Genomic DNA, 57,127 nt, shown 5'->3' with positions numbered 1-57,127 from the left:
GCGGAGTAGGTCAGCTCATAGCTGTGGCTGTAGATCTCGATGATGTTGCCGAAGGGATCTTCCATGTAGACCATGCGGTAGGGCTTCTCGCCCGGATAGTACTCGCGCACCGGCATCCGCTGCTTGCCGCCCGCCGCGACGATGCGCGCCGCCAGCCCCTCGACATCCGGATCCTGCACACTGAAGTGGAACACCCCGGTCTTCCAGAATTCGAAGTTGTTTTCGCGCTGCTCGCTGTTGGGGAACTCGAACAGCTCGATGCCGATCTTGTCGCCGGTGGAGAGATGAGCGATGCGGAAGGAGCCCCAGCCCGGGCCAAATACGTCGTTGCACATCACGCCGATGGCGGAGTCATCCTCGCTGATGGTGGTCGCCGGCATGATGAGATACCAGCCCATCACCTTGGTATAGAACTCGACTGCCTTGTCGAGGTCAGTCACCGTGATGCCGATGTGGGAGAAGTTGCGCGGGTAAGTCATAAGTCACCTTGAAATTGTGTGTGGGAAACAGGTGACATGATAGGAAGAGGCGCCATAATGAAAAATAAGGTCAAACTAATGGAAGGCATAAATTAAATTTATGGTTAATCCACTCTGGCTCCACACCCTGCTGGTGGTGCATGAAACCGGCAGTTTTACCCGTGCCGCCGATCGGCTGGATCTCACTCAGGCCGCCGTCAGTCAGCATATCTCGCGCCTCGAGGCCGAATTCGGCCCCCTGCTGCTGCGCAAGCCCCGTCTGCTGGAGCTCACCCCGCGCGGGCTGGTGCTGCTCGACTTCGCCCGCCAGCAGGAGCAGGCCGCCGAACAGCTGCGAGCCCGTCTCTCTGACGACGATCCTCACCGCGGCGCCATCACCCTCACCACCCCCGGCAGCATCGGCCTGCTGCTCTATCCCCTGCTGCTCGACCAGCAACAGGAGCACCCCGGACTCACCATCCAGCACCGCTTTGCCCCCACCCCCGACATAGTGCAGGCGGTACTGGCAGGGCGCAGCGATCTGGGACTGGTGGATCAACCGCCGGAGCACCCCAGCATCGCCGCCGAGCCCTTCGCCCGCGAGCCCCTCTGTCTGGTGGTGCCCAACGACGGCGAGGAGCAGAGCTGGCAGCACCTCTGTCAGCTCGGCTTTATCGATCACCCGGATGGCCGCAGCATGGCTCAACGCCTGCTGGGACGGCGCTACCCCGGCCAGCGCTTCGACGAGATCCCGCTGCGCGGCTTTACCAACCAGATCGGCCTGATCCTGGAGCCGGTCGCCCGTGGCCTCGGCTTTACCGTGCTGCCCCGCTTCGCCGTCACCGCCTTTGCCCAACAGGAGAAGATCCGGGTGCTCCAGAGCCGGATCGAGGTGATCGACACCCTCTGGCTGATCTACCGCGCCGAGTGGCCGCTCCCCGCCCGCCACCAGCGGCTGGTGGAAACCCTCAAGACGCAGGTCGGCGCCAGCTGATGCGCAAATAAGAAGGCCGCCCAAGGGCGGCCTTTTACTGTCCGGCGGCTGGGTTATTTGACCCGCGCCAGCGCCGTATTGATCCTCAGGTTGGTCGCCTCCAGCCCCGGCTGCTGGCCATAGAAATCGAACTCCAGCTCGACCCCGGGGCGGAACAGCAGGCAGTGGGTGGAGCCACCGAAGTGGAACATCCCGAGCTGTTCACCCTTCTCGATCCGCTGCCCCGGCTGCACCGTCACCTCGCAGCTCGACACTTCGGCCATCCCGACCGGCACCACACACATCAGACCGATTTTGGGGTTGTCCGCCTCGATAAAGATCAGGGCGCGGGTCGCCACCGCGGTGAGGAAGGGTTGCGACTGGTTGGGGGCGCTCGGGTCGGCGCCGTCGAGGTTGCCAAAACCCTGATGGCGGTTGGCCAGGTAGTAGCTGCCGTTGACCACCTTGACCGAGCGCACCGTACCGCTCACCGGGCTGTGCCAGCGGTGATAACTGAGGGCACTGAGGAAGGCCTGATAGATGGTGCCCCCCTCGAACTGGGCGGCGCGCGGGTCGAAGTCGAGCAGGTTGTCCAGCGAGTAGGGCTGCCCCTTGAGCCAGAAGGAGTCCTGCCGGCGCACTCTTTTGGCCACCTGCAGCGGGGCCGATTCGCAGGCGTTGGCGATCACGTTGTCATCGTCGGGGGCAGCTACCGGCCGCACGCCGGGGCGAAAGCGGCGGGTGAAGAAGTCGTCCCAGCTGGCAAACCCTTCATATTCGGCACCCGGAGTGGAGTGGAAGATCCCCTCGAAGCTGTCCGGTGTGGGGTTGTCTCCGGCACCGAGCGCCCCCTGCGCCACCTTGACCATCTCCCGTTTCGCCACGTCACCCAGCCAGGGGACAATCAGGGTCTGACGATCGAGCGGACTGACCGACTCGGTCAGCACATAGCGGGAGGCCGGACTTTGCAGGAAATTGGCCCAGTAGCCGAGGATCTTGCGCAGCTGCTGGTTCACCAGCTCGTTGGCAAAGAAGCCGTAACCGGCAGCCGTCGCCATGGGCCAGTTGAGCAGGGCATTGATGGGAAAGCCGATGAGCCCGGCCGGCTCGTGGCTCTGCACATCCTGATAGGCTTCCGGCGCCGTGGTCATGATGCCGTTGAGCAGCAGCAGAAACTCTTCGAAGCTGCGCACCTCGACCTGACCGAGCGGGGTTCTGTGCTTGTGCTGCCACGCCTCGTCAAACATCGCCTGCGCCTGCAGATGCAGCGCCGGCTCCTGTTCGACCAGCGCCTTCAGCTCGGCGATCGGTGCCACCAGCGGGCGGGGCTGACGGGTAACCGCCTGCCGCAACCGCTGCACCCAGCGCTCCACATGCACCTGATCCCGGGGTACCCAGCCGCCGGCGTGGGTGTGATTGTGACGAGTCTCCACCGCTTTGTTCATCGATCTGTCTCCTTGGATTGAAGCGCCTCAGGCCAACCGGATGCAGTACAGACGCCGGGCAACAGGGCACCATCTGACAAGAAGCAAGGTGTAGCACAGGGGTAGAGAGGCCTCAATTGACAGATGTGGCAGAGGCAAACGGCAAGAAAGAGAGCTAGCGGGGAGAGTGGCAAACGCCAGAAAGCGAAAAGCCAGCTCGATGAGCTGGCTTTTCTTGAATTAAATGGCAGGGGCGGCAGGACTCGAACCCGCAACCATCGGTTTTGGAGACCGCTGTTCTACCAATTGGAACTACGCCCCTGCAACAAACGAGGCGTAGTATACAAAGCGGGTTTCAAAGGTAAAGGCTTTTTTCACACTTTTAATGCGATTGCACAAATCCCGAACAAGTCGCGCCGATTTGTGCAGCAACGAGGAGTAACTTGCTGTATTTCCAGACTCAGCGGGGTAGGAATGGGGCATAAATGGGGGTAGGGTGAAAGCAGGTACCGGGAGGCTGCTTATGCTCAATTACCGACTGCTACAACAACTTGCGCCCCTCAACTTCAGGGACGAACGCAAAACAGAGTCCCTGCCCGACTACCTGGCCCGGGTCGCCCCGCTGGTGCCCTTCATCCCCGAAAATGTGCTTTCCCAGTGGATTTACCGTCATTGGCGCGGTTTTGAGTCCAACTGGAGCTTTATCGAATCTCGCCAGCCACCAGTTCGCATGCGAAAGCTGGCCCACCGCGCAGATTATCGAGCAGATAGACTCCCGCCATATGGAGGTAATCGAGCGCTGGGGCGAGATGCTGCGCAGCAATCGTTATGTCCGTCGCTCCTGGCTCGGCGAGAAGATGCTGAGCGAAGGGAGCTGGCCCGAGCCGGTCATCGTGCTGGCGCCGGAAGCGGGAGCCAGCTACCCGAATGGCCATCCCCTGCCCCACCCCTTCTGCTTGCTGGAGGGGCACCACAGACTCGGTTATCTGCGTGCCATGGCCCGCGATGGCGAGCCGTTGCAAGCAGTGCATCAGGTGTGGGTTTGCCGTCCCGTTCGCGCAACTTAAACGTTTTTCAGGCCAAAACAGGCATGGAAAATAAAATTTTGACAATTAAAAATGCAGCCCTATAATCTGTCCGGTTTTGAACAAGGTCGGGACAGGAAGATGCCGTTTTTGATGAAAAAAACAGCTTTGCAAACGGGTGGAGCACACCAGAGCGGCCCCGTTGTTTCCGGTTTCCGACCCGATGTTCCCCAGTTATTTTTAAAAAAAGCCCCTGTTTCCAGGGGCTTTTTTTTGTGCCCGAAAAACCTCCAATGATGTCAAAGGGAATGCAGACGATGACCAATCCACTCTACAAGAAACATGTCATCTCCATCACGGACCTGACCCGGTCTGAAATGGAACTGGTAGTCTCAACCGCACAACGGTTGAAGGCCGAGCCCGACACCCGCTTGCTGAAAGACAAGCTGGTTGCCAGCTGCTTCTTCGAAGCCTCCACCCGCACCCGCCTCTCCTTCGAGACCGCTGTGCAGCGCCTCGGCGGCAACATCATCGGCTTCGCCGACGGTGGCAACACCAGCGCCAAGAAGGGCGAGACCCTGGCTGACTCCATCAAGATCATCGGCTCCTACACCGATGCGGTGGTGATGCGTCATCCGAAAGAGGGGGCTGCCCGCCTCGCCTCCGAGTTCTCCCGCGTGCCGGTCATCAACGGCGGCGACGGATCCAACCAGCATCCGACCCAGACCCTGCTCGACCTCTTCTCCATCCGCGAGACCCAGGGCAAGCTGGACGGCCTCAACGTCGCCTTCGTCGGTGACCTCAAGTACGGCCGCACCGTCCACTCGCTGGCGCAGGCTCTCAGCCTGTTCAACTGCCGCTTCTTCTTCATCTCCCCGGAAGCGCTGGCGATGCCGGACTACATCTGCGAAGAGCTGGAAGAGAAGGGCATTCAGTTCAGCATCCACGAGACCATGGAAGAGGTAATGCCGGAGCTGGATATCCTCTACATGACCCGCGTCCAGAAAGAGCGCTTCGACGAGACCGAATACAAGCACATGGCCGCCAAGTTCATCCTGGAGCTGGCGACCCTGGAAGGGGCCAAGCCCACCATGAAGATCCTTCATCCCCTGCCCCGCGTCGACGAGATCGATGTGGCGGTCGACAAGACCCCCCACGCCTACTACTTCCAGCAGGCGGAGAACGGGGTCTATGCACGCCAGGCACTGCTGGCACTGGTACTGAACGAAACTGTCTAAGGGAAAGGGGAACAACATGTCTGACAAGAACCAACTGCAAGTCGAAGCCATCCGTCACGGCTCCGTCATCGACCACATCCCCGCCGGCCAGGGCATCAAGATCCTCAAGCTGTTCCAGCTGGTGGAGACCCAGGAGCGGATCACCGTCGGCTTCAACCTGAAATCCGGCGCGCTCGGCAAAAAGGATCTCATCAAGATCGAGAACACCCGCCTGACCGAGCAGCAAGCCAACCAGCTGGCGCTGTTCGCCCCGAAAGCGACCGTCAACATCATCGAAGACTTCAATGTGGTGAAGAAGCATCAGCTGGAGTTGCCAGAGTTCATCGCCGGGGTGTTCCACTGCCCCAACTCCAACTGCATCTCCCACAACGAACCGGTTGAGAGCTACTTCCGGGTACGCGAGGTGAAAGGCGCGGTGCGGATGAAGTGCAAATACTGCGAGAAGTCCTTCACTCAGGACATCGTCAGCGAACGCTACTGATAGCCAGACTCAAAAGATATCCACATGGGCCCCAAGGGGCCCATTTTTGAACCCTGTCACATCACCAAATTCCCAGTCGGCTATAATTTGCCATCCAATATGGTAAGGCCCGCTCATTCTCTGCCAATCACACGATTGCCCCGATTTTCCGCTAACAAGCAGCAAATTTGGCAGATATCGAGCGCTCATCTCCGATCATCGTCAAAGGAAGTCGCCGTGGTCAAAACCCTCAGCCGTCCCGTTGCCCAAGAGCCCGATCTGGCCCAGCTGGATGCCTGTCGCCAGATCATCGGCCAGCACTGCTACAGCACTCAGGAAGAGATCCGCCGCGAGCTGTCGGAGCGGGGCTTTGCCGACATCAGCCAGTCCACCATCTCCCGCCTGCTGCGCCGTCTCGGCGTCGCCAAGGCGCAGAATGCCAACGGCAAGAAAGTCTACACCCTGGTCGACGAGCAGCTGGAGCCCGCCGGCAGCACCCGCTCGATCCACGACATGGTGCGCGAAGTGGTACACAACCAGCAGATGGTGCTGATCCACACCACTCCGGGTGCCGCCACCGTGGTGGCCCGCTTGCTCGATCGCAACGCCAATCCCGAGATCATGGGCGCCGTGGCCGGCAACGACGTGGTGCTGGTCGCGCCGCGCCATATCAGCCGTACCCGTCAGGCCCACGCCGCCGTGGTGCGCACGCTGGAGCAGGCCCGCTAAGCCCTCTCCCTCAAATGCACTGAGGCGACCCACTGGTCGCCTTTTTGTTGGCCGCTACTTTGTGCCCATCTCTTATTGCGTCCATAAAAAACGGGAGCCCGTGGCTCCCGTCTTCAGCGTTATCTTGTCTCTGGATTAGAGCATGGCACCCAGGCTCAGGCAGGCCACGATCAGCACGGTCAGGATACCGAGCAGCGGAGCCACCCACTTCAGGTAGCGCACATAGGGCACCTTGGCGATGGCCAGACCGCCCATCACCACGGCGGAGGTCGGGGTCACCAGATTTACCAGACCGGAGGCAGACTGGTAAGCAGTCACCACCAGCTCGCGGCCCACGTTGGCGAAGTCGGCCAGCGGCGCCATGATCGGCATGGTCAGCACGGCCAGACCGGAGGAGGACGGCACCAGGAAGGAGAGCACCACTTCCAGCACGAACATCACGTTGATGAACACCACGGTGGAGAGGCCGGTCACGATCCCTTCTGCACTGTGCAAAATGGTGTGAGTGATCATGCCGTTGTCCATTACCACCACGATACCGCGAGCGATACCGATGATCAGGGCCACACCCAGCAGGTCGCGGGCACCATCGATGAAGTTGGAGGTCAGCTCCTCTTCGCTCATGCGGGAGATGATACCGACGATGATGGCGGCAGCCAGGAAGACGCCGGAGATCTGCGCCATCCACCAGCCCAGCACGGCCACACCATAGATCATCACGGCGAAGGCGGCGACGAAGATACCCAGCACGATTTTACGGGTCAGGGTGAACTCCAGCATCTGGTCGCTCTTGTTGCCAAGGAAATGGGCACGGTTTTCATCCCACTTGTCAGCCACCAGAGATTTGCTCGGGTCGTTGCGCACCATCTTGGCGTAACGCATGACGTAGGCAACGCAGATCAGCCAGCCAGCCACCAGCATGGCGACACGCAGCCAGATACCGTCGGTGAAGGAGATACCGGCCGCGTTGGCAGCGATAACGGTCGCAAACGGGTTGATGGTGGAACCGAGAGTACCGATACCGGCGCCCAGCAACACGGTTGCAGCAGCCACCACCGGGTCGAAGCGGGCAGCCATCATCACCGGTACCAGCAGGGTGTAGAACGGCAGCGACTCTTCGGCCATCCCGTAGATGGTGCCGCCTGCGGCGAACAGCGCCATCAGGATCGGGATCATCCACTCTTCACGGCCGCGCAGGCGGTCGGTCACGCGCTCGATACCGGCATCGATAGCGCCTGTCTTGGTCACAATGCCAAGAAAACCACCGATGATCAGGATAAAGAGGGAGACGTCGATGGCCCCTGCCTGATAGGTTTCGTGGTTATAAAGACCGTCGATCGGTGCCAGCAATACATCGACAATCCCTTGCGGATTGCCATCCACCAGCTTGTAGGTACCGGCCACCGGCACTTCTTTGCCGAGGGCTTCGTTCATGGTCATCTCATATTTGCCGGCCGGCACTATCCAGCTCAGGGCGGCCACCAGGGCGATCAGCACAAACAGTATCGTGTAGGCTGACGGGAACTTGAATTTGGTCATGGTCCAGCTTCCTTCTGTGGGTGTGGTATCCATGCAGGCTGCGGGTTGTAGGGTTAGAGGTATTATGCCGCTGTCACATGGTCGAAAAGCCGGGGGTCACCCCCCGGCACCACTACTGCGACCTTAGTCGCCCAGCGTAGCAACCATCACTGCCTTGATGGTGTGCATCCGGTTTTCGGCCTCGTCGAACACGATGCTGTGCTCGGATTCGAACACGTCCTCGGTCACTTCCAGACCTTTCATGCCATATTTGTCAGCCACTTCCTTGCCCATGGTGGTCTCGTCGTTGTGGAACGCCGGCAGGCAGTGCATGAACTTCACATCCGGGTTCTTGGTGGCGTTGATGACATCCATGTTGACCTGATACGGAGTCATCAGTTTGACGCGCTGATCCCAGGCTTCTTTCGCTTCACCCATGGATACCCAAACATCGGTGTAGAGGAAATCAGTGCCCAGCACACCCTCTTTCACATCTTCGGTCAGGGTGATGCGTGCGCCGGTCTCTTCGGCGATCAGGCGGCACTTGGCAACCAGCTCCTCTTCCGGCCAGAAGGCTTTCGGCGCAACCAGACGAATGTCCATGCCCATCTTGGCGGCACCGACCATCAGGGAGTTACCCATGTTGTTGCGGGCATCACCCAGGTAGGCGAACTTGATTTGATCCAGACGCTTGCCCTTGCCGTGCTCCAGCATGGTCATGAAGTCTGCCAGGATCTGGGTCGGGTGGAATTCGTTGGTCAGGCCGTTCCAGACCGGTACACCGGCGTAGGCACCCAGCTCTTCCACGATCTCCTGACCGTAGCCACGGTATTCGATACCGTCATACATGCGACCCAGTACCCGGGCGGTGTCCTTCATGGACTCCTTATGACCGATCTGGGAACCGCTTGGGCCAAGGTAGGAAACTTGCGCGCCCTGGTCGAAGGCCGCCACTTCAAACGCACAACGGGTACGGGTGGAGGTCTTCTCGAAAATCAGAGCAATGTTCTTGCCGACCAGATGCTTGCGCTCGTAGCCACCGTATTTGGCTTTCTTCAGGTCGATGGCCAGATCGATCATGTATTGGATTTCGCGCGGGGTGAAGTCCAGCAGTTTCAGGAAGTTACGGTTACGCAGATTAAAAGCCATGATGAGTTCTCTCTATATTTGTTCAGACCAATTTAGGCAGTAGTGTTGACTACGCATTCTTCAGTACAGATTTGTAACTACGCATTCACGGTACGGGTGGCGACGATATTGGTACCGGCTTCACCCTTGAGGATGGCGAGGCCATCTTCCAGAGAGCCGATGCCGACCATGCCGCCGGTCGCTTTGACAAATTCACAAGAGGCTTCGACTTTCGGTTCCATGGAACCTGCGTCGAACTTGACCCCGGCCAGCTCGTCCGGGCTGGTGACTCGCAGCGGACGCTGGGTCGGTTTGCCCCAATCCAGGTAGACGGCATCGGCATCGGTCAGGATCAGCAGGGCATCAGCCTTGATCTGCTTGGCCAGATAGGCGGCAGACATATCCTTGTCGATGACCGCTTCGATACCGGTCAGGCTCTGACCATCCCAGGTCACCGGGATGCCGCCACCACCGGTACAGATGATGAGGTGGCCCTGGGCAATCAGGGTTTCGATGGCGTCGCCTTCGACGATGCGCTGGGGCAGCGGGGACGGCACTACGCGGCGGAAGAACTTGCCGTCAGCCTTGACCACCCAGTGCTTCTCTTCTGCCAAGGTGCGGGCTTCCGCTTCTTCGTAGACAGGGCCAATATATTTGGTCGGATTGGCGAAGGCCGGATCCTTGGGATCAACCTGCACCTGAGTCAGCAGCGCGGTGACGTTGCGGCTCGGCATCAGATTCTTGAGCTCCTGAATCAGCATGTAGCCGATCATCCCCTGGGACTCGGCACCCAGCACATCCAGCGGATAGGGGGAGACCTTGGTGTAGGCACTGTTTTGCAGGGCCAGCAAGCCGACTTGCGGGCCGTTGCCATGCACCAGCACCACGTTGTACTCCTGAGCGATCAGGGCGATGGTTTTGGCGGCAGTTGCGATGTTCTTGCGCTGGATATCCGCTTCAAGGGGCTCACCACGACGGAGCAGAGCATTGCCACCCAGAGCGACGACGACAGTTGGTTTTTTCATAGTGGTTAATCTCGAGTTTGGTTCTGTGTGGCGCCAACTTCTGCCAGCGCCACGCCGTCTCATCAGATGCTGTCGCGTTCCATCGGGCAGCTCATGCAGCGTGCGCCGCCGCGGCCACGGCCCAGTTCGTCACCCGGGATGGAGAGAACTGTGATACCGGCCTTGTCGTATTTCTCGTTGGTGTAGGTATTGCGCTCGTAACCCACCACCACGCCGGGACGTACGGTCAGCACGTTGTTAGCATCGTTCCACTGCTCGCGTTCGGCTTCGAAGCTGTCACCGCCAGTGGTGATGATTTTCAGCTGATCTACGCCCAGTGCTTTCTCGATAGCGGTGACGAAGTAACCCTCTTCCTTGATGTTCATGCCGGTAGCACCGCCCGGAGTCAGGCTCCAGCACTGCACGTCCTTGCGGATGACTTCCGGATAGACGGAGAAGGTGTCGACATCCATGTGGGTCATGACGGTATCCAGGTGCATGCAACTGCGGTGTTTCGGCAGCTCCATGGCGATGACCTGCTTGGCCTGACCATGTTTGAACAGGCTGCGAGCCAAGTGCTCGACACCTTGCGGGGTGGTGCGCTCGGACATGCCGATCAGCACGGCGCCGCGGCCGATAACCAGTACGTCGCCACCCTCGATGGTGGAGTTGTCGTAGTCGCGCTCCTCGTCACCGAAGTACTTGATGAAGTCCTGACCGGCAAACATCGGGTGCCAGCGGTAGATGGCCTTCACATGGTTGGTTTCACGGCGACGAGCCTGTTTGGCCATCGGGTTGATGGAGACGCCACCGTAAACCCAGCAGGATGTGTCACGGGTAAAGAGATGGTTGGGCAGCGGCTCGATGATGAAATCGGTCGGTGCGTGCATGCCTACTACCATGTTGACGCCGCTGTAGGGCATCTCGGAGTAGGTCAGGCCGCCGGAGAGAATGCGGGCCAGTTCGCGGTGCGGCATGTCAGCCAGGAAGCAGCGCACGTCGTTGGCAAAAGAAGAACCGAGGCGATAGTCGGAGACCTGATGTTGCAGCAGCCAGGTTTTGGCTTCCGGCACATCCAGGGTCTCGGCCAGCAGATTGGTCAGCAGGAAAACTTCGACATTCTGATCGCGCAGTACCTGAGCGAATTTGTCGTGCTCCTGACCGGCGCGTTCAACAGACAGGACGTCATCGAACAGCAGATCCTGGCAGTTGGAAGGGGTCAGACGCTTCAGACTGAGGTTGGGGCGGTGCAACATGACACGGCGCAATTGGCCAACTTCAGAACCTACATAAAATTTGCTCATGATTATATTCCGTCTAGCAGTGGTCCCTGCGAGTGATTGAATAGATTCCTTCTATTCATGCTCGTGGCTAAGGCGGGATATTCTTTATGTAGGGTAATCGGCTTATGTTCTATCCTGCCCTTGCCTTTCGAGAGCGAGGTTAGACCTGCCAATCACTGCAAACTTAGAGATTGATCACATTCACCCAGAACTGAATAAATTCATGAAAAGATCTTTGATAGGGGTAACAGATCCCACATTCTCTTATTCACCAAGCCCGCATACATACTTAAAAAAAGCCCTTTATATTTCATATTGAAAGCCATTTCATTCATGTCGCCACTCTCCAGATGGATAGAAACAAAAGGACAATATCATTAATTTCAATCGGTTAAGTTAAATGGAAAATATTCTGTGAATTTACCATGCACTATTATGAATAATGTCACCCTCTCATCGCCTCTAACCAATAAATAAAAAGTCACCCATCCTTCTCACTCTGCATAATTGTTTTCTTGTCCCAGATCATGGCATTCACGCCAGCTTGGTCGCACTGCGGCTCATATCATTACCGCCCAGCTATCTGTTGCTCATTAATATGCACAAAGTCAGCATCTTGGCCGCCAGACATTCAGAGCCTGACGTCAGGTTCATTTTGAGAGTTTTTTCATTGGCTGAATTTATTCGCTCTTCCTTGCGCTGGGTCGAACCTCGGCTTAACTCAAAAAGTGATCCAGATCACGTATGAATGGTGTTACCAAGGAGTTGTTATGAAAATGAAGTCCATGCTGCTGTTCGCAACCCTGTTGCTGCCTCTCGTACCCAGCCTCACGCAGGCAGAAGGAGCCCCGGCCATGCCCATGGTGGTATGCCATGTCGACAAGGCTCCCCAGACGCTGGTACCCGACTATGTGTGCCGCTCCAGCGGCGGTAGTCAGCACTACTGATAGATTGGGCGGGAGGCAAACCACCTCCTGCCTTGTTATGAGAGCAGCCCCTCCTATACTGAAAACAGCGGTTTTCTCATGGATAGGGGAACGTCATGATCTTGTTGGTGGGCGGAGAAAAAGGAGGGAGTGGCAAGAGCTGCCTGGCGCAAAATCTGGCGGTCTACCTCAGATCCCAGTTTCAGGGGGAAGTTTTGCTGGTCGACTGCGATCCCCAGCGCACCACCTCCGACTGGATCCAGGAGCGCAACGACAATCCGGAACTGCCACAAATCAACTGCGTCCAGCTCTACGGCAATATCCGCAACGACCTGCTCAGCCTGAAAAACCGCTACGACTACGTCATCGTTGACTGTGGTGGACAAGACAACCGGGCGCTACGTTCTACCATGGCAGTCGCCACCCACGCTCTTATACCGCTGCGCCCTAAACGTCGGGATCTCAAGACCCTGCCCCATATGGAAGATCTCATCACCACCTGCAAGATGGTCAACCCGACCCTCAATGCAGCTGTTGTACTAACCCAGTGCCCTTCCCTGCCCAATCAGGTGAAACGCATTCTGGAAGCGAAAGAGGTTTGTTCCTCCTTTGGGGTAGATGTGCTCAATGCCATCACCTATGGCCGCAACGTCTACGACGACAGCGAGGAGAAGGGGCTGTCGGTGATGGAGATCGAGCCGGATGGCAAGTCCGCCGAAGAGATCCGAGCCATTGCCAAAGAGTTCCTGCAAGTGGGGGTGTGAGATGGGTCTGGCCGATTTGAAGAAGAAGCACCAGCTTCATCACCAGAAGAACTTTACCGTCGACGAGTTTATCGAAGATGCGGAGTTCTACGCCAAAGGCAAGCCCAAGGTTGTCAGTCTGGAGCTGAACCTGCACCGGGACGAAGCCCTGACGGCACTGGCCTTCATCGAGAGCGGTGAACACCTCAAGCCCAGTTACAAGAAGGCGACCTTCTCCATGAGTACCGTCGCCATCGATGAGTTGGGCAATCTGACCCAGCAGGACGGCATGAACAAATCTCTGCTGCTGCGCCTCTTTACCCACTACTTCTCTTCGCTCACTCCGGAAGAGCGTCAGACCATCTACGAGCGCCTCAATCAGCGCTTCTGACCCCGCCTTTTCTTGCCCAAATTCCCCTTTTCCTGCTGGTGAAAGACATCACCATCAGGACGACATATTTGTTTCTAAAGCAACCATAATGCCGCGTAAGAGATCAGCCATTAAATATGTGAGCAATGCGCTCAAAATGTTCTCGAAATAATCGGAAGATAACGTATTAAAAATAGTAGCAAGCTTCAATAACACAATGTTTTATATCAAATAAATCGAAAGAGATTGCTTTCGTTAACTATCAACACAAAAACGTTTTCCAACTTGCCATTGTCGCCTCTCGGAAAATCCTTATAGTTACTCATGCACGGACGCAATGAAGTCGGTCAGGAAGACTGGCTGCCAGGGTTGGGCAAATGGACTAGTCACAGGACGTGGCAAAGGACACCTCCCAGGACGGAGAAAGTGCGACGGGACAGGATGACTCGTCAGGCCAAGATGGCTAAAGGACACCCCAAAGGATTGGGAAGGGGAAACCTAAAGGAAGAGGTAAACAGTCAGGGATTGCAGGGAGCAACTTCGTTCAAGGATTAGAGCGATACGACTACCGGGGGCGACGCAAGTCGCCCCCATCTTTTTATCTGCGTTTCACCGGGCAATTGCTTGCCCCATCGCAGCGCCTTCTTGCCAAAACCACCCTGAGTCACAGTTCAAGCACACTACATATGAAAAGGGCGCCACTGATGGCGCCCTTTTCTGTTTTCTGAGCTGCAAACAAAAACTTATATCACGCGAGAGAACTGCTGCTGGCGAGCCTTGTTGCGCAGGTAGACGTCGAAGCACATGCAGATATTGCGGATCAACAGCTGCCCTGTGGAAGATACCTCAAGCCCGGCATCAGTCATGCGCACCAGCCCATCATCGATAAAGGTCTGCAGCAGCTTGAGATCCTCGGCGAAGTACTCTTTGAAATCCAAGCCAAATGTCTGCTCAATGGTGGTGAGATTCAAACGAAAATCACAGATAAGCCGCTTGATCACTTCACGGCGGATCAAGTCATCCTGATTGAGCGAGCACCCTTTCCATTGCGCATGCCCCAACTCCTCAACCTGACCGTAATAGGTTTTGAGCTCTTTCTGATTCTGCGAGTAGGCATCGCCGATCATGCTGATGGAGGAGACGCCCAGCCCAAGCAGATCGCAATCCCCCTGGGTGGTATAGCCCTGGAAGTTGCGATGCAGCTTGCCTTCACGTTGTGCCACAGCCAGCTCATCATCCGGCTTGGCAAAGTGATCCATGCCGATGAACTGGTAACCGCGACCGGTAAGGAACGCGATAGTCCCCTGCAACATGGCCAGCTTCTCCTGCGGAGCAGGCATATCGTCTTCCTTCAGCTTGCGCTGCGCAGCAAAGCGGCTGGGCAGATGGGCATAGTTGAAGATGGAGAGGCGCGCCGGATCCGTCTTGAGCACCTCTTCCAGCGTATGGTGGAAGCTCTCCTTGTTCTGATGCGGCAAACCATAGATCAGGTCGAGATTGGTTGAGCGAAAGCCCAGCTCTCTGGCTCGTTCCAGCATGGCGCGAATGAAGTCGTTATCCTGCTCGCGATTTACGGCAACCTGCACATCCTTGTTGAAGTCCTGCACGCCGAGGCTGATACGGTTAAAACCGACTTCTCGCAACACATCCAGCATCGAAAGTTCTATCTCGCGCGGATCGACTTCGATACTGAATTCGCCCTCATCGGCAAAATGGAAGTGCTCACGCAGCATGGCCATCAGACGCCGGGTCTGGCTTTCATTGAGATAGGTAGGAGTGCCACCGCCCCAGTGCAGCTGGGTCACCAGCCGCTGTTTGAATAGCGGAGCCTGCGCCTTGATCTCCCGTTCGAGATAGTCGAGATACTCGTCAGCCTTGTGCTGATGACGGGTTATGACCTTGTTGCAGCCACAGTAGTAACAGAGTTTGTGGCAGAAGGGGATGTGAACGTAGAGAGAAAGATGACGCTCGGGGTACTGCCCGGCAGCACGAACAAAATCCGGATAACCGAAGTTCTCGTTGAACTCCAGTGCCGTGGGATAGGAGGTATATCTCGGGCCGCTGTAGTTATATTTTTCGATCAGGGCCTGATCCCACACAATCTGTCCTGCTTGCACGCTCGCTTCCTCTCTTTTTGTTATCAATGGCTTATAGGCTTAACTGAAAATCCTTCAGTTGTGCCACATCCTTGAGGATCTGGGCTTCCAGCTCGGCCTCATAACCGCTGCGCTCGAGATCCATCTTCATCACTTCATTGCGCTTGAGTGCACGCCGCGCCTCATGGGTCGGCATATCCTTCACCTTCTCGTATAACCCGTAGAGACCGGGAAATTCGCTGGCAAAAGGGCGCCCATCCTTGATCTGCAGCGCATCCAGCAGATTGGTCAGCCGAATGGCTCCTTCGGAGTAGTCGCACTGCCCCTCCTGCACCGCATGGGCAATGACCCGCACGCTCTCCAGGATTCGTTCATTGCGAGCTGCAATAGCCTGCCACTGCATCGCCTGCTGGCGTCGGAGCCTGGCCAGCAGCATACCTGCATAAATGGCCAGCCCGGACAAAATCAGGCCGCCCAACAGGGCGGCCAGCATCCATCCACTCATCACTTCTTCTTCGGCTCAGGCTTGGTCTCGGGCTGATAATCGACCTGGGTAAAGCGATCCCACAACTCATCTTCAGAAGCTGGCTGGAACGACTCTTCATAGTCGCTCTCCTCGAAGGCTTCATCGATCTCTTCGTCCTCGTCGTTGTCGATGATGCCAAGCTCATCCATCAGCTCCTGATAGCGGTCAACCCGCTGGTCAACCCAGGCCTGCTCGGCCGCTTCCAGGGTTTCACCAGCATCGAGGCGATCCAGCAAATCATTGAGACGGTCATCATTCTCGATGGATGCCAGCTCCTGCTCCGGAGTCATCACCAGCTTCTTCTCTTTTACCGCCTTGGATACGGTGGACTTGGAGCCCTTCTCTTCAACAATCAGAGCAACCGGCTTGCGTGAACCGATACGTGGATCCTTGGCCTGTTTGCCGGCTGACTTGCCTTTCTGCTGCTCGACTTGCTGGCGAGAGCCCGCTTTCAAGCCCTTGCGCTTGGCCGCACGTTTCCGCTCACGACCTTCCTGAGCACTGGCTTCTGATTCTTTGCGCTTGCCAGCAGGCTTGCGATTGGGTTGTTTGGCAGACATGAATGGATAACTCCGAAAAATAACTGGATTGAGCCCGACTCCGGGATGATCTCACCCGGCGGGATGCAATTCTGGGGAACAGTGAAACCGGAACATCAGCAGGATCCCGCATCAATCCGGCCCGTCAGGGCCACTGAACACCGCAGGATCGGTATCCTCTGGGCATATTGCTGGTATTTTGACACAGAAAGGCTGATCGGGTTAATGACCCAATAAGAAAAAAGGCAGCCGAAGCTGCCTTGATATGTCTGTGTGAGGATCATCCTGAATGGCAAAACAGCCTGTTTTGTCCCTTCCATGACGACTTGTTGCCACATCATATCTTTATATGGTCATCCTGACCTTCTTGTGGTCGTTCCTGAATGTGCGTGTGCCTGTTTGACCCGTTCCGACCGCATCCTGCCATCGTGCCGGGGAGCCTGCATCCCGCAACTCCATCCCGCTCCGGAGATGGTCACCATCCTGATCTTTCAGTCCCTTGCCAGTTCTTGCGAACCCATGGCATCCCGCCATGCCAAACATCCTGTGCTCACAGCATCCCACTGTGAAACCGCTATCCATTCCGTGGATAAATCCATTGAACTTAATGTATCAGCTCTATAAAGGCGCTCAATCTACCTGAATAGATCCCAATGCCTCAGAAAACCGCAACAAAGCAATAAGCCATTGATAAATAGCTTTTATTTTAAATTTTATACAAATCTATGAGCCTTGGCCTGCCACAGGAATGGAAGATCTCTTACATAACGAGAGGATTAAACCGAGAATGTTCTGGAAACCAGAAAAACAACGAGGAGCCCAAGCTCCCCGTTTCTCATCCATTGCAGGTAACGCAATCAGTTTAGTGCAGTCCGGCAACATACTTGGACAACACATCGATATCCTGATCAGTCAGCTTCTTGGCAACGTCGCGCATCATGCCATTCGGGTCGTTGTCCCGGGTACCGGCACGGAAACCGGTCAGCTGCGTTTTGATGTAGGCAGGGTGCTGCCCGGAGAGACTGGGATATTTGGCATGCTCCACCCCGGAACCTCGCGGCCCGTGGCAAGCAGTACAGGCTGGCAGGCCGCGACTCATGTCGCCACCCATATAAAGCGCCTTGCCTGCAGCAACAACGTCATCAGGAACGGCCACCGGAGTCACTTTCTGGCTGGAGAAGTAAGCCGCCAGGTCATCCATGTCCTGATCCGACAAAGGCAGAGCCATCGGCCCCATAACGGGCGCAACCCGACCAATTTGGCCAGAAGCGGCAGCCTTCAGTTCAACCAACTGCTTTTTGATATATGATGCGTGCTGACCAGCAATTTTGGGGTACATATCAATCAGGCTGTTTCCGTCCGGTCCATGACAAGCCGCACAAACTGCAGCCTTGGCCTGTCCCGCAGCGGCATCGCCTTTGGCTTGTGCCATCCCCGTTACGCCAACCATCAGAGCAAGAGTAATGACTAGGTTCTTCATGGCGTTCCAACTTTTAGTTATTAGGCTTCCAGATCCCATGCCGCTGAAGGCATGTTAAAATAAACGCGTTTAAGCGACGCCATTTTACACCTTTTTACAAAAAAGTAACTCTATAACCCTCTATCTCCATGGGGAATTTACGTTGGATACACAAACTCTCAATTTCAATAAGGTGCATTTTGTGACCAGCGCACCCGACATCCGCCACCTGCCAAATGATGGGGGTGTCGAGATCGCGTTTGCTGGCCGTTCCAACGCCGGTAAGTCATCTGCATTGAACACGTTAACCAAACACAAGAACCTGGCCCGAACCAGTAAAACCCCCGGCCGTACCCAGCTGATCAACCTGTTTGAGCTGGAACCGGGCAAACGTCTGGTCGACCTGCCGGGTTATGGTTATGCCCAGGTTCCACTGGAAATGAAGCTCAAGTGGCAAAAGTCACTGGCAGAATATCTGCAGCGTCGCGAGTCATTGAAAGGGCTGGTAATCCTGATGGATATCCGTCATCCGCTCAAAGATACCGACATGAACATGCTGGAGTGGAGCGCTCATCGCGAACTGCCGGTCATGCTGCTGCTGACCAAGGCTGACAAGCTGAGCCCCGGCCCGCGCAACAATCAGGTGATCAAGGTGCGCCAGGCCGTCGCCAGTCTGGGTTCCCAGATCCAGGTTGAAGCCTTCTCTTCCCTCAGCAATATCGGGGTAGAAAAACTGGCCCAGACCCTGACCAACTGGTATGTCGCCGGAGCCGATGACTCTCACATCGAAACAGATGAGCAAGAACCCGCCGGGGAGTGATCCACTCCTCGCTAGTCTCGCAATTGGCGGAGTCCCCCTCCGCTGATTGAAAGACTTTCAGACCCCTACAGTCCTCACAACCCAGCCCATACATCAGATATCACTCTTGGCAAGAGCGAGTTAGTGGTTGAAATTCATATAGATAGACAATTAATTCTCGAAGATAATTAACCTTTCATGTTTTTGATATCGTTTTCATATCTGCCCCCATATCAGGGATGAAAATCACCAAAAACGACAAAAAATGAAATTTAATTACATCGCGAGCAGAGAAGGGATAAAAATGAGGCTGGACGACAGTTCTGCCATCCAGCCTTAAACAATAAGTTCAAAAAATTGGGAAGAAGCTGAATCTCGAGCACCAGACGACCGGTGTACCTCAAGAATCGACCCCATTTTAGCAAACGCATCGACAAATTAAAGCTTTTACTCTAAATGCTGCGCATAAAAAAACACCCCGACGAGAAACTCATCGGGGCCGCTATTCAGCCACATTCAATTACGTGAAATAAAAGGTCTGAAAGATAGAACATCTTACCTCTGTACCCTACGCAGACAACTGTACAGCAAAGCAGCAAAAAGTGAAAGTAATTTATGTAATTTAGTTTCACGAGTTTTTGCTTTATAAAAAATACTTTTATTTCAAATAGATAAAAAAATCCCCAGTACGAATACCGGGGAGTTATAAAGGTGACTAGCTAGCACTTCCTCAACTATCAAGTTAGTCAGCAGAAAATCGATGAAGTTCCGCTGCAAAGGAAAAAAACTTTGAAAATCTACAGATAGATGGCACCATCTTCAGCAAATGATTGTTCTTCAATGAGTTTTTCAGCCAAATCCTCAATATCAAAACGCACGCTTTCGAACGCTCGCAGGATGTCATCCTCTCGGCTCAGAGCCAGACCAGTCATCTTCTCCAGCCGACGCAGGCTGATATAACAGTTGATCAGTGCCCCCATCTGCTGGGCAGGAAAATGCACCCGCATCTCCTGAGCCTGCCACTCCATCAGATCAGGAAACAGAATACCCTGGTTCATATCACCCCCAAGTTACGCTTCAACTCTCTCAATACCTGTTTAGTCCCTGGACGGATTCCACGCCACACGGTAAACGCCTCGGCAGCCTGTTCGACCAGCATGCCGAGCCCATCCATGGTTTGACGGGCGCCATGTTGCTTGGCCCAACCAATGAAGGGGGTATCCGTTGCACCATACATCATGTCGTAGATAGCAATATCGGCGTGGATCAGACCGGGAGCCAGCGGCGGCAGCTCACCCTGCAGACTGGCCGACGTGGAGTTGATAACAAGATCAAAATGACCGGCCAGCTGTTCATACGTCAGGGCGCTGACACTACCCAGGTCGCGGAATTCGGCAGCCAGTTGTTCTGCCCGGGCGTGGGTACGGTTGACGATCACCACCTCGGCCGGATGTTCGGCCAGCAGTGGAGCCAGAGCACCTCGAGCGGCGCCTCCGGCCCCCAGCAGCAGGATCCGGCTTCCGGTCAACGTCACGCCATGAGCCTTGAGATCCGCCACCAGCCCGGCACCATCGGTGTTATCGCCAAGCAGCACACTGTCATCGGTCAGTTTGATGGTATTGACTGCCCCCGCCCGTTTTGCCCTTGGGCTCAGCCGATCAACCAGCGCGAATGCCTGCTCCTTGAACGGCACGGTGACATTGCAGCCCTTGCCGCCCCGATCAAAGAAGTCCCGCAGAGTGCGGGCAAATTCATCCATCGTAGGTTCGGCCAACCCGTACTCCAGCTCTTGCTGGGTCTGTCTGGCAAACAGGGTGTGAATGAAAGGGGATTTACTGTGGCGCACCGGGTGGCCAAAAACCAGATAACGATCCATCAAACAGTTCCTTTATAGGGCAATCTCCCGATTTAACGGTTTTTCCCCTGCAGGAACAAGTCGAATATCGGCTAACAAAAAGGGGCCGTTATGGCCCCTTCGTTCACAACCACTCGCGTGGCTTGAGGTAATCAGTGTAGAGCAAGGCTTCCGGACTGCCTGCTGCCGGTTGCCAGTCATACTCCCAACGAGCCAGAGGCGGCATCGACATCAGGATCGACTCGGTACGGCCACCGGTTTGCAGCCCGAACAGGGTGCCCCGATCGAACACCAGATTGAACTCCACATAACGTCCGCGTCGATAGAGCTGGAACTCCCGCTCCCGCTCGCCATAGGCAAGATCTTTGCGTCGCTGGATAATCGGCAGATAGGCCGCAAGGTAACCGTTACCCACCGCCTGCATAAAGGCGAAGCTGTCGGCAAAGGGCCAGCGATTCAGGTCGTCGAAGAAGAGGCCACCGACGCCACGCGTCTCGTCCCGATGCTTGAGGAAGAAGTAGCGATCGCACCAGGATTTGAATTCCGGATAGATATCTGCGCCAAACGGCTGACAGAGGTCGTGAGAAACCTGATGCCAGTGGCGAACATCCTCTTCGAACGGATAGAAAGGAGTCAGGTCAAAACCACCGCCAAACCACCAGATGGGCTCTTCGCCCTCTTTCTCGGCAATGAAGAAACGGACGTTGGCGTGGCTGGTCGGCACATAGGGGTTGTGCGGATGGATCACCAGAGAGACCCCCATCGCCTCGAACTTGCGACCGGCCAGTTCGGGTCGATGAGCGGTGGCAGAAGCCGGCATGGCATCCCCATACACATGGGAGAAGTTGACCCCACCCTGCTCGATCACTGCACCATGGCGCAGCACGCGGGTACGCCCACCACCACCGCCTTCACGACTCCAGGCATCTTCCACAAAGTGTCCGCGGCCATCGGCCTGCTCCAGGCCACGGCAGATCTCGTCCTGCAACTGCAGCAGAAAGGCCTTGACCCGGGCCACATCCGGTTTGCTCATCTTGTCTCCAGCTCAGGCGGGATCTACAGAGTCCCGCTCATTTTTTATAGTGATATTACAGGCAGGCTAGCCCGCCGGCATGGCCGCAAAGCGGCCCGCCATTCAGGAAGGGCGGATGATTGCACCGCTTCTGGCATCCTTGATTTCGGAGGGGTTGGCTTGCCCACCCACCTCACCCGGCAGGATATAGGCCAGCTTGCTTGCCAGCTGTTCGCCGATATCGGCCACGCGGCGAGCCGGCTCTTCGCCAGTCTGGTTGGCGCTGGTAGAGACCAGCGGCTTGCCAAAGGCCCGACACAGCCCTTGTACCTGCGGATGCGCCGTGACCCGCACTGCCAGCGTATCGAACTGACCGGTCAGCCATGAGGGAGTATCGGGCTTGGCAGGCATGATCCAGGTAAAAGGGCCTGGCCAGCTGGCCTCAACCCGAGCCAGCTGCTCTGCGGTGAGCTGACTCAGATCGATATAATCGAGCAGTTGCCCCAGTTCGGCCGCAATCAGGATCAAGCCCTTCTCCACCGGGCGCTGCTTGATATCGAGCAGACGCTGCACGGCCAGTTCAGAATCCGGATCACAACCCAGACCGAAGACCGCCTCGGTTGCATAGGCGATCACTCCTTCGCTCTTGAGCGCGGCAACCGCTTGTTCAAATTCGTTTTGCATCAGAAAAAATGCGGCAGTCCAGCTGCCGCCTCATCATTGGGTTGCTATCAACACAATGGCCGCCGCTGCAAACCCGGCATTCCGGAGAGAAGCACCGTGCAACAGGCGGCCACCTTGAAACTTACTTGAGCTGCGCCTGCAGGGCAGCATCTTTCGCCATCACCTCTTCGGCGCTCTTCTGGCGTTCGGCACGCACTCTTGCGGCCAGCTCGTCGTCAGCGACAGCCAGCAGCTGAGCTGCCAGATAACCGGCATTCTTGGCTCCCGCCTTGCCGATGGCAACGGTCGCTACCGGTACACCGCCCGGCATCTGCACGGTAGAGAGCAGCGCATCCAGCCCTTTCAGCGGGCCACCATCGATGGGCACCCCGATCACGGGACGCGTGGTGATACCTGCAACTGCCCCTGCCAGATGGGCAGCCAGACCGGCAGCACAGATAAATACCTTACAGCCACGGGCCTCGGCATCGGTCACATACTGGTGGGTCGCAGCCGGAGTCCGGTGGGCTGAAGTCACTTTGACTTCCACAGTGATATCAAACGACTTGAGCACTTCAAGGGTGGCTTGCATCACGGGGAAATCAGAGTCAGAGCCCATCAGTACGGCAACAAAGGGTTTCTTCATGGTGGGAATTTCCTTACTCCAAGTGGGGGGGTTGAAGTTCGCCGAAAACGTTTTAGTTCCGTTATGGCGGCGCGATTATACCCGCTCACTTTGATGGCCGCATTTCTTTTGCGGACAGACCCAGCGCAGCGTTCCCCGCACCTTTTTCTCAACCATGATGCCCCAGCCACACTGCGGGCAAGGCATGGGAACCGGCTTGTCATTCACCACATATTTGCAGTGTGGATAGCCGTCGCAGGAGTAAAACTGCTTGCCGTAGCGGGAGGTGCGGCTCACCAGATGGCCCTTGCCACACTCCGGGCAGAGGATCTGGGTATCGTCGCTCTCCTGCAGGGATTCGATATGCTGGCAGGCCGGATAGTGAGTACAGCCGACAAACAGACCATAACGCCCCTTCTTGATCGCCAGCGGCTGACCGCATTCGGGACAGGCAGAGCCCTCAAGCACCTTCTCGATATCGCGGCCGGATGGCGTCAGAGAACGAATATAGTCACAGGCGGGGTAGGCAGAACAACCGAGAAAGGGGCTATGTTTGCCCTGACGGATCACCAGCTCGGCCCCGCACTGCGGGCACGGCTCGCGCTCGAAGGCATGTTCGTGGGCTGAAAAGAGGTGGTGATCGATTTTTGACATGGGCCGCGCCTTTAAATCCAGATGGCCTGAATTCTACCAGCGCGGCACCGGACTGTCAGTGAATGACGCCGTCTGATTCGTCAAACACCAGCTCTTCCATCTGCTGGTAGGCATTTTCACTGCCCGGCACGTTGAATAGCACCATCATGACAACCCACTTGAGGTCATCCAGCTCGATGTCCGGCTTATCCAGCTCGAGCAGGCGCTCGATGCAAATCTCGCGGGTCTCGGCGTTAAGTACCTGAGCCTGCTCCAGAAACAGCAGAAAACCGCGGCACTCGGTGCTGAGACGAGCCAGCTCTTGCGGAGCATAGATACGCATGGAGCCTTGCGCGCTGGCGGCTACATAGACCTCCCGCTCGCTGTCATGCAGATTGGCCAGCCGCTCCAGCCAGGTCAGCGCCTTGTCGATCTCTTCCTTGTCGAAGCCGGCACGGCTCAGCTCGTCGGTGAGTTCATTCTGCTCGACCATCACATCTGCATCGCTGTGGATGTAGGTCTCGAAAAGGTACATCAATACATCAAACATGATTCACCCTCCTCGCTCTGACGTATCCACCGGCGACCGCCGTGACTGCTCCGGCCAGCTCCAGCTCTACCAACCTGCCTAATACCACTTCGACAGGAAGCTGGGCCCGCTCGGCGACGGTATCCACACTTGTGGTCTCGTAATCTACGTTATCCAACAAATCTGCATAAGGCAATTCGCTATTATGCGATTGCTCAGATGATACGACCGGTTCCGGCAACCGCACTGCCCATTCGGGCAGCTCTTCCACTATATCGGCCGCACTCAACACAAGTTTGGCCCCCTGCTGAATTAATTTATTGCACCCGGTTGCCTGCCCGTTTTGCGGCGCTCCGGGCACCGCAAATACCTCGCGGCCCTGCTCAAGCGCATAGCGCGCCGTAATGAGCGAGCCACTCTGCTCGGTTGCCTCAACCACCAGAGTGCCAAGGGATAAGCCACTGATGATACGGTTGCGGCGGGGAAAATGTTCAGCCAGCGGCCCTTTGTCCGGCGCCAGCTCGGAAATCAATACCCCGCCCCGCTCGAGTATCGCCGCCGCCAGCGCGTGATGGCGTTTGGGATAGAGCTGATCCAGCCCTGACCCCAACACCGCCAGGGTCATGCCTCCGGCGGCCAGGGCCTGCTGATGGCAGACGCCATCGATACCAAGCGCCAGACCCGAGGTGATCGCCAAACCGCAGCCAACCAGCTCGCTACAAAGACGGGCTGCATTATCCTTGCCGGCATAGGTTGGATGGCGGGTACCCACCATCGCCAGCTGCGGGAGAGACAAAGCAGAAAGCTCGCCACGGCAGTAGAGCAGCAAGGGGGCGGCGGGGATCTCCCTGAGCAAGGCAGGGTAAGCGGGATGATCCTGCGGGAGTAGTGAATTGCCGCGCTGAGTAGCCCACATCAGGCTCTGCTCGATAACAGGTGATGGCCAGCGCAATTGGCGGATCTGCTCTGGCGACAGCCCCATCTGGTGCAACTGCGTTTCGTCACACTGAAACAGCTGCTGAATATCGCCGCCAACCCGCTCCAGCAGACGGGCTGCCGTCACCGGGCCGATACCGGCGACGGCATCCAGCGAAAGCCAGAGAGCAAGGCGCTCGTCGGAATAGTGCACGGTCAGAAGTGAGTTACCTGATAACCAGTACTCACCATGTCCTTGCTCTGCATGATGAGGCCGTAACTCAGCTTGTCATACACCTTGAACAGCATGACCCGGGCAATCGCTTCGGAAGGCAGTGGCGCCTTTTTGTTGCTGCTGTAAAACACCTTGTTGTAGACCGACGAGAGCTCTTTGTACTGGACAGTACCGTTCTTGGTCACCAGCGCAGCGCCGGGACGACGGATATCGAGCACATCGCCAGCCGACAGCTGATCCCGACTCCCCTTGTTGATGAGCACCACGTCGAACTTGCCACCGCCTCGAGCCTTGCTGGGCAGGTCAACGATATAGCCCGGCTGGATGGCAGGTGCCGCCTTGGGCATGAATACGGCAGGCATACTCTCCTGCTCGGGTAGCGGCATCACCTTGTCACCCTGCAGCACCTCCCTCTGGTTGTGAGTCAGAGTCACTTCGGTGCGATCACCATCCAGGCGCGCCACAGCGCGAACGATACCGGTGAGCACGGCCTCCTGCCCAAGCAGCTCGCCTGTATCGCGATCCTTGTAGATTGCACCGGGGTGGTACACACCATACATCTGGCCCGGGGTCAAAGACCCCTGGACATAGAGAGTATCCCCCTCCAGCATGCCGATATGTTTTTCATCCGACCCCAGCAGATAGGGCAGTTTTTTTCCTTCCTGAGCGTTGGCAAGAATATGGTCGGTCTGCAAAAACGGGCCAATCTCGCTGATAGGAAGGGTAGGAATGGGATTGGCTTTGCTCTCGTAGCGGTTTTTCGGGCTCAGGCGAATGACCTGCTTGCCCCCTTGCATCGCCTTGCCAAGACGGGGTTCGCCATTGACCCAGCTCAGTTGCAGCACATCACCCGGGTAGATCCAGTGCGGATTGGCAATCTGAGGGTTGATATTCCAGAGACGGGGCCAGAGCCAGGGCTCGGAGAGATATTTGCCGGAGATGTCCCACAATGTGTCGCCTTTTTGCACGACATAGCTCTCGGGATAGCCAGCTTTAAGCCTCAACTGGTCGGCCAGCAGAGTCGGGCTCGCGGCAACCAGCAGACAAGCCAGGATGGTTCGCTTCAGATACATAACACTCCCTGTTACTTCTGCGCGCAAAGTGTTGCTGTTTTTTGTCGGCGTAAATGACTAGAATTACGCCAATATTGACTGCATTTATACGAAACTAAAGAAAAAACTATGGCCATTCTAGATGTATTGCGTTTTCCCGATGAGCGCTTGCGCACCGTCGCAGCCCCTGTCGAGACCTTTACACCCGAGTTACAGCAAATTGTAGATGATATGTTCGAAACCATGTACGCAGAGGAAGGCATCGGCCTGGCTGCAACACAGGTGGACATTCATCAGCGCATCATAGTGATCGATGTCTCTGAAAACCGTGAAGACCCTCTGGTATTGATCAATCCGGAAGTCATCTCCCAGTGTGGCAGCACCGGCATCGAAGAGGGTTGCCTTTCCGTGCCCGGCAGCCGAGCTCTGGTGCCGCGCGCCGAACAGATCAAGATCCGCGCGCTGGATCGCCATGGCAAGCCATTTGAACTGGAAGCGGACGATCTGCTCGCCATCTGCATCCAGCACGAGATGGATCACCTGATGGGCAAACTGTTTGTGGATTACCTGTCCCCGCTCAAGCGCCAGCGCATTCGCCAGAAGCTGGAAAAGATGGCCCGTGAAGATCGCAAAGCCCTCTGAGGATCTGCCCCGTTGAATAAGTTGAAACTGATTTTTGCCGGTACTCCCGACTTCGCCGCCCGTCACCTGGCGGCGTTGTTGTCTTCCGACCACGAGGTCGTCGCCGTTTATACCCAGCCGGACAAGCCCGCCGGTCGCGGCCAGAAGCTCACCGCCAGCCCGGTCAAAGAGCTGGCGCTAGCCCATAATCTGCCGGTTTATCAACCGGCTAGCCTGCGCAAGGAAGAGGCGCAAGCCGAGCTGGCAGCCCTTGGCGCCGACCTGATGGTGGTGGTGGCCTATGGCCTGATCCTGCCCAAAGCGGTGCTCGATACCCCGCGTCTGGGCTGCATCAACGTCCATGGCTCCCTGCTGCCGCGCTGGCGCGGTGCCGCACCGATCCAGCGCTCCATCTGGGCGGGCGATGCCGAAACCGGCGTCACCATCATGCAGATGGATGTGGGGCTGGATACCGGCGCCATGATCCGCAAAGTGACCTGCCCCATCGCCACCGACGAGACCTCCGCCAGCCTCTATGACAAGCTGGCCGAGCTGGGCCCGCAGGCGCTGGTCGACACCATCGACGCCATGGCCGCCGGCGACACCACGGCCGAAGTGCAAGACGATGCGCTGGCCAACTACGCCGAGAAGCTCTCCAAGGAAGAGGCCCGCATCGACTGGTCGATGGAGGCCGTCGCCATCGAGCGCTGCATCCGCGCCTTCAATCCCTGGCCCATCAGCTGGTTCGAAGTGGCTGACCAGACCGTCAAGGTATGGCAAGCCGCCGTCATCGACAGCGACCATGGCCAGCCCGCCGGAACCCTGCTCAAGGCCGACAAGCAGGGGATCGATATCGCCACCGGCAAAGGGGTACTGCGCCTGCTGACCCTGCAGCCGCCCGGCAAGAAGGCGATGTCCGTGACGGACCTGCTCAACTCTCGCCGCGACTGGTTTGAACCCGGCACGCAATTGAATTGAACTGGATTGAATTGACACAAGCGGGGCCCAGGCCCCGACTTGCGCATCTAAGGTAACACTATGAAAACACGCGCACAGGCTGCTCTCGTTATTCAACAGGTGCTGGATCAGGGCCAGTCCCTCTCCGCCGTTCTGCCTGCTGCCCAGGAGAAGGTTGCGCCCCGCGATCGCGCCCTCCTGCAAGAACTCTGCTACGGTACCCTGCGCTGGCTGCCCCGCCTCGATGCGGCGGTCGGCGAGATGATGGACAAGCCGCTCAAGAACAAGAGCCGCATCTTCCACTACCTCATCCTGGTCGGCCTCTACCAGCTCATCTACACCCGCATTCCGGCTCACGCCGCGGTGGCCGAGACCGTCAACGCGGTCAAGCTGCTCAAGGGCACCTCCCTGCGTGGCCTCATCAACGGCGTGCTGCGCAACTTCCAGCGCAGCGCCGAAGTGATTCTGCTGCGTATCGACCGCGTGCCGAGCGTGCGCCTCGGTCACCCCGAGTGGCTCACCAAGCGCCTGCGTCAGGCTTATCCCGACGAGTGGGAGTTCATCATGGAGGCGAACAACCAGCGCCCCCCCATGTGGATCCGCAACAACAGCCAGCGCCAGAGCCGCGAGCAGATGCTGGCCCGCATGGCCGAAGCCGGCATCAATGCGGTGGCCGGTGAAGAGGGCGAGGATTGCATCCTGCTGGAGCGTCCCTGCGATGTGACCAAGCTGCCCGGCTTCGAAGTCGGTGACTGCTCGGTACAGGATGGCGCAGCACAACAGGCGGCCGCCCTGCTCGACCCGCAACCGGGTGAGTTGGTGCTGGATGCCTGCGCCGCCCCCGGCGGCAAGACCGCCCACCTGCTGGAGCGTCAGCCCAAGCTGGCCGGCGTGGTCGCCGTCGATGCCGACGAGAACCGCCTCAAGCGGGTGCAGGAGAACCTGGATCGCATCGGCCTGACCGCCAAAGTGATCCACGGCGATGCCGCGGCACCGGAACAGTGGTGGCCGGAAGGCCAGTTCGACCGCATTCTGCTGGATGCCCCCTGCTCCGCCACCGGCGTTATCCGTCGCCACCCCGACATCAAGTGGCTGCGCCGGGATCAGGACATTCGTGAGCTGGCCGAGCTGCAACGCCGGATTCTCAATGCCCTCTGGGGCAAGCTGAAGAGCGGCGGTACCCTGCTCTACGCCACCTGCTCCGTCCTGCCGGAAGAGAACCGCGAGCAGATCCGCGCCTTCCTTGCCGCGACCAAAGATGCCAAATTGGTACCGTTGCACGAACAGGACACCCCGGATTGCCCGGGTCGCCAGTTCCTGCCGGGTGAAGCCGAGATGGATGGCTTCTACTACGCCAAGCTGGTCAAGCTGTGACGCTGACATGCTTCTTCCGGGGCAATCGCCATGCTGGCGGCATGCCCCTTTACTGCCTCAACGTGAGTAGACGTTCCCTATGAAGATCATCATTTTGGGAGCCGGCCAGGTCGGCGGCACTCTGGCCGAGAACCTGGCCGGAGAGAACAACGACATCACCATCGTCGATACCGACAGCGAGCGCCTGCGCGAACTGCAGGACAAGTTTGACCTGCGGGTAGTCAACGGCCATGGCGCTCACCCCAAGGTGCTGCGCGAAGCGGGCGCCCAGGATGCCGACATGCTGGTCGCCGTCACCAACAGTGACGAGACCAACATGATCGCCTGTCAGGTCGCCTACTCCCTGTTCAACACCCCGAACAAGGTGGCGCGGATCCGTTCGCCCGCCTATCTGACCGAGCGGGATCGCCTGTTCCTGCCGGAATCGGTGCCGGTGGATCACCTGATCGCGCCGGAACAGCTGGTGACCGATTATGTGCGTCGCCTGATCGAGTATCCGGGTGCCCTGCAAGTGGTTGATTTTGCAGGTGGCCGCGTCGGTCTGGTGGCGGTCAAGGCCTACTACGGCGGCCCGCTGGTCGGCAATGCGCTCTCCACCCTGCGCGAGCACATGCCCAACATCGAAACTCGCGTAGCAGCCATCTTCCGTCAGGGCCGCCCGATCCGCCCGCAAGGCACCACCATCATCGAAGCGGATGACGAGGTGTTCTTCGTCGCCGCCGCAGGCCATATCCGCGCCGTGATGTCGGAGCTGCAGCGCCTCGAGAGCCCCTACCGCCGCATCATGATCGTCGGCGGTGGCAACATCGGCGCCGGCCTCGCCCGTCAGCTGGAGAAGCGCTACAGCGTCAAGCTTATCGAGCGCAACCAGAAGCGGGCGGAGCAGCTCTCCGAACTGCTGGAAAACACCATCGTCTTCTGCGGTGATGCGGCGGATCAGGAGTTGCTGGCCGAGGAGCACATCGACCAGATCGACGTATTCATCGCCGTCACCAACGAGGATGAGGCCAACATCATGTCGGCCCTGCTCGCCAAGAAGATGGGGGCCAAGAAGACCATGGTACTGATCCAGCGCGGCGCCTACGTCGATCTGGTGCAGGGCGGTTCCATCGATATCGCCATCTCGCCGCAGCAGGCCACCATCTCGGCCCTGCTGACCCACGTGCGCCGGGCCGATATCGCCAACGTCTACAGTCTGCGCCGCGGCGCCGCCGAGGCGATTGAGGCGATTGCCCACGGCGACGAAAACACCTCCAAGGTAGTCGGCAAGACGGTGGGCGAGCTCAAGCTGCCGCCGGGCACCACCATAGGTGCCGTAGTGCGCGGGGATGAGGTGCTGATCGCTCACGATCGCACCAGGATCCAGCAGGATGACCACGTGGTCATGTTCCTGGTGGACAAGAAGTACATCCCGGAAGTGGAACGGCTGTTCCAGCCCAGCCCCTTCTTCCTGTAACGGGCCCATGGCCGCTCACTGTCACGCCAGACCCGGCTCAGCCCCACCAGGGGGATGCTCCGGGTCTTTTTTCAATCACCGACCAGGTTATCGAACATGATCAAGCTGCGTCCCATCATCTTTACTCTCGGGCTGGTGCTCTCCAAGCTGGCGCTCTTCATGTGGCTGCCGACCCTGCTGGCCCTGCTGACCGGCTCCGAGGGGTTCGTCGAGTTTCTCAAATCGGTGCTCATCACCCACGGCGCCGCCCTGCTCTGCCTCCATTACGGACGCAAGGCGGAGTTCCATCTGGGGGTGCGGGAGATGTTCCTGCTCACCACCTCGGTCTGGGTGGTGGCCTGTATCTTCGGGGCGCTGCCCTTTGTCTTCATCACCCACATCAACTTTACCGATGCCTACTTCGAGACCATGTCGGGGGTGACTACCACGGGCTCTACCGTGCTCTCCGGCCTCGACAACATGGCCCACAGCATCCTGCTGTGGCGATCCATCCTGCAGTGGCTGGGCGGGGTCGGCTTTATCGTGATGGCGGTAGCTGTGCTGCCCTACCTCAACGTCGGCGGCATGAAGCTGTTCCAGACCGAGAGCTCGGACTGGTCGGATAAAAGTGCGCCACGGGCCAAGACGGTGGCCAACAACATAGTGCTGGTCTATCTGGTGCTCTCCATGCTCTGCATGATGGCCTACTGGGCCAGCGGCATGACGCTGTTCGAGGCGATCAACCACTCGATGACCACCCTCAGCACCGGCGGCTACTCCACCTCCGATCAATCCATGTCCCACTTCTCCAACTCGGCACACTGGATTGGCACCCTGTTCATGTTCCTCGGTGGCCTGCCCTTCCTGCTTTACGTGCAGAGCCTCAACCATCGGGATTACAGCCTGTTCAAGGATGCCCAGGTGCGCGGCTTCTTCTGGCTGGTGGTCTGGGTCACCGCCATCATGACCTTCTACCTGTGGGAGCGGAACCTGTTCGACTTCTGGGATGCCCTGCGCATCAGCTGCTTCAACATCGTCTCGGTACTCACCACCACGGGCTTTGGCCTCGGTGACTTCGGCACCTGGGGTCCGCTGGCCAGCATCACCTTCATCGTGCTGCTGGCGCTGGGCGCCTGCTCGGGCTCGACTGCGGGCGGTCTCAAGATCTTCCGGGTACAGGTGGCCTTTGCCCTGTTCAAGAAGCAGATGCGCCAGCTGATGCACCCCTCCGGCGTATTTCCCCAGAAGTACAACGGCCGGACGGTCAACGACGCTATCATCCGCTCGATGATCTCCTTCGTGCTGGCCTACTTCGCCATCATTCTGGTGATCGCGGCGCTGCTGGCCGCCATCGGGCTCGATCCCCTCACCTCCATCTCCAGCTCCATCACCGCGGTTGCCAACGTGGGGCCAGGGATGGGGCCGGTGGTCGGCCCCAGCACCAACTTCGCCAGTCTGCCCGACTCGGCCAAGTGGCTGTTGTCGTTCGGCATGCTGCTGGGACGGCTGGAGATCCTGACGGTCGCCGTACTCTTCTTCCCCTCGTTCTGGCGCCAGTAACGCGCAAGCAGCGACGCCCGCCACCGGTGGATAACAACCGGTGGCGGGCGTTTTATGCCCCCGGATCGGACACAGCCCTGTAACGGCCTGGCATGAGCCACAGAGTGCTTCAGGCAGCCCACTTTGCTCACATAAGGTAAAGCTGGGTCATTAAGACAAAATCCATAAATTAAATTTATAGCGATTGCTTTGGCTCACCCATAAGAGCCCGCCCCTGCCAGCAGGCCCGGTAAGACCATCTTCCGATCTGCAGAGCCCTGCCTCCAGAACACGCCCTCTGCATCCAGCCATAGCAAGCCAGATACAGCGCCAAAAAGAATGCCCACTGAGAGCCTGTCACACCCGGCAGCAGCGCTTATCCACAAGGCAAGGTGCAACCGAACCGCGCAACCCAACGCAGATAAAAAAAGGCCCAAACCTGAGGTTTGGGCCTTTCTATCAGCGAATCGTCAGCAACCGTGAGGGCTACCGAGACTCAGCACATGGGATTAACCACGGCCAGAGCGCTTGCGATCCAGCTCGGTCAGCAGCTTCTTACGGATACGGATGCTCTTCGGAGTCACTTCTACCAGTTCATCGTTGTCGATGAACTCGAGAGCTTGTTCCAGAGTCATGCGGATCGGCGGAGTCAGCACCTGAGCTTCGTCGGTACCGGAGGCACGCATGTTGGTCAGCTGCTTGCCTTTCAGGCAGTTAACGGTCAGGTCGTTGGAACGGGAGTGGATACCGATCACCTGGCCTTCGTACACTTCGGTCGCGTGACCGATGAACAGACGACCGCGGTCTTGCAGACCGAACAGGGCGTAGGTCAGAGCCTTACCGGTAGCGTTGGAGATCAGCACGCCGTTCTGACGCTCACCGATGCTGCCACCCTTGTGCGGACCGTAGTGGTCGAAGGTGTGGTACAGCAGACCGGTACCGGAGGTCATGGTCATGAACTCGGTCTGGAAGCCGATCAGGCCACGGCTCGGGATCATGAAGTCCAGGCGAACGCGACCCTTGCCATCCGGGGTCATGTTGGTCATTTCGCCCTTACGCAGACCCAGCTGCTCCATGACGGAACCCTGGTGCGCTTCTTCCACGTCCACAGTAACGGTTTCGAACGGTTCTTGCAGTTCGCCGTCAACGGTACGCAGGATTACTTCCGGACGGGATACCGCCAGCTCGTAACCTTCGCGACGCATGTTTTCGATCAGGATGGAGAGGTGCAGTTCACCACGACCGGATACACGGAACTTGTCCGGATCGTCGGTCTCTTCCACGCGCAGGGCCACGTTGTGGACCAGCTCCTGGTTCAGACGCTCCAGAATGTTACGGGAGGTCACGAACTTGCCCTCTTTACCGGCGAACGGTGAGGTGTTGACCTGGAAGGTCATGTTCACGGTCGGCTCGTCAACGGAGAGCGGCGGCAGCGCTTCAACAGCACCGTTGTCACAGATGGTGTCGGAGATCTTCAGCTCGCCCAGACCGGTGATGGCGATGATGTCGCCAGCTTGCGCATCGGCAACTTCGGTACGGGACAGGCCCAGATAGCCCAGCACCTGACCGACTTTACCGTTGCGGGTCTTGCCGTCGGCACCAACGATGGTGACCTGCTGGTTGGTCTTGACGCGACCACGAGTGATACGGCCGATACCGATAACGCCCACGTAGGAGTTGTAGTCCAGCTGGGAGATCTGCATCTGGAACGCGCCTTCGGTGTCAGCTTTCGGGGCTTCCACGTTGTCGACGATAGCCTGGAACAGCGGCTCCATGTTCTCGGACTCGACGTCCTGATCCATGGTGGCCCAACCGTTCAGTGCAGAGGCGTAAACCACTTTGAAGTCCAGCTGTTCGTCAGTCGCGCCCAGGTTGTCGAACAGGTCAAATACCTGATCCATTACCCAGTCAGGACGAGCACCCGGACGGTCAACCTTGTTGATGACCACGATCGGCTTCAGACCCTGAGCGAACGCTTTCTGGGTCACGAAACGGGTTTGCGGCATCGGGCCGTCAACGGCGTCAACCAGCAGCAGCACGGAGTCAACCATGGACAGTACGCGCTCAACTTCACCACCGAAGTCGGCGTGACCCGGGGTATCAACGATGTTGATGCGGTAGTCATTCCAGCGGATCGCAGTGTTCTTGGCGAGAATGGTGATGCCACGTTCCCGTTCCAGATCATTGGAGTCCATGATCCGTTCCTGGCCTTCCGTGGAGCGGTCCAGGGTACCGGACTGCTGCAGCAGTTTGTCCACAAGCGTCGTTTTGCCGTGGTCAACGTGCGCAATAATCGCAATATTGCGTAAATTCTCTAACATTCTCGCCTCAATCACCGGGTAAAATTGGGCGCTAATTGTACTCTTGCCTTTGTGATCTGCCTAGCAGAATTGCAGTACATTCGCGCATGACAACGGATCTGGATCATAGACCTCGTCTGTAAACCCTGCTTATATGGGGTGCGACCGCATCTTGCGCACTATTTCAGTGCACCAAAACGATCCGCGGCCGCACTATTTTGATGCAACACCAGTCGAGATTGCCTGCTTTTGGGGAACCACCGAGACGGGATTGCCCTGAAATCAGGCTGTCACAAACTTGGCACGATACTGGCTTATGTGAATACGACGACGCATTCACCCAGAGAGTTTTAACACCGGAGGTTATTTAGCATGTCAGTCCAGAACGTTTTGGCCCTGATCCAGGAACACGAAGTCAAGTTTGTTGATCTGCGCTTTACCGACACCAAGGGCAAAGAGCAGCACGTATCCATCCCTGCCCATCAGGTTGATGAAGATTTCTTCGAAGACGGCAAGATGTTCGACGGCTCCTCCATCGGTGGCTGGAAAGGCATCAACGAATCCGACATGGTACTGATGCCGGATGCCGCCTCCGCCAAGCTGGATCCGTTCACCGAAGAGACCACGCTGAACATCGTGTGTGACGTGCTGGAGCCTGCCACCATGCAGGGCTACGACCGCGACCCGCGCTCCATCGCCAAGCGCGCCGAAGATTTCCTGAAGTCCAGCGGCATCGCCGACACCGTGCTGTTCGGGCCGGAGCCGGAATTCTTCATGTTCGACAACATCACCTTCTCCAACACCATGGGCCACAGCTTCGTGAAGATCGAATCCGAAGAAGCTGCATGGAACTCCGGTACTGCCTATGAGCATGGCAACAAGGGCCACCGCCCGTTCGTGAAAGGCGGTTACTTCCCGGTTGCGCCGGTTGACTCCTCCCAGGACATCCGTGCCGCCATGTGTCTGGTGCTGGAAGAGATGGGCCAGGTTGTTGAAGCTCACCACCACGAAGTGGCGACTGCCGGTCAGAACGAGATCGCTACCCGCTTCAATACTCTGACCCTGAAAGCGGACGAAGTGCAGGTGCTGAAGTACGTGATCCACAACGTGGCCCACGCCTACAACAAGACCGTCACCTTCATGCCGAAACCCATGTTCGGTGACAACGGCTCCGGCATGCACTGCCACCAGTCTCTGGCCAAGAACGGCGTCAACCTGTTCGCCGGCGACCTGTATGGCGGTCTGTCCGAGATGGCGCTGCACTACATCGGCGGTATCATCAAGCACGCCAAGGCCATCAACGCCTTCGCCAACCCGACCACCAACTCCTACAAGCGTCTGGTTCCGGGTTATGAAGCACCGGTCATGCTGGCCTACTCTGCCCGCAACCGCTCTGCCTCCATCCGTATCCCGGTGGTTCCGAGCCCGAAAGCCCGTCGTATCGAAGTGCGCTTCCCGGATCCGGCAGCCAACCCGTACCTGGCCTTTGCAGCTCAGCTGATGGCCGGTCTGGACGGTATCATCAACAAGATCCATCCGGGCGATGCCATGGACAAGAACCTGTACGACCTGCCGCCGGAAGAGGCTGCAGAAGTACCGACCGTTGCCGGTTCTCTGGACGAAGCACTTGCTGCTCTGGATAGCGATCGCGAGTTCCTGACCCGTGGCGGCGTGTTCAGCGATGACTTCATCAACTCCTACCTGGAACTGAAGCAGCAGGATGTTGACCGTGTACGCATGACCCCGCACCCGCTGGAGTTCGAGCTGTACTACTCCGTCTAAGCCGGAAACTGCTGTCCGGTTAATCGGACCAGCTTGCCCAATCGTGACAAAACCCGCCATCTGGCGGGTTTTTTCTCTGATAGGATTAAGCAAGATACCGTCAAGGAGAGATGGATGAACAACAAGTATGGCATCGGGCTTGTCGCCCTCCTGTTGCTGACCTCATTTGGTACGCATGCCGCCAAGGTCTACTCCTGGGTCGATGGCAATGGCGTCACCCACTACACGGATGCCCCTCCTCCCGGCAAGAAGGTAAAGGAAGTCGATCTGCGCACGGCCCCCTTCTTAAGCGGAGCCCCCCGTTCGGTACAGGTGGAGAACTTCAACTCCCTGACCGGTGTCGATGCCAATAAGAAGAAAGAGGCAGCCAAGCTGGTCATCGCCCTGCTTTCACCGGAACAGGGCAGCACTCTGCGCGACAACACCGGCAATATCGTCTTCCAGGGCCAGATCAGCCCCAAACCACCCACCCAGTATGATGTGCGGCTGACACTGGATGGCAAAGCGGCTCCCCTTGTCAGCAACAGCCTCTCGATCCGGGTCGAAAACGTCGATCGCGGCGCCCACGAGGCCCAGCTCGAACTGCTCGCCAAAGACGGTACGATCCTTGCTAAATCGACTCCAGTCACCTTTTACCTGCATAGAGCAAGCGTGGATCCGGCTCCCAAACCCACCCCCAAAGCCAACCAGGGGTGATATAGCGCACCGATGCGGGTAAACTCAATGCACCATATCGGTGCATTGCAGGTGCACAGCACCGTTTTAGGGAGAAACCTGTGCCAACCCGCTCGGACAACGCCAAAACACTCTTGGATAATTTGCTGACCGCCGTGATCCTGATGGATGAACGGCTCTGCATCCAGTTCGTCAATCCTGCCGCCGAGCAGCTGCTCTCTCTCAGTGAACGACGGCTGATCGGCATTGAACTGCCCCATCTGCTGGAACATATCTCCCTCGACCTGCAACGACTGAAACAGTGCCTCGTTTCAGGGCAGGGCTTTACCGATAGCGAAGTGACTCTGGTGGTAGAGGGAGAACCGCGGTTGGTAGAGCTGAGTGCTACTCCCATGGCCGACCACGAGCAGCGCCTGCTGGTCGTGGAGCTTCGCAAGATCGACCAGCAGAAAAAGATCAGTCAGGAGCAGCAGCAGCATGCCCAGCAGCTGGCAGCCAAAGAGCTGGTTCGCGGTCTCGCCCACGAAATCAAGAATCCCCTCGGCGGCCTGCGCGGCGCAGCCCAGCTGCTGCAAAAGGAGCTGCCCGACCCCGCCCTGCGCGAATATACCGGCATCATCATCGAACAGGCCGATCGGCTGCGGGTACTGGTCGATCGCTTGCTCGGCCCCCAGCGCCCCGGCCGCCACCAGATGCACAATGTCCATTCGGTGCTGGAGCAGGTACGCCGACTGGTGGAGCTGGAGCTGCCACCGACGGTGCGCATCGAGCGGGATTACGATCCCAGCATCCCCGAATTCGAGATGGAGCCGGATCAGCTGCAGCAGGCGTTTCTCAACATAGTGCGCAACGCCGCCGAAGCGCTGGGCGATCAGACCGGGCTTATCCGCATCAAGACTCGCACTGCGTTCCAGATCACCATCCACGGTCAGCGTTACCGGCTGGCGGCGGAGATCAAGATCATCGACAACGGCCCCGGTATTCCCGATGCCATCCGCGACACCCTGTTCTATCCCATGATCACCGGCAAAGAGGGCGGCACCGGGCTTGGCCTCTCCATCGCCCAGAACCTCATCGACCAGCACAAGGGGAAAATCGACTGCATCAGCTGGCCGGGCCACACCGAATTCACCATTTTTCTATCGCTTCGCAAGTAAGGGAACACCATGACAGCCAAAGTGTGGATCGTCGACGATGACAGCTCTATCCGCTGGGTGCTGGAACGCACCCTCGGCAGCGAAGGCTTCAACTGCGAAAGCTTTGCCGATGGCGAAGCCCTGCTACACGCCCTTGAGCTGCGCTCGCCCGATGTCATCCTCTCCGATATCCGGATGCCGGGCATCGACGGCCTGAGCCTGCTGGAGCAGATCCACCGCCGTCAGGCCGATCTGCCCATCATCATCATGACCGCCCACTCGGACCTCGACAGTGCGGTCAACGCCTACCAGCGCGGCGCCTTCGAGTACCTGCCCAAACCGTTCGACATCGACGAAGCGGTGACGCTGGTGCGACGCGCCGAGAATCACCTCAAGGAGCAGCGCACCAAGCGCAAGTCTCGTCAGCAGGAGACGACCGCCACACCGGAGATCATCGGTGAGGCGCCGGCGATGCAGGAGGTATTTCGCGCCATCGGCCGTCTCTCGCGTTCCAGCATCTCGGTGCTGATCAACGGCCAGAGCGGCACCGGCAAGGAGCTGGTTGCCCACGCCCTGCACAAGCACAGCCCGCGAGCCCACAAAAACTTTATCGCCCTCAACATGGCTGCGATCCCGAAAGATCTCATCGAATCTGAGCTGTTCGGTCACGAGAAGGGGGCGTTCACCGGCGCCAACAACATCCGCCACGGCCGCTTCGAGCAGGCCGACGGCGGCACCCTGTTTCTCGACGAGATCGGCGACATGCCGCTGGATGTGCAAACCCGGCTGCTGCGGGTCTTGGCCGATGGCCAGTTCTACCGGGTCGGTGGCCATCAGCCGGTGCAGGTGGATGTACGGATCATCGCCGCCACCCACCAGAATCTGGAGAAACGGGTGGCCGATGGCGAGTTTCGCGAGGATCTGTTTCACCGCCTCAACGTCATCCGCATCCACATCCCCGCTCTCAAGGAGCGCCGTGAGGATATCCCCCAGCTGGCCCGCCACTTCCTGCTGCGCGCCGCCAAGGAGCTGAACGTGGAGGCCAAGAGCCTGCACCCGGATACCCAGGCCTATATCAGCCGCCTGCCCTGGCCGGGCAACGTGCGCCAGCTGGAGAACGTCTGCCGCTGGCTCACCGTGATGGCCTCCGGGCAGGAGGTGCTGGTGAGCGATCTTCCCCCCGAGCTGCTTACCCCCATCACCCACAACGCCGAGCCCGGCCAACCGGCGTTGCCCGGTTGCTGGCAGCAACAGTTGCAGGAGTGGGTAGCCAGCAAGCTGGCGCTGGGAGAGACAGACATCCTGGCCGATGCCATGCCCCAGTTCGAACGGATCATGCTGGAGACGGCGCTGGAGCACACCCACGGCCACAAGCAGGAGGCGGCGCGCCTGCTTGGCTGGGGTCGCAACACCCTGACCCGCAAGCTGAAGGAACTCGATCTCTCCTGAGTCCCGGGGAAAAACGATTCCCATCACGCCTTGATAAATCACCGACCAATAAGACCCCGTTTGCCAGCAAACGGGGTATCTTTTTTGAAAGCCCCGCCTAGAATGGCAGGCTTTCAAACCCGACTCGAAGAAGGCGCCATCATGATTGACAGATCTCTCCCCCTGACCGACCTGCACCGCCATCTGGACGGCAACATCCGTCCGCAGACCATCCTCGAGCTGGGTCGCCAACACAATATTCAGCTGCCCGCCTTCGAGCTGGAGGCGCTGCGCCCCCACGTACAGATCGTCGAGAACGAGCCCAGCCTGGTCGCCTTCCTGAAGAAGCTGGACTGGGGTGTTGCCGTGCTGGCCGACTATGACGCCTGCCGCCGGGTTGCCTACGAAAACGTGGAAGATCTGCTGCGCGCCGGTATCGACTATGCAGAGCTGCGCTTCAGCCCGGCCTACATGGCGATGGCCCACAAGCTGCACCCGCAAGGCGTGGTGGAAGCCATCATCGACGGCGTGGCCGCGGGCAGCCGTGACTTCGGCATCAAGGCCAACCTGATTGGAATCATGAGCCGCACCTTCGGCACCGAACAGTGCAATCAGGAGCTGGCCGCCTGTCTGGCCCACCGCGACAAGCTGGTCGCCATCGATCTGGCCGGTGACGAGCTGGGCTTCCCGGGGGAACTCTTTGTCGACCACTTCCGCAAGGTGCGCGATGCAGGCATGCGCGTCACCGTGCACGCCGGTGAAGCCGCTGGCCCCGAGAGCATGTGGCAGGCCATTCGCGAGCTGGGTGCCGAGCGTATCGGCCACGGTGTCAAAGCGATTCAGGATCCAGCCCTGATGGCCTATCTGGCCGAGCATCGCATCGGCATCGAATCCTGCCTCACCTCCAACGTCCAGACCACCACGGTGGCGAGCCTGACCGAACACCCGATCCGTCAGTTCCTGGCTGCCGGCGTGCTGGCTTGCCTCAACACCGACGACCCGGCGGTGGAAGGCATCGATCTGCCCCACGAATATGAAGTGGCCGCCCCGGCCGCAGGCATGACCGCGAGCGAGATCCGCACCGCCCAGCAGAACGGCCTGACCCTGGCCTTCCTGAGCGATAGCGAGAAAGCAGAACTGAGCGCCCGCGCCGCCAGCCGCTGATTAACACCGGCAATGCAAATAACAACGGCCCACTTCGGTGGGCCGTTTTTATTTGTGGCGGAGATCCCGCAACTTCAAACCCTCGGTTCGATTAACAGATGTCATATCGTATACATGAAAATATTCCTGCCGATTACAGCATTATGGGGAGATGGTCATGTTGAAAAGTCTGGATCTATTTGGCAAGGCGCTGAAAGAGCACTATCAGAACAGGGGTGATGAAACCTTGCAGATCAACATCAGCGGGCAAGAACCATATTGTCTCCCGCTCGCTATCTTTTTTCGACCAGCCGACTACTACCAGATTGATCGCCGGGCGTTATCTTTATGCAGGGGAAAGACGCTGGATATAGGAGCTGGAACGGGTGAACACTCGCTCTTTTTGCAACAGCAGCTTTTTGATGTGACCGCCCTCGATATCTCTCCATTGGCCTGTGAGGTGATGCAAGCCAGAGGCGTCAGCAGAGTCATCAATGCCGATATCTTTTCGGCTAGTTTTGACGCCCCGTTTGATACCTGGTTGCTACTCGGTCGCAGTATCGGAGCCGTGGGCAACATTGAAATGTTGGGGAAATTTTTCGAACTTGCTCATCAATATATTTCGCCGAAAGGTCAAATCATTTTGAACTCAACGAACGGGAGTACTAACCAGACCGTTATACGAGAGCTCTCTTTTACCTATAAAGGAGAAACCGAGGCGCCCATCAGTTGGCTGGATATCGCTCAGGATCAGCTGAACAGGGAGGCGGCTAAATATGACTTTTCTACTGAAATAATCGATATAGAAACTGATGGGAATTATCTGGCGGTGTTAAAGAAATAGTCCTACTTATAGTTCTCTTCTTAAAAACAGAGCCCAAATCAGCAAAAGGCCCAAACCGTGTTTGGGCCTTTTGCTGATGGCGATGCAGGGGAAAACTACTCCCGCTCCTTATCTCGCTCCAGCGCCCGCTCAACCAACGGCTCGGGCAGGCTCTTGGTTACCTCCACCCCCAGCTCACGGAAACGCTCGACCTGCGCAATCAGGTTGCCACGGCCGTTGACCAGCCGTCCCATCGCCTTGTCGTAGCTCTCCTGCGCCTTGTGCAGGCTGCCGCCCATCTGCTGCATCTCCTCGACGAACAACCGCAGCTTTTCGTAGAGGCGACCGGCCCGCTCGGCGATCTGGCGAGCATTCTGGTTCTGCCGCTCGTAGCGCCACAGGTTCTCGATGGTGCGCAGCGCCACCATGAGATTGGTGGGGCTCACCAGCAGGATGTTGTTGTCGAGACCGTAACGCACCAGCGAGGGATCAGCCTCCATCGCGGTAAGGAAGGCGGGCTCCACCGCCACGAACATCAGCACATAGTCGAGGGTGCGCACCCCGGGCAACTGCTGGTAATCCTTGCGACCCAGCTCGCGGATATGGTTGCGCACCGAAGCGACGTGTTCCTTGAGCGCTACCGCCTTCTCCAGCTCGTCATCGGCGTTGTACCAGCGCTCGTAGGCGGTCAGCGACACCTTGGCGTCGATGATGATGTCTTTCTCTTGCGGCAGGTGGACGATGACATCGGGCTGGTAACGCTTGCCCTTCTCCACCTCGATATTGACCTGGGTGTGGTACTCGTGACCCTCGCGCAGACCGCACTCGCTGAGGATCCGCGCCAGCACCACTTCACCCCAGTTGCCCTGCTGCTTGCTGTCACCCTTGAGGGCTCTGGTCAGTGCCGCAGCCTCTTCGGTCATGCGGGCATTGAGCTCGGCGAGGCGCTCCAGCTCGAACTTGAGGCTGTGGCGCTGGGCCGTCTCCTGCGCGTGGGTCTCCCCCACCTGACGGCGGAAGCCCTCGAGCTGCTCCTTGAGCGGTGTGAGCAGCAGATCGAGGCTGTTCTGGTTCAATTCACGGAAGTTACCGGAGTTTTGCTCGAAGATCCGGTTGGCAAGGTTCTCGAACTGCTGGCTGAGGCGCTGCTCCGCCTCCTGCTGCAATTGCAGCTTCTCGGCGGCGGCCAACCGTTCGCTGCGCAGGGTCGCTTCCGCATCCTTGAGACGGGCGGTGAGTTTGATGAGCAGAGTCTGCTGCTGATCCAGCTTCTGCTGCCCCTGTTGTCGCTCATCCTGCAGTTCGTCAAAACGCTCCTGCAGCGCCTGATAACGCTCCTGTGCCAGCAGCAGCTCCTGAGTCTGCGCCGTGCTGCTGCGCCGGCCAATCAGCCAGCCTGTTCCGAGTGCCAGCAGGGCGGCTGGCAGCAGGATGACCCAGAGCCCGGGCTCGATCATTTACGGCTCCGCTGGCGCAGGAAGAGTTCGAGATAGCGGTTGGCCAGCAGCCAGAGCAGCACGTAGATGAGGTAGGCGGCGAGCACCACCCACTTGTGGCTGTTGACCCCGGTATCGAGCTCGACGAACTCGATGCCCTTGATGCGGCAGTAGCCCCACATCAGCAGGGGGAAGATATAGAGCAGGGACGAACGCCAGAGAAATAACCACATATGTTTTCATTCAACCACGGAAAAGAGACCCGCCTAGCTTACACAAGGGCAACAGCCCTTGCGATCCTGACGGCTGCTATTCTCTGGCCTGCCCTCGCAAACTTCGATAAAATTAACCCCTAATAGGTATCAGGGGTGGGCATGACTCATTATTTCCTCCGTTGGCTGACACAAGGCTGGCAAGCTTCACGCAAACCCGCGGTGGTTTGCCATGAAGCGCGCCCGCCGTGGGCGATCGAGGAGTCCCAGTACCTCACCCTTTGCACCCGCTGCGGCGAGTGTTTCAAGGCCTGCCCGCGCGGTCTGCTCAAACCGGCCATGCAGGAGGAGTACGAGGGGAGCCCGATTGCCGGCACCCCGGTGCTCGATCTCGCCTGCGGCCAGTGCAGCTATTGCGGCAGCTGCGCCAGAGCCTGTCCGACCGGCGCACTCGACCTGCAACTGGGTCGGCAGGTGCAGACCCGGGTCCAGATTGAAGAGAGCTGTCAGGCCCGTCAGGGCTTCTACTGCCTGCTCTGTGAAGATGCCTGCCCCCAGCAGGCAATCAAGGCCACAGCCGATGGCATCAACGTCAATATGGATGCCTGCAATGGCTGCGGTGCCTGTGGCCTCGCCTGTCTGCACGGCGCCATCACCCTGATCCGCCAGCCGGGTAATCGCTGACAAGCAAAAGGGGCCATCAGGCCCCTTTCCTATCTATTCTTGCTTCCTGCCCATCAGGCCATCGCCAGAATGGACTCCTGCTCAATGCCCAGCAGATGGCAGAGACGGTTCGGATCGCGTACCGCATCGGCCAGGGTGTACTCACCCAGCACTTCGAGGAAGGCGTTCATGGCGCGGCGCAGGATGCCCTGAATGCGGCAGCCGCCGGAGAGACGGCAGTTCTCGCGCTTGCAGTCGACCGGACAGAGCACATGCTCCATATCCATCACCACATCGCGCAGGTTGATGGAGACCGCGGAGCGACCGAGCCGGATACCGCCATGCTTGCCACGCACCGTCTCGATGTACCCCTTGATGCCGAGCTGGTGCACTATCTTGACCACGTGGTTGCGAGAGATGCCGAAGGTATCGGCCACTTCGGTAATGGTCGACAGGCGATCGCCCGGCTGCACCGCCAGGAAGGTCAGGGTACGCAGGGCGTAGTCGGTAAATCGTGTCAGTTGCATGGTCGCACTTGCCTCTTACTACAAGCCAGGAATCAGGACGACAACATTGAGCTAAGAGGCAGGAGACAACCGGTTTGCCTCTGTCCACCAGAGGGGGGCCTGTCTCTTAATCTGAGTTGCGGAGTGACAAGGTTAAGAGCAGCACAACCGGGTGTCGATGAAGATGCACATAAATCGACACTTTCTTTGATTGATCGCAAACTTGCCGGGTTAGCCCGGCGTTTGCCTCCATTCTGGCGGCTAAATTTCCCGAAATTCCTCGCCGCCGCCCCCAACAGACAAGAGGGGAAATCACGCTTCAAGCAGTGTATGAACAGGGCGTCAGTGCGGCTGTTTCAGCCAGTTTTTCAGCGCGACCGAGGGGATGGAACTCTCGGAGGCGACGGCAAATGCACCCCAGTCCACCGCACACTGCAACGCATCCTTGATCGCCATGCCTCGTGCCAGACCATGGATCAATCCCCCAGCGAAAGCATCCCCCGCCCCCGTGGTATCGACCACAGATACTGGCCGGGCGGCGACCCTAATCTGCTCCTCACCATGGATGGCCACTGCGCCTGCCTTACCCTCAGTCAGCACCAGCCACTCCAGCTGCTCCCCCGCCAGCTGGCGGGCATGTTGCCAGGGGTCGCTCACCTCGCCAAGATCGGAGCGGGAAGCCACCAGCACGTGGCAGGGACGGCGCGCTTGCCCCCCCTTGGGATACTGGGCCACCACGAAGCTTTTGCTGAGCATCTGGCGCATGTAGCTGATGATGGCGGTACCGGGATAGTTCACGTAGAGGCAGTCGATCCCCTCCAGCGGCAGATCGCCGGGCAGATCGGGGCGTCGTGGGCGGCGCAGTATGGTGCGCTCGCCGGTGGAGTCCACCAGAATCAGCAGCTCGCCGGTCTCGCCGCCAAAGCGCTCCACATGGCTGCAATCCAGCCCGTAACCGGCCGCCTGCTCCAGCAGCCAGTCGCCGGTCTCGTCCAGCCCGATGCGGGAGGCGATGGTCACCTCATGACCCGCCCATACCAGCCCGATGCCGGTATTGGCAGCGCCGCCCCCCACCCTGCGCCCCTGATCCACATATTGCAGCCGGGCCCCCGCCACCAGCGGTTCGGAGAGGGAGAGCACATGATCACAGTTGAGATTGGCAAGCAGCAGAATGCGGGACATAGAGACCTCGGACGATGGAGATAGCCCAAAAGAGACAGGCTGAACCCCGAGTAGAGCCCAGCCTGACAGAAGAGACAACCGGCAGCGATCGGGAATCCGATCGGGATCAATAGATGGGCAGCTCCACCCCGGCCAGCAGCTCGTCGATGCGCGCCTGGGTCGGCTGCTGCATCACGCTCTGGATCACCTCCTTGGTGAGGTGGGGCGAGAAGGAGCTGATGAAGTCATACATGTAGTTCTGCAGCAGGATGCTCTTGCTGAAGCAGATCTGGGCCGGGCAGGGCTTGAACAGGTGCTCCAGATTGATGGAGACCAGCCCGGGGCTGTCGGTGTCGTTGGCCACCAGCGAGGAGATGATGCCGATGCCAAAGCCCAGCTCCACATAGCGCTTGATCACTCCGGCATCCATTACCGTCATGTAGTAGCTCGGGGTCAGCCCCGCCGCCTGAAACACCTCATCCTGCACCTGACGACCGGTGGCACCGCTCTCGTAACTGAGGATCGGGTAGTGGCAGAGCTGCTCCAGGGTCGGCTTCTTCACCTTGGCCAGCGGGTGATCCTGCGGCACCACCAGTGAGAGGGTCCAGAGGTAGGCGGGCAGCGCGATCAGCTCCTTGTCGAAGCCAATTTCGTGGGCAACGATGGAGAAATCGGAGTAACCCTTACTGATCTGCTCCTTGCTCGCCGACATCACCGGATGGAGGTGGAACGAGATCTTGGGGTACTTCTTGGTGAAGTAGGTAACCGATTTGGGCAGCAGATAGCGGGCGATGGTGTGGGTAGTGTGGATGTTGAGGGTGCCCACAGTCGGATCCAGGTACTCGCGGGAGATCGCCTTGATCTTGCTCTCGATGTTGAGCATCGCCTCGGCACACTTGATGATCTCCTCACCTACCGGGGTGATGCGGTGCAGATGCTTGCCACGGCGCTCGAAGATCCGCACTCCCAGCTCGCTCTCCAGCAGGCCGATCTGCTTGCTGACCCCAGGCTGGCTGGTATAGAGCGCATCGGATGCCACCGAGACGTTGAGGTTGTGGTCCCGGATCGCGATCAAGTACTTCAATTGCTGTAGTTTCAAGGCTTCACCCTCTCAAGCTGGTGCGGCGATCACGCCAGACAAACAGGCCGCCACAAAGGGCGGCCAGTGTATCATCCGATCCCGACATCGCAGCGCTTGATCCTTCATTTTGCTACAAAATCTAGCACCCGAAGGGGGTCGCTGACAAACCGGGCTCAGGCCGCGCCAGCCCGCAGCGGCAGGATCCCCAAAAACTGCAGCAACCACTGCATCATGGTGGTCGAATCCACCTCTCCCTCCAGCGAGGAGAGGCTGCTCTGGTAACGCTCGTCGGGCAGCAGGCCACGGCGCCGTTCGATCAGCGCCCGGTTGTACTCCACCGAAAACTCGGGGTGCCCCTGAATGGCCACTATGTTGTCCCCCTGCAGGAACATGAAGTTGGGACAAAAATCGTTGCCCGCCAGCCGGGTTGCTCCGGGGGGGAGCAGCGCCACCTGATCCTGATGGCTCGCCAGAATGCGGATATGATCCCGCGCCGGCGCCATCCAGGGGGCATCTTCCAGCATGGGGTGAACCGACACACCCAGCCCCCACCCCTTGGTGGATTTCACCACTTCGCCCCCCAGCGCCTGGGCGATCACCTGATGGCCGAAACAGATCCCGGCCAGCTTGATGTCGGCATCATGGGCACGGCGGATCCAGCCGCGCAGTGCCTGGATCCAGGGGATATCGCTATAGGCGTCGTGGCGCGAACCTGTGATGAGCCAGGCATCGCACTCGTGCAGATCCTCCGGCAACTCGCCATCGATGGCTGACCAGACCCGAAACTCCAGCTCGGGTGCCAGCGGCTGAAACCCCCTGATAAACATCTCGGAGTAGACGGGGCCAAAACGATCCGCCAGATCGGGATCCAGCCGGTCACAATCGAGAATTCCCAATCGCATCTGTTGCTCCTTTACAGAAGTGCCCCCGCAGACCAGCGATCAGCGGGGGCAAGAGAATCAAATCATGGTGGTGAGCCTTTGGCTCATCACTTCATGGTTGGCATGGAGAACTCGGCACCACTGCGCAGGCTCTGGGGCCAGCGCGCCGTGACCGTCTTCATCCGGGTATAAAAGCGAACCCCATCCGGCCCGTGCATGTTGAGCGGCCCGAAGATGGAGCGCTTCCAGCCGCCAAAGCTGTGAAACGCCATCGGCACCGGAATGGGGACGTTCACCCCTACCATACCGACCTGCACCCGCGCCGTGAAGTCCCGCGCAGTGTCGCCGTCACAGGTAAAGATGGCGGTACCGTTGCCGTACTCGTGCTCGTTGATGAGCCGCAGTGCCGTCTCGTAGTCCGGCACCCGCACGATGGAGAGCACCGGGCCGAAGATCTCCTCGCGATAGATGCGCATCTCGGGGGTCACCTCGTCAAACAGGCAGCCACCGATAAAGTAACCCTCGTCGTGGCTCAGCGTGCGACCATCGACCCGCAGCGTGGCCCCTTCGGCCACCCCCTGATCCACGTAGCCGCGCACCTTGGCCAGATGCTCCTTGCTGATGAGCGGCCCCATTTCGTTCTCCGGGCTCTGGCCCAGCCCCGGGCCCACCCGCAGTTTTTCCACTAGCGGCATCAGCTTGGCCACCAGCGCATCGGCGGTCTCGTCCCCCACCACCACGGCCACCGAAATAGCCATGCAGCGCTCACCCGCCGCCCCATAAGCAGCCCCCATCAGGGCGGAGACCGCTTGATCGAGATCCGCATCCGGCATCACCACCATGTGGTTCTTGGCGCCGCCCAACGCCTGCACCCGTTTGCCGTGGGCAGAGGCGGTGGCATAGATGTACTGGGCGATGGGAGTCGAGCCGACAAACGACACGGCACCTACTCGCGGGTCGGTCAGCAGCACATCCACCACCTCCTTGTCGCCGTTCACCACGTTGAGCACGCCGTCCGGCAGACCGGCCTCCTTGAGCAGCTCGGCCATCCGCAGCGAGAGGGAGGGATCCTTCTCGGAAGGTTTGAGAATGAAGGTGTTGCCGCAGGCGATGGCGACCGGGAACATCCAGAGCGGCACCATGGCCGGGAAATTGAACGGGGTGATACCGGCGCAAACCCCCACCGGCTGCATCATGGAGTAGCTGTCCACCCCGCGACCGACGTTGAGGGAGTGCTCCCCCTTGAGCAGATGAGGAATGCCGCAGGCAAACTCCACCACTTCCAGCCCGCGGGTCAGCTCACCCTGCGCATCGGAGAAGACCTTGCCGTGCTCGCGGCTGATGAGCTGGGCCAGCTCGTCCCTGTGCTGCTCCATCAACTCCTTGAAGCGGAAAAAGACCCGGGCCCGCACCAGCGGCGGGGTTTGCGACCAGTCGGCAAAGGCGCACTCGGCGATGGCGATCGCCTCCTGACACTCGGCGGCGCTGGACAGCCCCACACTCCCCTGCTGCTTGCCACAAGCGGGATTGAAGATGGCCCCCTGGCGCTCGCTGCGACTCTCCTGCGGCTGGCCGTTGATGAAGTTGCTGACCCTGTATGTCATGTATCCTCCGTGATGACTGATGTCGTGGTGGCGCAGCGCTCGTCAAAACGAGGCAACGCAAGGCCCCGCCAGAGCAGGGCCACCAAATGGGTTAGGGTTGGGCCTGCAGGGCATCCTGCAGCAGGGTGAAGAGATCGTCGATCTGGCTGCGCTCGATGATGAGGGGTGGCGACAGGGCGATGATGTCGCCGGTCACCCGGATCAGCGCCCCCTTCTCGAAGCAGCGGACAAACACCTCGTAGGCGCGCTTGCCCGGTGCATCCGGCATGGATTCCAGCTCGATGCCCGCCACCAGCCCGTAGTTGCGCACATCCTTCACATGCTTGCAGCCCTTCAGCGAATGAGCCGCCTCCTCCCAGTAGCCCGCCAGATCGGCGGCGCGGCTGAGCAGGTTCTCGTTGCGATAGATCTCGAGGGTCGCCAGACCCGCTGCAGCAGCCACCGGATGGCCGGAGTAGGTGTAGCCGTGGAACAGCTCGATGGCCCCCTTGCCCGCAGCCATCATGTCGTCATAAATGTGCTTCTGCACCAGCACCGCCCCCATCGGGATAGCACCGTTGGTGAGCCCCTTGGCGCAGGTGATCATGTCGGGGATGACATCGAACTCCTGAGCGGCAAAGGGGGAGCCGAGGCGACCGAAACCGGTGATCACCTCGTCAAAAATCAACAGGATGCCGTGTTTGGTACAGATCTCCCGCAGCCGCTTGAGGTAGCCCTTGGGCGGCATCAGCACGCCGGTGCTGCCGGCGATGGGCTCGACAATCACTGCCGCGATATTGCTGGCATCGTGCAGGAAGACAATCTTCTCCAGCTCGTCGGCCAGCGCCACATCCTCCTCGGGCAGCCCTTTGGTGAAGGCATTCTTGGCGATGTTGAGGGTATGGGGCAGATGATCCACCCCGGTCAGCAGGGAGCCGAACCACTTGCGGTTGCCGGGAATCCCCCCCACCGAGATGCCGCCAAAACCGACCCCGTGGTAACCACGCTCGCGGCCAATCAGCCGGGTACGGGTGCCCTGACCGCGCGCCCGCTGCCATGCCAGCGCGATTTTGAGCGCTGTATCGACCGACTCGGAGCCGGAGTTGGTATAGAAGACGTGGCCAAAACCCTTGGGAGCAATCTCCACCAGCTTGTTGGCCAGCTCGAACGGCAGCGGGTGGCCCATCTGGAAAGTGGGGGCGAAATCGAGGTGGGAAATCTGCTGGGAGACCGCCTCGGCAATCTCGCGCCGACCATGGCCCGCGTTGCAACACCAGAGTCCGGCTGTGCCATCCAGTATCTTGCGGCCATCCTCTGAGTGATAATACATCCCCTCCGCCGACTTCAGGATGCGCGGCGCCGCCTTGAACTGCTGGTTGGCGGTGAACGGCATCCAGAAGGCGGACATGTCGGAGGGGGTATTGATGTCGCTGATCGGTTTCATGGTCACCTCATCCTTAAGGTGTTTAGCAACTATCGGCCATTGCCTATTAAATTAAACACCTGAATCCTTAAAAAAGGGCTCATTATGGCCCTATCTGATCTCACCCCAACTAGCTGTGCTGAACGGGGCGGTATAAGATATTTAACACAAATTTAATAATAGTAAACAGTCAAGGAGTGTCTATCGATGGATATCGGCCACCGCCTCAAGGCGGTTCGCACCAAAGCCGGCCTCTCCCAGCGCGAGCTGGCCAAACGCTCCGGCGTGACCAACGGATTCATCTCCCAGATCGAGAAAAATCAGGTGAGCCCGTCGGTTGCCTCCCTGCGCAAAGTGCTGGAAGGGATCCCCATGTCGCTGGCCAGCTTCTTTACCGACGAGACCGAAATGGACTCCGAAGTGGTCTTTCGCGCCGCCGATATGCCGGATCTCGGCACCCATCCCATCAGTTACCGACTGGTGGGCCACAGCCGTGCCAACCGTGCCATCGGCATGATGCAGGAGATCCTGCCTGCCGGAGCCGACACCGGTGACGACATGCTGAGCCACGAGGGTGAAGAGTGCGGCATCGTCATCAAGGGCGAGATTGAGGTGACCGTCGGCGAGCAGATCTACCTGCTGACGCCGGGCGATGGCTACTACTTCGACAGCCGTACCCCCCACCGTTTTCGCAACGTGGGCGAGCAGGAGTGCGTGCTGATTTCAGCCAATACTCCCGCCAGTTTCTAACTGACTGGCATCGGTTAAAAACAGCCCAATGTTTAATGAATTGTTACAAAACGGATTTACAAGCGGCAAGATGTTTAGCATATTGATACGCGGATAGTGACTTTGCCGGTTCAAGGAGTGAACATGAGTGACCTGACCCTGGCCCAGTGGCAACACAAGGCCTCCCACCTGACTCTGCCCTCGCAAGCCTTTATCGATGGCAGCTATCGGGATGCCATCAATGGCGCCACCTTCGACTGCATCAACCCGGCCAACGGCAAGCTGCTGACCAAAGTGGCCGCCTGCGACGCCGCCGATGCCGAGTTGGCGGTACAGGCCGCTCGTGCCGCATTCGATGATAAACGCTGGAGCGGCCTGCCACCGAAACAGCGCAAGCAGATCATGCAGCGCTTCGCCGAACTGATGCGCCTCAACAAACTGGAGCTGGCGCTGCTGGAGTCGCTCGACATGGGCAAACCCATCGGCGATGCCATGGGCTATGACGCCCCGGCCGCTGCCAACTGCATCGCCTGGAACGCCGAAGCCATCGACAAGATTTACGATCAGGTCGCGCCGGTCGAGGAGTCGGCACTGGCGCTGGTGACCCGCGAACCACTCGGGGTGGTCGCCGCCATCGTGCCGTGGAACTTCCCGCTGGTGATGGCCTGCTGGAAGCTGGGCCCGGCGCTCGCCACCGGCAACTCGGTGATCCTCAAGCCTTCCGAAAAGTCCCCCCTGACCGCCCTGCGCATCGCGGGTCTGGCCAAGGAGGCGGGCATCCCGGATGGTGTGTTCAACGTGCTGCCCGGCTTTGGCCATACCGTAGGCGAGGCGCTGGCCATGCACATGGATGTGGATTGCATAACCTTCACCGGCTCCACCAAAATCGGTAAGCATCTGGTGGAGTGCTCCGGCAAGTCGAACCTCAAGCGCGCCTTTATGGAGTGCGGCGGCAAGAGCCCCAACATCATTCTGGCTGACGTGCCCGATATGGACGCTGCCGCCAGAAGCGCCGCAGGTGCCATCTTCTACAACCAGGGCGAGGTGTGTACCGCCGCCTCCCGGCTACTGGTGCAAAACAGCATCAAACCGCAGTTCATGGAGCGGCTGCTGGCCCATGCCCGCGAGTGGATCTCGGCCAACCCGCTCGACCCCGCTACACGCATCGGCGCCATGGTGGATCACATCCAGATGGAGCAGGTGCTGCGCTATATCGAAATTGGCAAACAGGAGGGGGCCAAGCTGCTGCTGGGGGGCAACCGCACCAACACAGTGAGCGGCGGCTTCTATATCGAACCCACTATTTTCGATGAAGTCACTCCGCAGATGCGTATCTTCCGCGAGGAGATCTTCGGCCCAGTGCTGGCTGTGACCGGCTTCGATACGCTGGAGGAGGCTATCTCGCTCGGCAACGATACTGACTACGGCCTGGCTGCAGCGATCTGGACGGCGGATCTCAACAAGGCGGTCAAGGGTTCACGCGCCCTGCGCGCCGGCACCGTCTTCGTCAACAACTGGGATGGCGGCGACATGACCATGCCGTTTGGCGGCTTCAAACAGTCCGGCAACGGTCGCGACAAGTCGCTGCACGCGCTGGAGAAATATACCGAGCTGAAAAGTACCTGGATCCAGCTCGAATAAGGGCATAAATAGCCATCATCATCAGCAAGGGGGGAGAAATCCCCCCTTTTGCATTTCGGTCTTCCATCAGGCGGCACAATCGATATAATCATCAAATAAGCAAGCCATTAAATATAAAGACAAAAATGCTATTTTTTCTGGGAAGTGTCCTGTTTCTGGTGATCGGTTTGCCCCTGCTCTTCTTCGTGCTGGGGCACGGCGAGGCCTACGTGACCTGGGGCCCCTGGATCTCCGCTATCGCCCTGATGCTGTGGCTGCTGATGGATGTAGACAAGATCCGCCGCGGCAAAGGCTGATCCCTCTCCTCCCCCAGACTTCGCTTTATTCGCTTCTTTCCCCGCACAAGGATCGCTACACTGATTTTTTGCGATGTTTTTCCAACATCCACACTCCAGTGAAGGCTATCTGCATGTCGCAACAGACCCAGCGCGAGGGGATCATCTACGCCCTGAGCGCCTATACCCTTTGGGGCGTAGCCCCGATCTATTTCAAAACCATTGCCGCCGTGCCGGCCATCGAGATCCTCACCCACAGGGTGATCTGGTCATGCGCCCTGCTGATGGTGCTGGTCCTGCTGGGCCGCCAGTGGCACAAGGTGCAGGCGGTGCTGCGTCGGCCGAAAGTGCTGCTTACCCTCACCTTTACCTCCTTCACGGTGGGGGGCAACTGGCTGCTCTTCATCTGGGCCATCAACAACGGCCATATGCTGGATGCCAGCCTCGGCTACTACATCAATCCGCTGTTCAACGTGCTGCTGGGCATGCTGTTTCTGAGCGAGAAGCTGCGCCGCCTGCAGTGGTGGGCGGTCGCCCTCGCCTTTATCGGAGTGGCAATCCAGCTTATCGCCTTCGGCTCCCTGCCCTGGATCGCGCTGGTGCTGGCGTCGAGCTTCGCTCTGTATGGTCTGGTGCGCAAAAAGCTGGCCCTCGATGCCCTCACCGGCCTGCTGCTGGAGACGCTCATCATGCTGCCTGCGGCCGCTTTCTACCTGTGGGGCATCGCAGACAGCCCGACCAGCAACATGACGGAGAACGGCTGGCAGCTCAACCTGCTGCTGATCGCCGCTGGCGCCGTCACCACGGCTCCCCTGCTCTGCTTCACAGCGGCGGCCACCCGGCTCAAGCTCTCCACCCTGGGTTTCTTCCAGTACATAGGCCCCAGCATGATGTTCATCCTGGCCGTCACCCTCTACGGTGAGGCACTGGCAATGGACAAGCTCATCACCTTCGCCTGCATCTGGAGCGCGCTGGTGATCTTTACGCTGGATGGGCTGCGCAGCGGCAACACCAAGTCTGCACCGACCAAAGAGTAAACCCTGTCATCCTGCCCCGGCCGTCGTGCCGGGGCAAACCTCGGCAGCAGAACTTTTCTCGTCATCTCACGCCAGTCACGATTGAATCACCATCCTGATAATGACGCTATGCTATCCATGGACAACACCGCATGGAGGCATCATGTTCAGGCAAATTCACGACCGTTCACTGCTCTTTAGCCAGCTGCTTGGGGTACTGGTCATTATCGTACTGATATCAATCAGCTTTTTGGGTCTCTATTCGCTCAGGAGTGCAGCCGACCAGATGGGACAAGGCAAGGACGTGGTCGCCGACATCCTGCCACCTCCGCTCTACCTCATCGAATCCCAACTGCAGGTCTATACCCTGCTCCATGCAAAACCGGAGGAGCGGGAGGGATTGATTCAGACTCTCGCACGCCTGCAAAAGGAGTTCGAAGAGCGCAACCGCTTCTGGCAGGAGAGCAACCTGAACGAGCAACTCAAACGGCTGCTATTGGGGGAACAGAAACAGCAGGGGGAGCTGTTCTGGCAGTTGCTCAACGACAAGTTTGTCCCCGCCATCAAGGTGGGGGATCTGGCGCAGGCGGGTGCGATTGCTGCACGCCTGCGAACCCTCTATAACGCCCACCGGATCGGAGTGGATGCCACCGTCATCAGCGGCAACCAGTATGCCGCCGAGCAGATGGCCCATCTCGCCAGTACAACCCGGCTCTGCTATGGCCTCTTGCTGTGCGCAGCTCTACTGGGCGGCGGACTCATCTTCTGGCTGGGGCGACCCACCCAGCAGCGCCTGATGGCCGCCGGCAAGGCTACCGCCGCCATTGCCGAAGGGGAATTGAACCGTCCCATGCCGGAACCTGGCCTCGATGCCATCGGCGAGCTAATCCGCCAGATCGGAACCATGCGCGATCAGCTTGCCACCCTGGTCGAGTCGCTGCAGCGCAGCGCTAGCACTCTCGATGATCGTGCCACCAACCTGACGTCGATGGCACAACGGTACACCGATGACAGCCAGGCGCAGGTCGGAGCAGCTCAACATATCGAACAGGCTATCGAACAGCTCACTCGCTCCATCGAGCAGGCGGGTAGTCAACTCCATCAAGTGGGGGACCGAACCCTCCAGTCAGCCGAGCGGGCACAAGAAGCATCACGCGCCATGCGCACCGTGGAGCAGGTGATCGAGGAGCAAGCCACTGGAGTAAAGCGGGTATCCAGCACCATTTCAGATCTGGCTGGCCTTTCGCAGCAGATTGCCGGGCTGGCTGGCGCCATTCACGATATTGCGGAGCAGACCAATCTGCTGGCGCTCAACGCCGCGATTGAAGCAGCCCGGGCAGGCGAACAGGGGCGCGGTTTTGCCGTCGTGGCCGATGAAGTCCGCTCGCTGGCGACCCGCACCGGCAGCGCCACTACCGAGATCAATACCATCATCGGCAAGATCCAGGATGTCAGCCAGCGCGCCGCCAACGAGATGGATACCGAACTGGCCCGGGTCGAACAGGCGGTCACCCACGCGGTGACAGCACGCCAGAGCGTCGCCCGGATAGAACAGAGCTGCGAGGAGATCAATCAGCGCATCGCTCAGGTCGATCAACTGATGGGCGATGAAACCCGGCTTGTGCAGGGGATCCATCATCAGGTTAGTGAACTGTCCCGACTGGCAACCGAGGTAAATCAAAACGCCAGCCACGCCGCCGAAGAGGCGACCATGGTGGCCCAGCATGCCCGCATCCTGACCAAACAGACCCGTCATTTCCATCTCGACACCCTGCAGCACTGAATCACCCGGTCGGCCATAGCCGAGCGACTCCACCGCCCATTTTTTCAATCATTGGCAAAATGGGTGGTGTTGGACTCCCTGAGGGAATAGGATCCGCCCCTTCAATAACCAACTACAAGGATCAACTGGCATGAATCGAAAATGGTCGCTCCCCATCGTGGCAATCGCGGGGGGAGCGTTACTCTGGCTCGGCAACACCTTTGGTATGAAATGGGCTCTGATGGCCCTGATCGGATTCGGCTTCGGCTTCACCCTCTCCTTCAGCCGCTTCGGCATCGTGTTCGGTTGGCGCGAAATGCTGACCAAGCGCAACAGTTACTACGTGCGGGTTCACCTGCTCACCATCGCCATCGAAATTCTGCTGTTCACCACCTTCCTCTCCTTTAGTCACGCCCTGTTTGGCGATGCCATGGTGGGTAACGTGATGGCTATCGGCATTCCTTTCATCGTCGGTGCCTTCCTGTTCGGCATCGGCATGCAGCTGGCAGGCGTCTGTGCCACCGGTACTCTTTATTGCTGCGGCGAGGGGCAACCCCGCTTCTGGTTGGTGCTGATCTGCTACGGCATCGGCACCCTCATCAGCAACCAGTTCCGCCCCGAACTGGAGGCCACCTTCTCCAGCCATGTGGTGCTGGCCAAGGATCTGACCGGCAATATCTGGAGCGGCATGCTGCTCAACCTGGCGCTGGTCGCCGTTCTGTTCCTGTTGTTTCGCAACAGCGAACTCAAGCGCACCGGCGAGCTCAAGCCCCTCTTCAGCGGCGGCAACCTGTTCTGGCGCGATGGCCGCTTCACCGTGCTGACCGGCGGCATCATCATCGCGGTGCTCAACTCCACTGTCGTCGCCCTGCACGGCTCGGCCTGAACCATCACCGGCGCCGTCTATGACATGGCGCTGCGCGGCGCCTCTCTGTTCGGCCTGTTCGAGGGCAACCCCAAGCTGGCCCAGCCACTCTTCATCAATCCCATGGTCGGCATGTTCTGGCTCGGCATTCTGGGGGCCATGCTGGCGCGTTGCATCAGCGGTGGTGGCAACTTCGCCCCGATGCGGATCGGCAACAGTCTGGCATCCATCCTCGGCGGCCTGCTGATGGGGATGGGCGCCATGTACAGCGCCTGCAACCTCGGCGGCTTCTTCGACGGCACCGCCTCCGGCAGCCTGCACGGCTGGGTCTGGATGCTGATGGCCCTCGCCGGTAGCCTGATCGGTATTCGCCTGCGCCCGCTGTTCAAACTCTGAGTCACAGACCTTTACTCGCCAACAAGGTAGTCAGGTCACACCAAATAGAGAGAGCCAGTCCGCTTGC

General features: G+C 58.7%; 53 protein-coding genes, 1 tRNA gene and 2 pseudogenes (1 of these 56 cut by a window edge). 27 read left to right on the top strand and 29 right to left on the bottom strand.

Features of this window, described 5'->3' with window-relative positions; translation table 11 throughout:
* A protein-coding gene (locus WE862_RS05140; RefSeq protein WP_042031906.1) for a lactoylglutathione lyase family protein crosses the window boundary here: on the bottom strand, positions 1–479 show its 5' portion. 19 nt of this gene lie to the left of the window's left edge; only the first 479 of its 498 coding nucleotides appear in the window; the start codon lies at positions 477–479; the stop codon falls past the left edge of the window.
* A gap of 100 nt (positions 480–579) precedes the next feature.
* Here WE862_RS05140 and WE862_RS05135 point away from each other — a divergent pair, with 100 nt between their 5' ends.
* A complete protein-coding gene (locus WE862_RS05135) occupies positions 580–1,452 on the top strand; it encodes a LysR family transcriptional regulator (protein ID WP_042031907.1) in 873 nt (290 codons plus the stop codon).
* A 53-nt stretch (positions 1,453–1,505) separates the two neighbouring features.
* On the opposite strand, the gene WE862_RS05130 is transcribed toward WE862_RS05135, so the two are convergent.
* Positions 1,506–2,876, bottom strand: a complete 1,371-nt coding sequence (locus WE862_RS05130; RefSeq protein WP_041209524.1) for a phosphatidylserine decarboxylase family protein — start codon at positions 2,874–2,876, stop codon at positions 1,506–1,508.
* A gap of 224 nt (positions 2,877–3,100) precedes the next feature.
* A tRNA-Trp gene (locus WE862_RS05125) sits at positions 3,101–3,177 on the bottom strand.
* Between the two features lie 201 nt (positions 3,178–3,378).
* Between WE862_RS05125 and WE862_RS05120 the strand changes: the two are divergent.
* The 4 genes and pseudogenes from WE862_RS05120 (at position 3,379) to WE862_RS05105 (ending at position 6,307) form a co-directional block, all read left to right on the top strand.
* Positions 3,379–3,922 (top strand): annotated as a pseudogene (locus WE862_RS05120) (hypothetical protein).
* Between the two features lie 275 nt (positions 3,923–4,197).
* Positions 4,198–5,118 carry an aspartate carbamoyltransferase gene (pyrB, locus tag WE862_RS05115; protein ID WP_041209522.1) on the top strand — a complete coding sequence of 307 codons (921 nt, stop codon included), beginning with the start codon at positions 4,198–4,200 and terminating at the stop codon, positions 5,116–5,118.
* 16 nt (positions 5,119–5,134) lie between these two features.
* Complete coding sequence (pyrI, locus tag WE862_RS05110) at positions 5,135–5,599, top strand: aspartate carbamoyltransferase regulatory subunit (protein WP_041209521.1); 465 nt, start codon at positions 5,135–5,137, stop codon at positions 5,597–5,599.
* Positions 5,600–5,815: 216 nt separating this feature from the next.
* Entirely contained in the window at positions 5,816–6,307 is a 492-nt protein-coding gene (locus tag WE862_RS05105; RefSeq protein WP_041209520.1) for an arginine repressor, read from the top strand.
* Positions 6,308–6,442: 135 nt separating this feature from the next.
* Here WE862_RS05105 and WE862_RS05100 read toward each other — a convergent pair whose 3' ends face one another.
* The 4 genes from WE862_RS05100 to arcA all read right to left on the bottom strand — a co-directional run bounded on the left by WE862_RS05100 (position 6,443) and on the right by arcA (position 11,261).
* A complete protein-coding gene (locus tag WE862_RS05100) occupies positions 6,443–7,846 on the bottom strand; it encodes a YfcC family protein (RefSeq protein WP_042031909.1) in 1,404 nt (467 codons plus the stop codon).
* 123 nt (positions 7,847–7,969) lie between these two features.
* A complete protein-coding gene (gene argF, locus WE862_RS05095; RefSeq protein WP_033114793.1) occupies positions 7,970–8,974 on the bottom strand; it encodes an ornithine carbamoyltransferase in 1,005 nt (334 codons plus the stop codon).
* A 77-nt stretch (positions 8,975–9,051) separates the two neighbouring features.
* Positions 9,052–9,978 carry a carbamate kinase gene (gene arcC / locus WE862_RS05090; RefSeq protein WP_339058707.1) on the bottom strand — a complete coding sequence of 309 codons (927 nt, stop codon included), beginning with the start codon at positions 9,976–9,978 and terminating at the stop codon, positions 9,052–9,054.
* A 62-nt stretch (positions 9,979–10,040) separates the two neighbouring features.
* Positions 10,041–11,261, bottom strand: coding sequence for an arginine deiminase (gene arcA / locus WE862_RS05085; protein ID WP_033114792.1), 1,221 nt, complete (start codon positions 11,259–11,261; stop codon positions 10,041–10,043).
* Between the two features lie 749 nt (positions 11,262–12,010).
* Between arcA and WE862_RS05080 the strand changes: the two genes are divergently transcribed.
* The 3 genes from WE862_RS05080 to WE862_RS05070 all read left to right on the top strand — a co-directional run bounded on the left by WE862_RS05080 (position 12,011) and on the right by WE862_RS05070 (position 13,300).
* Complete coding sequence (locus WE862_RS05080; protein ID WP_167334757.1) at positions 12,011–12,187, top strand: hypothetical protein; 177 nt, start codon at positions 12,011–12,013, stop codon at positions 12,185–12,187.
* A gap of 95 nt (positions 12,188–12,282) precedes the next feature.
* The gene (locus WE862_RS05075; protein WP_033114791.1) at positions 12,283–12,930 is read left to right on the top strand and encodes an AAA family ATPase; all 648 of its coding nucleotides are present in this window, start codon (positions 12,283–12,285) and stop codon (positions 12,928–12,930) included.
* 1 nt (position 12,931) lies between these two features.
* Positions 12,932–13,300: a hypothetical protein gene (locus tag WE862_RS05070; RefSeq protein WP_042031911.1), complete on the top strand. Its 369-nt coding sequence runs from the start codon at positions 12,932–12,934 to the stop codon at positions 13,298–13,300.
* 722 nt (positions 13,301–14,022) lie between these two features.
* Here the strand turns inward: WE862_RS05070 and hemN are convergent.
* From hemN to WE862_RS05050, 4 genes are all read right to left on the bottom strand, one after another.
* Complete coding sequence (hemN, locus tag WE862_RS05065; protein WP_042031912.1) at positions 14,023–15,396, bottom strand: oxygen-independent coproporphyrinogen III oxidase; 1,374 nt, start codon at positions 15,394–15,396, stop codon at positions 14,023–14,025.
* Between the two features lie 31 nt (positions 15,397–15,427).
* Positions 15,428–15,868, bottom strand: a complete 441-nt coding sequence (locus tag WE862_RS05060; RefSeq protein WP_042031913.1) for a DUF2489 domain-containing protein — start codon at positions 15,866–15,868, stop codon at positions 15,428–15,430.
* An 11-nt stretch (positions 15,869–15,879) separates the two neighbouring features.
* Positions 15,880–16,461 (bottom strand): Der GTPase-activating protein YihI, encoded by a 582-nt coding sequence (gene yihI, locus WE862_RS05055; protein ID WP_042031914.1) that lies wholly within the window; start codon positions 16,459–16,461, stop codon positions 15,880–15,882.
* 841 nt (positions 16,462–17,302) lie between these two features.
* Entirely contained in the window at positions 17,303–17,920 is a 618-nt protein-coding gene (locus WE862_RS05050; RefSeq protein WP_042031916.1) for a c-type cytochrome, read from the bottom strand.
* Between the two features lie 142 nt (positions 17,921–18,062).
* Between WE862_RS05050 and yihA the strand changes: the two genes are divergently transcribed.
* Positions 18,063–18,719: a ribosome biogenesis GTP-binding protein YihA/YsxC gene (yihA, locus tag WE862_RS05045; RefSeq protein ID WP_042031917.1), complete on the top strand. Its 657-nt coding sequence runs from the start codon at positions 18,063–18,065 to the stop codon at positions 18,717–18,719.
* Positions 18,720–19,495: 776 nt separating this feature from the next.
* On the opposite strand, the gene WE862_RS05040 is transcribed toward yihA, so the two are convergent.
* The 9 genes from WE862_RS05040 to WE862_RS05000 form a co-directional block, all read right to left on the bottom strand.
* Complete coding sequence (locus WE862_RS05040; RefSeq protein WP_042031918.1) at positions 19,496–19,756, bottom strand: DUF1488 domain-containing protein; 261 nt, start codon at positions 19,754–19,756, stop codon at positions 19,496–19,498.
* Positions 19,753–20,574, bottom strand: coding sequence for a shikimate dehydrogenase (aroE, locus tag WE862_RS05035; RefSeq protein ID WP_042031919.1), 822 nt, complete (start codon positions 20,572–20,574; stop codon positions 19,753–19,755). The genes WE862_RS05040 and aroE overlap by 4 nt, the downstream gene beginning before the upstream one ends.
* 103 nt (positions 20,575–20,677) lie before the next feature.
* Entirely contained in the window at positions 20,678–21,586 is a 909-nt protein-coding gene (hemF, locus tag WE862_RS05030; protein ID WP_042031920.1) for an oxygen-dependent coproporphyrinogen oxidase, read from the bottom strand.
* A 102-nt stretch (positions 21,587–21,688) separates the two neighbouring features.
* Positions 21,689–22,249: a Sua5/YciO/YrdC/YwlC family protein gene (locus tag WE862_RS05025; protein WP_042031921.1), complete on the bottom strand. Its 561-nt coding sequence runs from the start codon at positions 22,247–22,249 to the stop codon at positions 21,689–21,691.
* A gap of 121 nt (positions 22,250–22,370) precedes the next feature.
* Positions 22,371–22,874, bottom strand: a complete 504-nt coding sequence (purE, locus tag WE862_RS05020; RefSeq protein ID WP_033114778.1) for a 5-(carboxyamino)imidazole ribonucleotide mutase — start codon at positions 22,872–22,874, stop codon at positions 22,371–22,373.
* A gap of 75 nt (positions 22,875–22,949) precedes the next feature.
* Complete coding sequence (locus WE862_RS05015; protein ID WP_042031922.1) at positions 22,950–23,507, bottom strand: DNA topoisomerase family protein; 558 nt, start codon at positions 23,505–23,507, stop codon at positions 22,950–22,952.
* 55 nt (positions 23,508–23,562) lie between these two features.
* Positions 23,563–24,036: a DUF494 family protein gene (locus WE862_RS05010; protein WP_041209503.1), complete on the bottom strand. Its 474-nt coding sequence runs from the start codon at positions 24,034–24,036 to the stop codon at positions 23,563–23,565.
* On the bottom strand, positions 24,029–25,144 hold the full coding sequence (dprA, locus tag WE862_RS05005) for a DNA-processing protein DprA (RefSeq protein WP_042031923.1): 1,116 nt from the start codon (positions 25,142–25,144) through the stop codon (positions 24,029–24,031). The genes WE862_RS05010 and dprA overlap by 8 nt, the downstream gene beginning before the upstream one ends.
* Before the next feature lie 2 nt (positions 25,145–25,146).
* Entirely contained in the window at positions 25,147–26,238 is a 1,092-nt protein-coding gene (locus tag WE862_RS05000; protein ID WP_042031924.1) for a LysM peptidoglycan-binding domain-containing protein, read from the bottom strand.
* A 108-nt stretch (positions 26,239–26,346) separates the two neighbouring features.
* Between WE862_RS05000 and def the strand changes: the two genes are divergently transcribed.
* The 5 genes from def to WE862_RS04975 all read left to right on the top strand — a co-directional run bounded on the left by def (position 26,347) and on the right by WE862_RS04975 (position 32,164).
* Positions 26,347–26,859 carry a peptide deformylase gene (def, locus tag WE862_RS04995; RefSeq protein WP_042031926.1) on the top strand — a complete coding sequence of 171 codons (513 nt, stop codon included), beginning with the start codon at positions 26,347–26,349 and terminating at the stop codon, positions 26,857–26,859.
* Between the two features lie 12 nt (positions 26,860–26,871).
* The gene (fmt, locus tag WE862_RS04990) at positions 26,872–27,816 is read left to right on the top strand and encodes a methionyl-tRNA formyltransferase (RefSeq protein WP_042031927.1); all 945 of its coding nucleotides are present in this window, start codon (positions 26,872–26,874) and stop codon (positions 27,814–27,816) included.
* Between the two features lie 60 nt (positions 27,817–27,876).
* A complete protein-coding gene (gene rsmB, locus WE862_RS04985; RefSeq protein WP_042031928.1) occupies positions 27,877–29,169 on the top strand; it encodes a 16S rRNA (cytosine(967)-C(5))-methyltransferase RsmB in 1,293 nt (430 codons plus the stop codon).
* Positions 29,170–29,248: 79 nt separating this feature from the next.
* Positions 29,249–30,625 (top strand): Trk system potassium transporter TrkA, encoded by a 1,377-nt coding sequence (trkA, locus tag WE862_RS04980; RefSeq protein ID WP_033114770.1) that lies wholly within the window; start codon positions 29,249–29,251, stop codon positions 30,623–30,625.
* Positions 30,626–30,721: 96 nt separating this feature from the next.
* The gene (locus WE862_RS04975) at positions 30,722–32,164 is read left to right on the top strand and encodes a TrkH family potassium uptake protein (RefSeq protein ID WP_041209496.1); all 1,443 of its coding nucleotides are present in this window, start codon (positions 30,722–30,724) and stop codon (positions 32,162–32,164) included.
* Positions 32,165–32,652: 488 nt separating this feature from the next.
* On the opposite strand, the gene typA is transcribed toward WE862_RS04975, so the two are convergent.
* Positions 32,653–34,464, bottom strand: a complete 1,812-nt coding sequence (gene typA / locus WE862_RS04970; protein ID WP_041209495.1) for a translational GTPase TypA — start codon at positions 34,462–34,464, stop codon at positions 32,653–32,655.
* Positions 34,465–34,815: 351 nt separating this feature from the next.
* Here typA and glnA point away from each other — a divergent pair, with 351 nt between their 5' ends.
* From glnA to WE862_RS04940, 6 genes are all read left to right on the top strand, one after another.
* On the top strand, positions 34,816–36,225 hold the full coding sequence (glnA, locus tag WE862_RS04965) for a glutamate--ammonia ligase (protein WP_033114767.1): 1,410 nt from the start codon (positions 34,816–34,818) through the stop codon (positions 36,223–36,225).
* 114 nt (positions 36,226–36,339) lie between these two features.
* Positions 36,340–36,921, top strand: coding sequence for a DUF4124 domain-containing protein (locus WE862_RS04960; protein ID WP_042031930.1), 582 nt, complete (start codon positions 36,340–36,342; stop codon positions 36,919–36,921).
* Between the two features lie 80 nt (positions 36,922–37,001).
* Entirely contained in the window at positions 37,002–38,057 is a 1,056-nt protein-coding gene (glnL, locus tag WE862_RS04955) for a nitrogen regulation protein NR(II) (RefSeq protein ID WP_042031931.1), read from the top strand.
* A gap of 9 nt (positions 38,058–38,066) precedes the next feature.
* Positions 38,067–39,485: a nitrogen regulation protein NR(I) gene (gene glnG, locus WE862_RS04950; RefSeq protein WP_042031932.1), complete on the top strand. Its 1,419-nt coding sequence runs from the start codon at positions 38,067–38,069 to the stop codon at positions 39,483–39,485.
* A gap of 141 nt (positions 39,486–39,626) precedes the next feature.
* Positions 39,627–40,628, top strand: coding sequence for an adenosine deaminase (gene add / locus WE862_RS04945; protein WP_042031978.1), 1,002 nt, complete (start codon positions 39,627–39,629; stop codon positions 40,626–40,628).
* Between the two features lie 157 nt (positions 40,629–40,785).
* Positions 40,786–41,451: a class I SAM-dependent methyltransferase gene (locus tag WE862_RS04940; RefSeq protein WP_042031979.1), complete on the top strand. Its 666-nt coding sequence runs from the start codon at positions 40,786–40,788 to the stop codon at positions 41,449–41,451.
* Positions 41,452–41,546: 95 nt separating this feature from the next.
* Here the strand turns inward: WE862_RS04940 and rmuC are convergent, their stop codons facing one another.
* Entirely contained in the window at positions 41,547–42,887 is a 1,341-nt protein-coding gene (gene rmuC / locus WE862_RS04935; RefSeq protein ID WP_042031933.1) for a DNA recombination protein RmuC, read from the bottom strand.
* The gene (locus tag WE862_RS04930; protein ID WP_033114762.1) at positions 42,884–43,099 is read right to left on the bottom strand and encodes a hypothetical protein; all 216 of its coding nucleotides are present in this window, start codon (positions 43,097–43,099) and stop codon (positions 42,884–42,886) included. The genes rmuC and WE862_RS04930 overlap by 4 nt, the downstream gene beginning before the upstream one ends.
* Positions 43,100–43,240: 141 nt before the next feature.
* Here WE862_RS04930 and WE862_RS04925 point away from each other — a divergent pair, with 141 nt between their 5' ends.
* Positions 43,241–43,762: a ferredoxin-type protein NapF gene (locus WE862_RS04925; RefSeq protein ID WP_042031934.1), complete on the top strand. Its 522-nt coding sequence runs from the start codon at positions 43,241–43,243 to the stop codon at positions 43,760–43,762.
* Between the two features lie 53 nt (positions 43,763–43,815).
* Here the strand turns inward: WE862_RS04925 and WE862_RS04920 are convergent, their stop codons facing one another.
* The 6 genes from WE862_RS04920 to WE862_RS04895 form a co-directional block, all read right to left on the bottom strand.
* Positions 43,816–44,268, bottom strand: a complete 453-nt coding sequence (locus tag WE862_RS04920) for an Rrf2 family transcriptional regulator (RefSeq protein WP_033114760.1) — start codon at positions 44,266–44,268, stop codon at positions 43,816–43,818.
* A 321-nt stretch (positions 44,269–44,589) separates the two neighbouring features.
* Positions 44,590–45,429 carry a PfkB family carbohydrate kinase gene (locus tag WE862_RS04915; protein ID WP_042031935.1) on the bottom strand — a complete coding sequence of 280 codons (840 nt, stop codon included), beginning with the start codon at positions 45,427–45,429 and terminating at the stop codon, positions 44,590–44,592.
* A gap of 106 nt (positions 45,430–45,535) precedes the next feature.
* A complete protein-coding gene (locus WE862_RS04910; protein ID WP_033114758.1) occupies positions 45,536–46,507 on the bottom strand; it encodes a LysR substrate-binding domain-containing protein in 972 nt (323 codons plus the stop codon).
* Between the two features lie 155 nt (positions 46,508–46,662).
* Positions 46,663–47,391 carry a glutamine amidotransferase-related protein gene (locus WE862_RS04905; protein ID WP_042031936.1) on the bottom strand — a complete coding sequence of 243 codons (729 nt, stop codon included), beginning with the start codon at positions 47,389–47,391 and terminating at the stop codon, positions 46,663–46,665.
* 86 nt (positions 47,392–47,477) lie between these two features.
* A complete protein-coding gene (locus tag WE862_RS04900) occupies positions 47,478–48,974 on the bottom strand; it encodes a CoA-acylating methylmalonate-semialdehyde dehydrogenase (RefSeq protein ID WP_042031937.1) in 1,497 nt (498 codons plus the stop codon).
* A gap of 91 nt (positions 48,975–49,065) precedes the next feature.
* Positions 49,066–50,397 (bottom strand): aspartate aminotransferase family protein, encoded by a 1,332-nt coding sequence (locus WE862_RS04895; RefSeq protein ID WP_005357473.1) that lies wholly within the window; start codon positions 50,395–50,397, stop codon positions 49,066–49,068.
* A gap of 186 nt (positions 50,398–50,583) precedes the next feature.
* Here WE862_RS04895 and WE862_RS04890 point away from each other — a divergent pair, with 186 nt between their 5' ends.
* From WE862_RS04890 to WE862_RS04865, 6 genes and pseudogenes are all read left to right on the top strand, one after another.
* Positions 50,584–51,126: a cupin domain-containing protein gene (locus tag WE862_RS04890; RefSeq protein ID WP_042031938.1), complete on the top strand. Its 543-nt coding sequence runs from the start codon at positions 50,584–50,586 to the stop codon at positions 51,124–51,126.
* A gap of 123 nt (positions 51,127–51,249) precedes the next feature.
* Positions 51,250–52,746: an aldehyde dehydrogenase gene (locus tag WE862_RS04885; protein WP_042031939.1), complete on the top strand. Its 1,497-nt coding sequence runs from the start codon at positions 51,250–51,252 to the stop codon at positions 52,744–52,746.
* A gap of 125 nt (positions 52,747–52,871) precedes the next feature.
* The gene (locus tag WE862_RS04880) at positions 52,872–53,042 is read left to right on the top strand and encodes a hypothetical protein (RefSeq protein ID WP_005341999.1); all 171 of its coding nucleotides are present in this window, start codon (positions 52,872–52,874) and stop codon (positions 53,040–53,042) included.
* A 113-nt stretch (positions 53,043–53,155) separates the two neighbouring features.
* Entirely contained in the window at positions 53,156–54,058 is a 903-nt protein-coding gene (rarD, locus tag WE862_RS04875; RefSeq protein ID WP_042031940.1) for an EamA family transporter RarD, read from the top strand.
* A 142-nt stretch (positions 54,059–54,200) separates the two neighbouring features.
* A complete protein-coding gene (locus WE862_RS04870; protein WP_042031941.1) occupies positions 54,201–55,820 on the top strand; it encodes a methyl-accepting chemotaxis protein in 1,620 nt (539 codons plus the stop codon).
* Positions 55,821–56,025: 205 nt separating this feature from the next.
* Positions 56,026–57,060 (top strand): annotated as a pseudogene (locus WE862_RS04865) (YeeE/YedE thiosulfate transporter family protein).
* The last annotated feature ends 67 nt before the right edge of the window (positions 57,061–57,127 follow it).

The organism is Aeromonas jandaei (genome assembly GCF_037890695.1).
GTDB classification, from domain to species: domain Bacteria; phylum Pseudomonadota; class Gammaproteobacteria; order Enterobacterales; family Aeromonadaceae; genus Aeromonas; species Aeromonas jandaei.
Note: the sequence above shows the minus strand (reverse complement) of the source record. Positions and strands in the feature narration are given on the sequence as shown.

What these genes read in the sequence shown, in the direction of transcription:
- argF (WP_033114793.1), bottom strand. Translation starts at nt 8,974, where the DNA reads ATGGCTTTTAATCTGCGTAACCGTAACTTCCTGAAACTGCTGGACTTC.
- yihI (WP_042031914.1), bottom strand. Translation starts at nt 16,461, where the DNA reads ATGTCTGCCAAACAACCCAATCGCAAGCCTGCTGGCAAGCGCAAAGAA.
- WE862_RS04940 (WP_042031979.1), top strand. Translation starts at nt 40,786, where the DNA reads ATGTTGAAAAGTCTGGATCTATTTGGCAAGGCGCTGAAAGAGCACTAT.
- WE862_RS04880 (WP_005341999.1), top strand. Translation starts at nt 52,872, where the DNA reads ATGCTATTTTTTCTGGGAAGTGTCCTGTTTCTGGTGATCGGTTTGCCC.
- add (WP_042031978.1), top strand. Translation starts at nt 39,627, where the DNA reads ATGATTGACAGATCTCTCCCCCTGACCGACCTGCACCGCCATCTGGAC.
- WE862_RS04960 (WP_042031930.1), top strand. Translation starts at nt 36,340, where the DNA reads ATGAACAACAAGTATGGCATCGGGCTTGTCGCCCTCCTGTTGCTGACC.
- hemF (WP_042031920.1), bottom strand. Translation starts at nt 21,586, where the DNA reads ATGAGCAAACCGGATGTGGCCCGGGTCAAGGCCTTTCTGCTGCAGTTG.
- WE862_RS05070 (WP_042031911.1), top strand. Translation starts at nt 12,932, where the DNA reads ATGGGTCTGGCCGATTTGAAGAAGAAGCACCAGCTTCATCACCAGAAG.
- WE862_RS05050 (WP_042031916.1), bottom strand. Translation starts at nt 17,920, where the DNA reads ATGAAGAACCTAGTCATTACTCTTGCTCTGATGGTTGGCGTAACGGGG.
- pyrI (WP_041209521.1), top strand. Translation starts at nt 5,135, where the DNA reads ATGTCTGACAAGAACCAACTGCAAGTCGAAGCCATCCGTCACGGCTCC.
- WE862_RS04915 (WP_042031935.1), bottom strand. Translation starts at nt 45,429, where the DNA reads ATGTCCCGCATTCTGCTGCTTGCCAATCTCAACTGTGATCATGTGCTC.
- WE862_RS04885 (WP_042031939.1), top strand. Translation starts at nt 51,250, where the DNA reads ATGAGTGACCTGACCCTGGCCCAGTGGCAACACAAGGCCTCCCACCTG.
- glnA (WP_033114767.1), top strand. Translation starts at nt 34,816, where the DNA reads ATGTCAGTCCAGAACGTTTTGGCCCTGATCCAGGAACACGAAGTCAAG.
- WE862_RS05060 (WP_042031913.1), bottom strand. Translation starts at nt 15,868, where the DNA reads ATGCTGGCCGCCCTGTTGGGCGGCCTGATTTTGTCCGGGCTGGCCATT.
- WE862_RS04975 (WP_041209496.1), top strand. Translation starts at nt 30,722, where the DNA reads ATGATCAAGCTGCGTCCCATCATCTTTACTCTCGGGCTGGTGCTCTCC.
- pyrB (WP_041209522.1), top strand. Translation starts at nt 4,198, where the DNA reads ATGACCAATCCACTCTACAAGAAACATGTCATCTCCATCACGGACCTG.
- def (WP_042031926.1), top strand. Translation starts at nt 26,347, where the DNA reads ATGGCCATTCTAGATGTATTGCGTTTTCCCGATGAGCGCTTGCGCACC.
- WE862_RS05010 (WP_041209503.1), bottom strand. Translation starts at nt 24,036, where the DNA reads ATGTTTGATGTATTGATGTACCTTTTCGAGACCTACATCCACAGCGAT.
- purE (WP_033114778.1), bottom strand. Translation starts at nt 22,874, where the DNA reads ATGAAGAAACCCTTTGTTGCCGTACTGATGGGCTCTGACTCTGATTTC.
- rsmB (WP_042031928.1), top strand. Translation starts at nt 27,877, where the DNA reads ATGAAAACACGCGCACAGGCTGCTCTCGTTATTCAACAGGTGCTGGAT.
- WE862_RS05130 (WP_041209524.1), bottom strand. Translation starts at nt 2,876, where the DNA reads ATGAACAAAGCGGTGGAGACTCGTCACAATCACACCCACGCCGGCGGC.
- trkA (WP_033114770.1), top strand. Translation starts at nt 29,249, where the DNA reads ATGAAGATCATCATTTTGGGAGCCGGCCAGGTCGGCGGCACTCTGGCC.
- arcA (WP_033114792.1), bottom strand. Translation starts at nt 11,261, where the DNA reads ATGAGCAAATTTTATGTAGGTTCTGAAGTTGGCCAATTGCGCCGTGTC.
- WE862_RS05040 (WP_042031918.1), bottom strand. Translation starts at nt 19,756, where the DNA reads ATGAACCAGGGTATTCTGTTTCCTGATCTGATGGAGTGGCAGGCTCAG.
- rarD (WP_042031940.1), top strand. Translation starts at nt 53,156, where the DNA reads ATGTCGCAACAGACCCAGCGCGAGGGGATCATCTACGCCCTGAGCGCC.
- WE862_RS05075 (WP_033114791.1), top strand. Translation starts at nt 12,283, where the DNA reads ATGATCTTGTTGGTGGGCGGAGAAAAAGGAGGGAGTGGCAAGAGCTGC.
- rmuC (WP_042031933.1), bottom strand. Translation starts at nt 42,887, where the DNA reads ATGATCGAGCCCGGGCTCTGGGTCATCCTGCTGCCAGCCGCCCTGCTG.
- WE862_RS04890 (WP_042031938.1), top strand. Translation starts at nt 50,584, where the DNA reads ATGGATATCGGCCACCGCCTCAAGGCGGTTCGCACCAAAGCCGGCCTC.
- WE862_RS05025 (WP_042031921.1), bottom strand. Translation starts at nt 22,249, where the DNA reads ATGCAAAACGAATTTGAACAAGCGGTTGCCGCGCTCAAGAGCGAAGGA.
- WE862_RS04925 (WP_042031934.1), top strand. Translation starts at nt 43,241, where the DNA reads ATGACTCATTATTTCCTCCGTTGGCTGACACAAGGCTGGCAAGCTTCA.
- WE862_RS05000 (WP_042031924.1), bottom strand. Translation starts at nt 26,238, where the DNA reads ATGTATCTGAAGCGAACCATCCTGGCTTGTCTGCTGGTTGCCGCGAGC.
- WE862_RS04920 (WP_033114760.1), bottom strand. Translation starts at nt 44,268, where the DNA reads ATGCAACTGACACGATTTACCGACTACGCCCTGCGTACCCTGACCTTC.
- WE862_RS05135 (WP_042031907.1), top strand. Translation starts at nt 580, where the DNA reads ATGGTTAATCCACTCTGGCTCCACACCCTGCTGGTGGTGCATGAAACC.
- WE862_RS04895 (WP_005357473.1), bottom strand. Translation starts at nt 50,397, where the DNA reads ATGAAACCGATCAGCGACATCAATACCCCCTCCGACATGTCCGCCTTC.
- WE862_RS04930 (WP_033114762.1), bottom strand. Translation starts at nt 43,099, where the DNA reads ATGTGGTTATTTCTCTGGCGTTCGTCCCTGCTCTATATCTTCCCCCTG.
- aroE (WP_042031919.1), bottom strand. Translation starts at nt 20,574, where the DNA reads ATGGATCGTTATCTGGTTTTTGGCCACCCGGTGCGCCACAGTAAATCC.
- typA (WP_041209495.1), bottom strand. Translation starts at nt 34,464, where the DNA reads ATGTTAGAGAATTTACGCAATATTGCGATTATTGCGCACGTTGACCAC.
- WE862_RS04905 (WP_042031936.1), bottom strand. Translation starts at nt 47,391, where the DNA reads ATGCGATTGGGAATTCTCGATTGTGACCGGCTGGATCCCGATCTGGCG.
- WE862_RS04870 (WP_042031941.1), top strand. Translation starts at nt 54,201, where the DNA reads ATGTTCAGGCAAATTCACGACCGTTCACTGCTCTTTAGCCAGCTGCTT.
- WE862_RS05015 (WP_042031922.1), bottom strand. Translation starts at nt 23,507, where the DNA reads ATGTCAAAAATCGATCACCACCTCTTTTCAGCCCACGAACATGCCTTC.
- WE862_RS04900 (WP_042031937.1), bottom strand. Translation starts at nt 48,974, where the DNA reads ATGACATACAGGGTCAGCAACTTCATCAACGGCCAGCCGCAGGAGAGT.
- WE862_RS05100 (WP_042031909.1), bottom strand. Translation starts at nt 7,846, where the DNA reads ATGACCAAATTCAAGTTCCCGTCAGCCTACACGATACTGTTTGTGCTG.
- glnG (WP_042031932.1), top strand. Translation starts at nt 38,067, where the DNA reads ATGACAGCCAAAGTGTGGATCGTCGACGATGACAGCTCTATCCGCTGG.
- WE862_RS05080 (WP_167334757.1), top strand. Translation starts at nt 12,011, where the DNA reads ATGAAAATGAAGTCCATGCTGCTGTTCGCAACCCTGTTGCTGCCTCTC.
- arcC (WP_339058707.1), bottom strand. Translation starts at nt 9,978, where the DNA reads ATGAAAAAACCAACTGTCGTCGTCGCTCTGGGTGGCAATGCTCTGCTC.